Here is a 55,191-nt window from a genome sequence, read left to right as displayed (position 1 = left end):
GCAAGTCGACGCTGATGCACGTGCTCGCCGGCCTCGACACCGCCTCGGCCGGCCGCGTCTTCCTCGGCGACGTCGAGATCACCGCGATGGGCGACGCCGAGCTCACCGTGCTCCGCCGGCGCAGCGTCGGCTTCGTCTTCCAGGCCTTCAACCTCGTCCCGACCCTCGACGTGCGCGGCAACATCCGCCTCCCGTTCGAGCTCGACGGCCGCCGCGTCACGGCCGAGGAGGAGGAGTGGATCGCCCGCCTGATCGAGTCGCTCGGTCTCCGCGAGCGCCTCACCCACCGCCCGCACGAGCTCTCCGGCGGCCAGCAGCAGCGCGTCGCGATCGCCCGCGCGCTGGCCACCCGCCCGCAGCTGATCTTCGCCGACGAGCCGACCGGCAACCTCGACTCGCGCACCGGCCGCGAGGTGCTCAGCCTCCTCCGCGCCTCGACCCGCGAGTACGGCCAGTCGATCGCGATGGTCACCCACGACCCGATCGCCGCGGCCTTCGCCGACCGCATCGTCTTCCTCCGCGACGGGGCCGTCGTCGACGACCGCCGCGGGATGAGCGCCGAGGAGATCTCGCGCGCGATGCTCTCGATGGAGGGAGCGTCGTGAGCGCCCGCACGGGCCTCCGGGCCGCGTCCGGTCAGGGCGGCGGCGCGATCATCACGGTCGCCGCGCTCTCGGCCGCGTTCGGCGGGGTCCTGGTGATGGTCATCGCCGACATGGTGGCGGCGTTCGACGCCGCCGGTCTCGACGGCATCGCGCAGGCCGCGACGACCCTCGGCGTGGTCGGCGGCGTCTTCTTCGGCATCGCCGTCTTCGTCGGCGCGATCGTCACCTCCAACGCGGTGTCGACGGTGATCGCCGGCCGCACCCGCGAGATCGCGCTGCTGCGCCTGCTGGGCGCCTCCGGCCGCTCGCTCCGCGCCGAGGTGGTGCGGACCGGCCTCGTCCAGGGGCTGATCGGCGCGGCCCTCGGCCTCGTCGCCGCCGTCGTCCTGGTGGCCGTGGGCGCCGAGATCGCCTTCAGCACCGGGACCTTCACGCGCATCGCGGTGCCGCTCGCCTCGCCGGGACTGCTGCTGCCGGGCCTCGCCGTGATCGTCTCGACCGTCGTCGCCTCCTGGGCCGGATCCCGCCGGGTGCTCTCGGTCGCGCCGTCGCAGGCCGCCGGCTCCGCCGCCGAGCCCCGCTACGACGAGCTCCGCGGACGCACCGGCCGGAACGTCCTGGCGATCGTCCTCCTCGTGGTCGGCGTCCTGCTCCTCGTGATCGGCGTCGTGGTCGGGCTGGTCAGCCCGCTCGGCGTCCTGATCGGCCTCGCCGGCGGCATGCTCTCCTTCACCGGCGTGGTCCTCGGCGCGCCGGTGCTGCTCCCGCCGCTGATCTCGCTGGTCGGCCGGGCCTTCGGCGGCAGCCCCGTCGCCCGCCTCGCCTCCGCGAACGCCACCCGCAACCCTGCCCGGAGCGCGCGCGCCGTCATCGGCCTCGTGATCGGAGTGACGCTCGTCACGATGTTCGCGGTGGCCGCCGCGACCTTCTCGTCGATCATGCGCGCCTCGAGCGAGATGAGCCCGGAGATCTTCGCGGCGCTCGACCAGTTCGTCGCGGTCAGCACGGCGATCATGAGCGTGCTGCTCGGCTTCTCGGTGCTGCTCGCGGCCGTCGGCATGGTCAACACGCTCTCGCTGAGCGTGCTGCAGCGCCGCCGCGAGCTGGGCCTGCTCCGCGCGCTCGGCTTCACGGGCTCGCAGGTGCGCTGGATGGTCGTCGTCGAGGCGGCGCAGATGGTGATCGCCGCGGCGCTCCTGGGCCTCGTGCTCGGCGCGTTCTACGGCTGGGCCGGGGCCGTCGCGATCTTCGGCTCGCTGCCGGGCATCGGGCTGGTGCCGCCGACGATCCCCGTCGGGATCCTGGTCGCCGTCGTCCTGGTGAGCATCGTCCTCACCGCCGTCTCCGCGGTCCTGCCGGCCCGCCGCGCGACCCGGGTGCCGCCGGTGGAGGCGCTGGCCGTCGCCTGAGCGCGCCCCGGCCGCTCGGCTCGCGAGCAGCTCGAACCACCGGGCCGCTCACGCCACCGCGCGGCTCACACCACCGAGAAGCCGTCCGCGAGGCGCTCCCGCCCGCTCAGTGCGAGCAGGAGCTCCTCGCCCCGTCCCGCCCGAGCGGCGAGCGCCCCCGCCACGGCGGAGCAGGCCTCGACCGCCTCGGGCGGGATCTCGTGCGCGAGGCCCGTCGCCCGCGACAGGTCGAGGGTGTGCACGACCAGCTCGAGCACGCGGGTCCGCAGGTACTCGTCCAGGGCCAGGGCGTGCTCGCCGATCGCGACGAGGCGCCCGGGCGGTTGCTGCGCGAGCAGCGCGAGGACGCGCCGCAGCGACGCCGCGATCACCTCGGCCGGACGCTCGCCGAGCAGCGCCCCGGTCTCGACGCCCCGCCGCGCCACGGCCGCGGGGTCGGCGCGTCCGCCGGCCAGGGCCGCGTAGTAGCCGAGCGCGTCGGGCACGGTCGCGGCGGCCGGCTCCTCCGCGAGCAGGTACGTCTCGACCGTCGTGATCGCCCGCGAGGCGTGCCCGGTCAGGCCGCGGACGTCCCAGACGCCCAGCCCTGGCAGCGCCCACTGCTCGTCTCCGATCCGCTCGACGAGGCGGAGCAGGGCGCCGGCCGAGGCGGCGAACATCGCGGTGCTGTCCATGGACCTCATGCTGGCACGCGTCCTGAACTCCTCAGCGGGCCGCAGTGGCCCCAGAATGTCCGGATGAGCAGCCCCGCCTCGCCTGATCGTCCCGGCCGTCCCGTCCGCCCGGCCCCCACCGTGCTGACCGGCCGTCTCGTCGTCCTCGAGCCGCTCACCGAAGAGCACCTGGAGCCGCTGCGGGCCGCGATCGGCCGCCCCGAGGTGTTCGCCGCGGGCTACGGCGGCGGGCCCTCGGGCCTCCCCGACGGCGCCGAGGCGTTCCGCGCCTTCGCCCGGCGCTACTACCCGTGGGAGACCGGCAACCCCTGCGCCGTGCTCGTCGACGGCCGGGTCGTCGGCACCTCCTCGCTGACCGACTTCGACGAGCGACGGGAGGCGGCGCACCTGGGCTGGACCGCCTACGCCCCCGAGGTCTGGGGCACGGCCGTGAACCCCGAGACCAAGCTCCTCCTGCTCGGCCTGGCCTTCGACAGCGGCTTCTCGCGGGTGAAGCTCCAGGCGGACGCGGCGAACGCGCGCTCCCGCGCGGCGATCCTCCGCCTCGGCGCGGTCTTCGAGGGCGTGCTGCGGCACGACCAGCGGAGGGCGGACGGCTCCTGGCGCGACACGGCGGTGCACTCGATCCTGATCGAGGAGTGGCCGGCCGTCCGCGAGGGGCTCGAGCGGAGGATCGAGGCGGTATCAAGCCCGGTCCCGCCGCGCAACCCGGATGCTCCGGTCGGGCGCTGAGCGGTAGGAAGGACGCATGGAACGCATCCACTACGCCGGCAGCTCGGTGCTCACCGGCAGCCGGATCGCGCACTCGCTCGTCGGCTACGCCGAGGCTCTCGCGCTGCGCAAGGGCGCGATGTCGGTCGACATCCCGATCCGGCGCTCCACCGGCGAGCTCGGCCGGGCGACCCTGCTGATCGGTCCGGCCAGCCAGCTCTTCTCGGAGACCGAGGACGACGGCGGCGAGGAGATCGTGGACGCGGCCCTGGTCGAGAGGCTCGCGAAGGAGACGGCGCGGCTCGGAGTGTCCCAGCCGCTGGCCGAGGAGGGCGACTCGTCCTCGCCGCACCTGTCCGACCTCGAGATCCCGCAGTTCGATCCGGACGACGATCGACGCTGAGTGTCGGCGCCGGGGCGGTTAGAATCGCCCCGGACCGTCCGGCCGTGCCCCCGCCGACTGGACTGCACTGCGAACGGAGACCGCCCTCATGGGCCGATTGATCTACGACTCGACTCTCGAAGCCGACTTCGACGACCGACTGCTCGCTCACCTGCAGATCGTCATCGGCTCGAAGCTGTCGCGCAACGAGTCCTTCTACCTCTCGTGGAAGGACTCGCAGTCCGTCGGCGACGGTCGCACGTCGATCTGGCTGCACCCGGCGATCCCGCTGCGCTTCAAGTACCACGGCGGCCGCGCCCCGGCCATCAACCCCGACTGGATCCGCCAGCTCCTGGCCGATTCGCACAGCGCCCACGGCCTGCGCATCAGCGAGGAGCCGCACGGCGGTGCCCGCCAGAGCGAGGAGGGCCTGCTGTGAAGCGCGTCGAGCTGATCTACGGCGGCACCCCCTACAGCCTGCACGACACCACCGCCGCGGACGTCCGTGCGAGCGTCGAGCAGGCGCTCGACGGCACCGCCTCGCGCTGGCTGACCGTCAACCAGGGCGAGGGCCAGCCCCGCGAGACGTCGATCCTGATCACGCCGGGAGTGGCGTTCTCCGTCGCCGACGTCGCGCAGTGACCGCCGCCGGCTGAGCCGCCGATCCTGAGCCACTGATCCTGAACGGCGCGTCCTGAGCCGCACGTTCCGAGCCGCCGTCCCGGACCGCTCCCGGGTCAGCCTGTGAGCAGCGCCGGGAACTCGCCCGGGATCTCGCGCGCGAGGTAGCCGGCCGGGCCGAGCCTGCGCACCAGGACCGAGTCGGCCTCGGTGTGCAGGAAGGCACCCCAGGCCGCGGCGCCCTGCGGGTCGAGGCCGCGCGCGCGGAGCCCGGCCGTCGCGCCGGCGAGGACGTCGCCGCTGCCCGCCGTCGCGAGGCCGGGGTGCTCGCCCTCGATGCGCACGGCGTCGCCGTCGGGCGCGGCGATCACGTTGAAGAGGCTGACGACCGCTCCGTAGCGCTGCGCGACGGCGATCGCGGCGGCCTCCACGTCGTCCACCTCCGCGCCGAGCAGCCGCGCGGCCTCCTCCGTGTTCGGCGTCAGCAGCAGGCGGCCGGCGAGGGTGCGGGCGACGCGTCGCTGGCCCGGCAGCACGCCGAGCGGGAAGGCGTCGAGGTGCACGGCGGGGACGTCGGCGAGCAGCGGAGCGATCGCGCGCAGTGTCGCGGCGGTCGCCTTCGGGTCGTCGAGTCCGGGGCCGATCAGCGCGACGTCGGCGGAGTCCAGCTCGCCCTCCAGTGCGGAGAGCCCGCGGCCCGAGATCGAGCCGCCGCGGGTCTCCTCCAGCGGCACGACGCCGCACTCGGGCAGCGCGACGGCGGTGGCGGAGGCGACGGACTCGGCGACGCAGAGGGTGATCCGGCCGGCGCCGACCCGGAGGGCCGCGATCCCGGCGAGGATCGCCGCTCCGGGCGTCTTGCGGGCGCCGCCGACCACGACCACGTCACCGCGGGCGTGCTTCGAGCTCGCGGGGTCGGGCAGCGGCCAACGCCGCTCGAGCAGGGCGCGGTCGACGACGGCGCTCCTGTGCGCGGTCTCGCTCCTGTGCCGGGTCTCGCTCATGAGTCGGTCCTTCCTCGCGGGTCGTCGACGGCGGTGTCGACGGCGGTGTCGTCGCCGGTGTCGTGGCGGGTGACCGGCGCGCTCGACTCCTCGAGGTGCGCGGTCTCGTTGAAGCGCTCGAGCGTCCAGGCGTCGCCGTCGCGGACGAGCCGGGTGACGGAGGCGTTCGCGACCGGGGTAGCCCGGCCGATGTCGAGCAGCTCGCGCTCGGTGAGCCCCTCGCAGACGGAGCGGATGATCAGGACGACGGCGTCGTGGCAGAACAGCGCGACCGGTCCGGCCGGCGCCACGACGTCGAGGTGGTCGAGGAACGAGCGCACCCGCTGGGCGAGATCGGTCCAGGACTCGCCGCCCGGCGGCCGGTAGTAGAACTTGCCGAGCCAGTCCCGCCGCGCCGCCTCCTCGGGGAATCGCGCGCGGAAGCCCGCGGTGGTCAGGCGATCGGCGATGCCGAGATCGCGGTCGCGGAGCCGCTCGTCGAGGCGGGGCACGAGGTCGAGGCCCGCCTCCTCGAAGGCCAGCTGCGCCGTCGAGGACGCGCGCAGGTACGGCGAGGACCAGGCCGCGATAGGGGCGTTGCCGTCGGCGAGCCAGCGACCGAGCGCGCGGGCCTGCTCGCGGCCGGCCGGGGACAGCTCGACGTCGGGGTCGCGCCGGTCGACGGCGATGTCGTGGGCGCCCTCCGCCTCGGCGGCGCTCGCCGCGATGTTGGCGACGCTCTCGCCGTGGCGCACGAGGAGGAGCTCGGTCGGGCCGGAGGTGCGTGGGCCGGTGCTGGTGGAGGAGCTCATCGCTCCATGCTCCGCTCCGCGGCCCGCCCGGCCGAGGGGGTTCCGCGCGGTGCGGAGCAGTTGCTACGCGGCTAGGGTCGGTCGGGTGAAGCTGCTGCGGACCCGATCGGCCCCGACGACCTCCCCGGCCCGCGCGACCCCGCCGGCCCTGCTGATCGGCGCGGCGCTGGCGGTGCTCGCGCTCGCCGGCTGCACCGCTCCCGCGCCGGACGTGGTCGTGTCGAACGACGTGGCACCCCGCGAGGAGTCGCGCGACCGCGTGCTCGCGCTCGTCTCCGCCCTCGCCGGGCCGCAGGACGACGCCTTCGGCTACGCCCGGCTCGCGAGCGACCAGGCCGTCGAGGGCGTGGACCTGATCGGTATCGAGTCGTACGACGCGCTCAGCGAGGGCGGCGAGTTCGGGGCGCTGTCGTTCCGCACGCCGGTCGACGCCGCGGCCTTCCCGGACGTGGCCGATCTGCCGGAGGCCTACTGCTTCCGCGCGCCGTTCGCCGCGGCGGGTGCCGTGGTCGACGACGCCGACGGCGGAGGCGTGGCGGTCATCGAGTGCCCGGCCGACGCCGAGACGATCACTCCGCCGGCCGAGTAGGCGCGTCCACCGCGGCGACGACGGCCGCGAGCGTCTCCGGGGCGCTGAGGATGCGGAAGTGCCCGCCGGTCTCGATTCGGACGTTCACCGCGCCCTCGAGCATGCTGCCCTCGGGGATGTGCGGGTCGAAGAGGCCGAAGACCGAGGTGATCCTCGTGTTCGCGCCCGCGCGGCTGGAGAGCAGCAGGGTCGTCGCGTCGCGGGGTGAGAAAGAGCGGAGGCTCTTCAGCAGCAGGTAGGGCGCGTAGCGCGAGCCGCCGAACGGCGTGGCGACGGCGACCATCCGGTCGACGCGGCCGTCGGGGTCGAGCTCGGTCATCACGTACTTGCCGATCAGGCCGCCCTTGCTGTGCGCGACGATCACCACGTCGCGGAGGTCGTGCTCGGCGAGGTAGGCGGCCACGTCCTCCGCGGTGCTCGCGACCGGGCGGCCGTTCCAGCCGAGGCTGGTGAGCACGTGCATCGGGTGGCCGCGGCGGTGCAGCGGGTCGATGATCGGGCGGAGGAAGGCCCAGGTCTCCCAGATGCCGGGCAGGACCACGATCGGCCGCTCCGTGCCGTCGAGGTAGTCGTCCGGGGCGCGGCGGGAGACGAAGGCGCGGACCTGCCAGGCGACGGCGTAGGCGTAGTCGCGGATCCACCAGACGGCGTCGCGGACGAGGTGCCTCATGCGGGCACCGGGGACGGGTCGGCGTCGGGGGCGGGGTCGGGCGCGGCGTCGGGGGCGATGTCGGGCACATGGTCGGCGTCGGCGTCGGGGGCGATGTCGGCGGCGAAGGACGCCAGGGCGAGCGCGAGCGACTCCGGCTGAGTGCGCGGGACCACGTGGCGGGAGCCGGCGAACTCGAGGAGGTGCCCGTCGGCGGCGTGGGCGAGGAGGCGCTCGCACCAGTCGCGGGTGGCGATCGGATCGTCCCGTCCGCGCACGACCAGCACAGGCGCGGTGACCGCGGCCAGCCGCCGCTGGATCGGGTAGTGCAGCATCTCGGGCAGCTGGCGCAGGTACCAGGCGAGACCGCCGCGGACGTAGTCGGCGAAGAGCAGCGCGTCGACGCCGAGCGGCTCGCCCAGGCAGTCACGGGCGAGCGCGAGGCCCTGCCGGACGGCGCCGGGACGCTGCGGATCGACGACCGGGCCGATCAGGACCGCGCCCGCGACGAGGCCGGGCGCGCGGGCGGCGAGCTCGACCGCCACCTGGGCGCCCATCGAGTGGCCGACGACGACCGCCCGGGTGACGCCCTGCTCCGCCAGCGCTCTCCCGACCAGACGTGCGTGGTCGGCGATGCCGATGCGGCGGCGGGGCGAGCGGTTGGCGCCGAAGCCGGCGAGGTCGATGGCGACGACGCGGCCGTGCGGGCGGAGGGCGACGGCGAGGGTCGAGAAGGTGTGGTGCGACATCCCGATGCCGTGGATCAGGACGAAGGTGCGCTCGGCGTCGGGGCGACCGGTCGCGAGGGTCCGGAGCTCGATCCCGTCGATCCGGTGGCGGACGACGGGCGAGGGGCGGGGCATGCCCTCCAGGCTAGGCACGGCGGTGCCGGCGCGCGCGGGGGTGCGCGGCGCCGGTCGGGTGGGCTAGGCGGTCGGGCGGGACGGTCGGCGGGGCGGGGAGTGTCAAGCGGCTGCTGCGGCGGGGGAGCGGTGCCTAGCCTCGGAGCAGGACGGCGGACGCCGCCCTCGGAGGGACATCATGCGGATCGCGATCGTCGGAGCGACGGGCAACCTGGGCACGGCCCTGCTGAGGCGCCTCCAGCGGGAGGCCGCGGTGACGGAGATCGTCGGGATCGCCCGGCGCGAGCCGCGACCCGGAGCGGACGAGTACCGCGACGTGCGCTGGCACGAGGTCGACGTGGCCTCGAGCGACGCGGAGCGGCAGCTGCGGGAGGCGTTCACCGGCGTGGACGCGGTCGTGCACCTGGCCTGGGCGCTGCAGCCGAGCCACGACGAGCCGTTCCAGCGCCTCGTCGACGTCGGCGGCACCGCGGCGGTGCTGGCGGCCGCGGCGGCGAGCGGAGTCGGCCAGGTCGCGGTGGCGTCGTCCGTCGGCGCCTACAGCACGGCGCCGAAGAGCCTGCGCGTGGACGAGACCTGGCCGACCGGCGGGCTGCACACCTCGACCTACAGCCGGCACAAGGCGGCGAACGAGCGCGCGATGGACGCGTTCGAGACGGAGCACCCGGAGGTGGTGCTCACCCGGCTGCGCCCGGGGCTGGTGTTCCAGCGCGGGGCGGCGACCGAGATCGCCGGGCTCTTCGCCGGGCCGAGGTACCCGACGCGCTGGCTGCGGGCGGTCCGGCCGCCGGTGCTGCCGCTGCCGCGGACGCTGATCTTCCAGGGCGTGCACGCCGACGACGTCGCGGACGCGTTCTGGCGCGCGCTCGACCGCCGGGCCGGCGGGGCCTTCAACATCGCCGCGGAGCCGGTGCTCACGCCGCAGCGGATCGCGGACGTCGTCGGCGCGCGGCTCGTGACGGTGCCCGCGGGGCTGCTCCGCTCGATCGTCACGGCGACCTGGCGGCTCCGGCTGCAGCGCACCGACGCGGGCTGGCTCGACATAGCCACGAACACGCCGGTCATGTCGACGGAGAAGGCGCGCACCGTCCTCGGCTGGGAGCCGACGACCACCGCCGAGGAGGCGCTGCGCGAGCTGCTCGACGGCCTCGCCGACCGCGCGACGGTCGCGGGCTCCCCGCCGCTGCGCGGCTGACCGCGGATCTCGATACGCCCGCTCCGCGGGCTGCTCGATCAGCATGCATCGACCCAGCGGCGCGAGCACGCAGAGACGGGCACGGGCGCGCTGCACCGCAGGGGTGGGCATGCGCCCTCCATGCTGGTCGAGTAGCGCGCAGCGCGTATCGAGACCCGCCCACCGGATGACGGTGGATCTCGATACGCCCTCTGCGAGGGCTACTCGATCAGCATGAACCGCGCGAGGGCTGCTCGCTCGGCATCAGCATGCCTACTCCGCGGCGACGCGGATCAGCACCTTGCCCGTCACGCCGCTCTCGACGGCGTCGTGGGCGGCGGCGGTCTCCTCGAGCGGGAACCAGGTGAGCGGCAGGCCGGTCTCCTCGCCGACGGGGAGGGCGCCGTCGCGCAGGGCCGCGGTGATGTCCTCCGCCGCGGCCTGGAGCGGCGCCTCGCCGACCGTGTAGAGCAGCAGGCCCTGCCAGCGGGCGTTCTTGGCGAAGCTCGGCACGATCGGGATGGTGAACTCGTCGCCGTTGTTGTTCGCGTAGTAGCCGATGCTGCCGTGGTTCGCGAGCACCTCGACGTCGAGCGCGGCGTTCTGCGCCGGCGCGACCTCGACGATCTGCTGGACGCCGTCGGGGGCGAGCTCCAGGATCCTCTCCGCGAGCTGCTCGTCGGGGTACTGCAGGACGTGCTGCGCGCCGGCGGCCGTGGCGAGCCGCGCCTTCGCGTCGCTGCTCACGGTGGCGATGACGGTCGCTCCGGCCCAGACCGCGAGCTGGATGGCGGCGTGGCCGACCGCTCCCGCGCCGCCCTGCACCAGGACGGTGCGGCCGGCGAGCGCGCCGGGGGAGAGGCGGGCGGGCCCCTCCTCGTGCACGGTCAGGGCGCGGTGCGCGGTCATCGCGGGGACGCCGAGGCTCGCGCCGAGCTCGGCGCCGATGCCCTCGGGGAGGCGCACGACGTGCTCGGCGGCGAGGACGGTCGACTCCTGCGCGGAGCCGGTCGGCCGCTGGTGGGCGGCGAGGTAGAACCAGACGCGGTCGCCCACGGCGAACCCGTCGACGCCCTCGCCGACGGCGTCGATCACGCCGGCGCCGTCCTGGTTGGGGACGACCTCGTCGAAGGGCGGCTCGCCACCGGCGCGCGCCTTCCAGTCGGTCGGATTGACGCCCGAGACGAGGACGCGCACGCGCACCTCGCCGGCGCCCGGCGTGCCGGCCTCCCGATCGACGAGCGAGAGGACGGAGGAGGAACCGGAGCGGGAGTAGACGATGGATCGCATACGACCCAGAAGCCCCGCGAGCCGCCCCCTATTCCCGCGCACCCCGTCCCAGACAGCGAGATGCCACTTGTGTACGCGACACGCCGTGAACGGCGTACACAAGTGGCATCTCGCGGAGGGGGGGAGTTACGAGCGGTCGCTGTCCTGCGTCACGTTCTCCTGCACCGCGTGCTTGGCCTCGCGGGCGGAGTCCTTCACGTCCTCGGCGGCGGAGCCACCCGCCTCCCTGACGTTCTGCGCGGCGTCGGTCGCGGTGTCCTTCACCGAGGCGAAGGCCTGCTGCGCCGGCTCGCGGAGCTCGTTCGCGACGTCCTTCGCGGCACCGGTCACGGAGTCGACGACGGGCTGCGCCTGCTCCTTGACCTTGCCGGCCGCGTCCTTCTCGGCGCCCGAGGCGGGGATGAGCGAGGCGATCAGGAGCCCGGCGCCGAAGGCCATCAGGCCCACCGCGAAGGGGTTGCCGTTCGCCTTGCTCTTCACCGATCCGGCCGTGCCGGAGAGCGAGTCGCCGGCGTCGTGCGCCGAGCCCATCACCCGGTCGCGCACGGAGCCGACGGCGGCCTTGACCTTGTCGGTCTGGCGGTCGACGATCGCGCTCGGGCTGACCTTCTCGGCCAGCGCGTCCACGTCTCCGCCGAGCTCGAGCCGCGTGCGCTCGATGTCGGCCCGGATCTCCTCCGGAGTCTTGCTCTGTCCTGCGTCGTACGTCATCGTCCTGCCCCGTTCGGCTTGAGGGTTTCGGGAATCTGCTTGAGGGTGTCGACCGTCTCGGGGACTCCGTCGACCTGCTTGAGGCTCTTGCGGCCGACGGCGAAGAGGATCGCCGCGACGACGCCCCAGATCACGGCGACGATCACACCAGACCAGCCGTTGCCGACCAGCGTCCCGAGCGCCCACCAGAGGGCGATCGAGAGGAAGAGCACGGCCATCAGCGCCGCGTAGCCCGCGCCGCCGAGGAGTCCGGCGCCCTTGCCGGCCTTGCCGGCCGACTCCTTGATCTCGGCCTTGGCCAGCGCCATCTCCTGACGGATCAGCGTCGAGAGGTCGCGGGAGACCTCGCCGAGCAGATCGCCCAGGGAGGTCGAGCCCGCGCGCTCTCCGGGCGTCGGCTCGGCGGAGGCGCGATGCGCGCCCAGCGGATCGCTCACGGCCGGGTTCCGTTCGGGAAGGCGTCGTAGCCGGGCGTGATCGGCGTGCTCAGCGGGTCGGCGACGGGCTCGGTCGGCGCGAAGTCGCCGCGCTCGTCGAACGAGGTCGTCGTGGTCGCGCCACCGGAGTAGTCCGCGGCGGCGGGAGCGGCGAACTCGGGTCCGGAGGTGTCCGCGGTCGCGGCCTTCTCGTCCTTCGCCTCGGCGGTCAGCGCGCGGACGAGGCGTCCGGCGACCAGGCCGGTCGCGGCGGCGATCAGGATGAACGCACCCGGACGGCGGCGCGCGAACGAGCGGACGTCGTCCAGCAGCTCGGAGGGGTCGCGGTTCTCGAGCCAAGAGGCGACGCCCTGGACGCGCTCGGCGGCCTGCGAGACGAGCTTCGACGCCGCGTTGTCGTCGCCGCCCTCGCCGTTCGCGAGTGCAGTGAGGTCGTCGCTGAAGGCGCGGGCGCCCTTGGCGGCGTTCTCCTTCTGGGCGTGCGCCTGCTCGGTGAGCTGGGTGCGGCTCTGGTCGAGGAGGTCCTTGACCTGCACCTTCGCCTCCTGGGCGACGTTGGCGGCCTCCTCCTTGCCGGTGGCGAGCACGTCGCCCGCGGCCTGCTTGGCGTCGCCGGCGACGGCGCCGGCCTGCTCCTTCGCAGCGCCCGCGGTCTCGGCGGCCTTCTCCTTGGCGGAGCCGGCGGCGTCCGAGACGCTGCCCGAGGTGCCCCCGCCGACGCTGTGCGCGCCGGAGGTCGTGTCCGTGGTCGTCGTGTCCGACGAGTACGGCTCGGAGGTGAGCGGTGCGTCGTAGGTGCTGTCGGTGCTGTCGTACGAGGGGTCGGCGGCGCGGGCGTTCGCCGCGCCGTCTCCGAACGGAGGTGAAGCGGGATCGATGTTCGACATCGTCTGTCCCTTCCAGGATCGAGAAATGGTGGTCTGCGTGCCGGCGTCGCCAGTCTGGACAGTGCGCCGCGCACCGAGATAGGGCGTAGCGGACAGAAGGCGTGAGGGCGTACGATCCCGCGCATCCGTGCTCTGACGCCGGGGCGGCGCTTCCTGGACGTCGGCTCCGGATCCGGTGGACCGGCGCGTCAAGCCCTTCTCGTCGGCGAGGAGCGCTGCCTAGCGTCGAAGGGGATGGGGGCACGACCGCCCCGTCTCCGCTTCCGGAAAGGCACCCCATGCTCAGCACTCGACCGTCCCGCACCGTGCGCGTCCTCGGCGCGCTCGGCGCCTCCGCCCTGACCATCGGCCTGCTCGCGGGCTGCACCGGCGACGCGCAGACCCCGAACCAGTCCGGGAGCGCCGTGCCCACCAGCGCCGACGACGGCTCGACCCGCACGCCCACGATGGAGCCGACGCAGACCGCGCCGTCGGACACCGCGACGCCCGTCATGTGACCCCGCCGGGAGCGGGCAACCGACGATCGTGGCACCTCGGCGATCGTCCGGGCAAGCCCCTTCCGGCTCCCAGCCGACGAGCAGAAACGGCTCCTACCTTCGGGTGACAGTTCAGCGCACGACGATCACGAAGGAGGCACCACTATGGGGCTCGATGACAAGATCAAGAACGCCGCTCAGGACATCGCCGGTAAGGCGAAGGAAGCCCTGGGCGACCACAAGAACGACGACAGCCTGAAGGCCGAGGGCCAGAAGGACCAGGCCTCGGCCTCCGCGAAGCAGACCGGCGAGGACATCAAGGACGTCTTCAAGTAGGTCTTCCCCGCACCACGACTCAGGCGGCGCCCCCTCGGGGACGCCGCCTTCGTCGTGTCCGGGCAGGTGGATCTCGATACGCCGCGTGCCGCGGCTACTCGATCAGCATGAGCGGCCCATGCTGGTCGAGTAGCGCCGCCAGGCGCGTATCGAGACCCCGCGCCGCCGCTACGGCTGCAGGACGACCTTGATGCAGCCGTCGTCCTTCTTCTGGAAGGTCTCGTAGAGGCCGGGGGCGTCCTCGAGGGGGGCGCGGTGGGTGACGAGGTCGTTGACGCCCAGCGGGTCGCTCGAGTCCTCGACCAGCGGCAGCAGGTCGTCGATCCAGCGCTTGACGTTGCACTGGCCCATCGTCAGGGTGATCTGCTTGTCGAACATCGACTTCAGCGGCAGCGGGTCCGCCTCGCCGCCGTAGACACCGCTCAGCGAGACCGTGCCGCCGCGGCGCACCAGGTCGAGCGAGGAGACGACCGCGGCGAGCCGGTCGACGCCGACCGTGTCCATCGCCTTCCGCGCGATCGGGTCGGGCAGCAGCCCGGCGACGGTCTGCGCGAACGAGCCCATCGGCGAGCCGTGCGCCTCCATGCCGACCGCGTCGACGACGGAGTCCGGGCCGCGGCCCTCGGTGAGGTCGCGCAGCTGGTCGTTGATGTCGTCGGTGAAGTCGAAGACCTCGATGCCGTGACGGGCGGCCATCGCGCGGCGCTCGGCCACCGGGTCGACCGCGAGCACGCGGTAGCCCTTGTGCGCGCCGATGCGAGCGGCGAACTGGCCGACCGGGCCGAGGCCGAAGACGACGAGCGAGCCGCCGTCGGGCACGTTCGCGTACTCGACGCCCTGCCAGGCCGTCGGCACGATGTCGCTGAGGAAGAGGTAGTTCTCGTCCGGCAGGTCGGTGCCGACGACGACGGTGTTGTAGTCGGCGAGCGGCACGCGGAGGAACTCCGCCTGGCCGCCGGGGACCTGGCCGTACATCTTCGTGTAGCCGAAGAGCGAGGCTCCGGAGCCGTACTCCGTCACCTGGGTGGTCTCGCACTGAGACTGCAGGCCGCGGCGGCACATGAAGCACTCGCCGCAGGAGATGTTGAACGGGACGACGACGCGGTCGCCGACCTTGAGCTTCGTGATGCCGGCGCCGACCTCCTCGACGATGCCCATCGGCTCGTGGCCGAGGATGTCGCCCTTGTCGAGGTACGGGCCGAGCAGGCGGTACAGGTGCAGGTCCGAGCCGCAGATGGCGGTCGAGGTGATCCGGACGATGGCGTCCGTCGGCTGCTGGATGCGGGGATCGGGAACCGTCTCGACCGAGACCTTCTCGACGCCCTGCCACGTGAGTGCGCGCATGCTTCCTCCTTCTCCCGGCGCGGACGCCGGTGGTTCTCCGGCGCTCGCCGGGTACTTCTCCAGGCCACACCCGGCGGCGCGGAGTCGCGAGGGGGTTGACGGCCGGACGGCGCGGTTCGGAGGCTCTTCCCTGGCAGCGGCCGTGACGAGCGGCGGCGATGTCGAGAGGACGTGCACCCGACGCTCACCCCGCTCCCGGCCGCGCAGTGGTGTGATGGAGGGATGGATGCTCTCTACACCGCCATCGCCCACGCCTCCGGTGGAGGACGCGACGGCCACGTCCGCACCGAGGACGACCGGCTCGACCTCGACACCCGCCCGCCCCAGGAGCTCGGCGGCTCCGGCGAGGGCACGAACCCCGAGCAGCTCTTCGCCGCCGGCTTCGCGGCCTGCTTCCTGAGCGCGCTGCACGGCTCCGGCAAGGCGCTCTCGATCGACACCACCGACGCGCAGGTGTCGGCGAGCGTCTCGATCGGCAAGAACGACGACGACGGCTTCGGCCTCGCGGTCGAGCTCGACATCCACGTGCCCAAGGCGAGCTCGGAGGACGCGCACGCCGTCGCCGAGAAGGCGCACACCATGTGCCCGTACTCGAACGCGACCCGCGGCAACGTGGACGTCGTCCTCAACATCGTCGACTGACGCCGCCTCTCCTCGAAGGCCCCTGCCCGGTGACGGGCGGGGGCCTTCGTCGTGCCGCCGCCTTCGGCTCGTGATTCCGGCTCGGGCTCGCGGGAATCGCGGGATTCGACGTGCCGGGGGCGTTTCTGCGTGCCGAGGGTCGTTGGGGTCGAGCTTCGGCTCGTGATTCCGGCTCGGGCTCGTGGGAATCGCGGGGTTCGGCGTGCCAAAGGTGTTTCTGCGTGCCGGAGCTTGGCGGGGGTCGAGCTCGGGCTCGCGATTCTGGCTCGGGCTCGTGGGAATTGCGGAGTTCTGCGCGCCGAAGGTGACTCCGCGTGCCGGAGGTCTGCAGCGGCGGGAGTGCGTCGTGCCGGTCCGTTAGGGTCGGAGGCATGATCGAGGAACCGTCGCGCGAGGGGTCGGACGCCGAGGCGCTGGCCGAGCTCGAGCAGATCCGTCAGAGCATCGACAACATCGACGCGGCGCTGATCCACCTGCTCGCCGAGCGCTTCAAGTTCACTCAGAAGGTCGGGCGGCTGAAGGCGGCGCACGGGCTGCCGCCCGCCGACCTCGAGCGCGAGTCGCGCCAGATCGCGCGGCTGCGGGCCCTTGCGGAGGACGCGCACCTCGACCCGGCCTTCGCGGAGAAGTTCCTCGGCTTCATCGTCGCCGAGGTCATCCACCACCACGAGCAGATCGCGAGCGGCGCGGCGGACTGACGCTCGCGGCGGGTTCGCTCGGGTGGGTCTCGATACGCCCCTTCGGGGCTACTCGACCAGCATGGGTGCGGGCCTGCGGCGGCTGCTCGACCAGCATCGGAGGGTGCCCGCCCGACAGGGTGTGCGGCCGCTCACCGAGCGGGCCTCCTTCATGCTGATCGAGTAGCCCGCGGAGCGGGCGTATCGAGATCCACCAGCGTCAGAAGTGGAGTCTGCAGACCCGGCCTGCTGAGGACGGCGGGTCTCGATACGCCGCCTGCGGCGGCTACTCGACCAGCATGGGAGGCGCCTGCTGCGGCCGCTCCGTGATGCTGGACCTCTTGACCGCTTCCGCGAGATGCCACTTGTGCACGCTCGACACGGCGTGTCGCGTGCACAAGTGGCATCTCGCGGAGGGGAGGGGTCAGGCCTCGACGGGGCGGGTCAGGGCTCGGACCGAGGTGACTCGGCGGCGGGCGATGGCGGCGACCGTCAGGAGGAGGCCGAAGAGCAGCCAGATCAGCAGGCCGACGACCGCGGCGCCGACGCCGCCGGTGCCCTCGACCACGCCGGCCAGCGCGTTCTGCGCGGCCGAGAGCGGCAGGAAGGCGAGGGCGTCGTCGAAGACGCCCGGGACGGTCGAGATGATGCCGGCGCCGAGGCCGATCACGGCCGCGACCATCGAGACGAAGCGGCCGAGCCCGCCGAGCAGGGCGACCAGGCCCTGGTTCACGGCGGCGAAGGACGCCCCCGCGAGCATCGCCAGCGCGGCGAAGCCGAACCAGGTCACGAGGTCGAGGCTCGCGACCGCGCTCATCACGATCGCGACGGCGAGACCCTGCACGAGTCCGATCACGAGGGCCGGCACGTAGGAGGACAGCGCCAGCGCCGCGGAGGAGCGGGTCGAGGAGAGCGCGCGGTGCGAGAACGCGGCGAGCACGAGGAAGGTCGCCAGGGCGCCGAGCCAGAGCGCGATCGTCGCGAAGAACGGCACGCTCGACGCTCCGAAGAGGTCCGTGCTGGTGCCGCTCGAGTTCTCGACCGGGTCGGAGACGACGTCGGCGAGGTTCTGCGACTCCGACTCCGTGTAGGTCGGCAGCTGCGCCACCGCCGCGTCGAGCCCGGTGGCGAGCGAGCGGGTGCCGTCGGCGAGCTGGAGGGCTCCGTCCGAGACGCCGCCCGCGCCGTCGGCGAGCTGTCGTGCTCCGTCGGCCGCCGAGGAGGCACCGGTCGAGAGCTGCGCGGCGCCGTCGGCGGCCGTGGTCGCGCCGGTCGCCAGCTGCCGGGCGCCGTCGGCGGCGGAGGCGGCGCCGGTGGCGAGCTGGGACGCTCCGCCGGCCGCGGTGGCAGCGCCGGTCGAGAGCTGAGTGAGGCCGCCGGCGAGCGAGCCGACGCCGTCGGCGACGCCGCGCGCCCCGGTCGCCGCGGACGCGACTCCGGAGACCAGCGACGGCTGCCCGTCCGCACCGACGCGGATCCCGGCGTCGAGCTGCGCGGTGGCGCCCGCGGCGGTGGTCGTCAGGGTCACCGGTCCGGTGGCGGACGTCTGCGCATCGGCGATGACGCCCAGCGCGGTGAGGCACTCGGCGGTCTGGCAGGTGGCGAGGACCCGCTGGAGGCCCTGCAGCGTGCCCGCCGTCGACGCCGCGGCGCCCGCGCTGAGGGTCGCGATCTGCTGCGTGCTCGCGCCGAGCTCGGTCGTGCTGGCGCTGAGCGCGTCGAGGCCGTCGGCGAGCGAGCCGGCGCCGGTCGCGAGCTGCGTCGCGCCGTCGGCCGACTGCTGCGCGCCGGTCGCGAGCTGCGAGACGCCGCCCGAGAGGTCGGAGGCACCGGTGCCCACCTGCGCGACGCCGTCCGCCAGGGACGACGCGCCGGTGCCGAGCTGCGCGACGCCGTCGGAGAGCCCGGACGCGCCGGTGGCCAGGTCGTCGATGCCGTCCGCGAGCGTGCTGGTGCCGTCGGCGAGCGTCGAGGCGCCGGTGCCGAGCTGGTCGGCACCGTCCGCGAGCGTGCCCGCGCCGTCGGCGGCCTGGCCGATCTGCTGGTTCAGGGTGTTGAAGCCGACGTAGATGTTCTCGAGGTAGGCGGTGGTCAGCTGCGTGTTCAGCAGCGCGGTCGCCGTGCTGGTCACCGTCGCCGAGATGGCGTCGTCGACGAGCTTCGCCTTCTCGCTGGTGGCGATGTCGATCGTGGCCTTCGTCGCGGCGGCGGCGTCTCCGGCGTAGGAGGTCGCGGCGGCCGAGAACGAGGACGGGATGGTGACGACGGTCGCGTAGCTGCCGTCGGCGAGGCCCTTCGCCGCATCGTCCTTGTCGGTGAGGACCCAGGTGAAGTTGCCGGTGGAGTCGGAGCCCGAGACGTTCGCCGCGGGGCTCGACGAGGGGGAGGGAGTGCCGGACGCGGAGGGCGCGGGCGTCGCCGCGTCCGTCTCCCCGCCGGTGACCAGACCGGCCGCGAGCTGGCGCCCGAGCGGCACGGTCTGCCCGTTGACCTCGACGGGGGTGTCCTCGTTCACGACCGCGGCCGTGATGGTGTCGAGGCGCTCGGTCGGGTTCCACAGCGCCCAGACGAGCAGGCCGCCGATGACCAGCGGGACGAGGACGATGCCGAGAAGGGTCACCCAGGACACCTTCTTGACGCCGCGGGGGCGTTCGAGGGAGAAGAGAGCCATCTGTCAGCGGACCTTCGCGATAGCGCGGCGCTCGGCCGCGGGGGAGACCGCGAGCTCGCCGCGGTCGGTGGGGAGGAGGTCGTCGAGCGCGTCCGCGTCGACGGAGGAGGCGATCGCCGTGAAGGAGTACTCCTTCTGCGCGGCCTTCGCGCGGGCCCGGTCGAGCTCGGCGCGGATGCCGTCGCGCAGCTGCGGGTCGGTGACGGTGTCGAGGTCGTCGAGCACGAGCAGCGGCGGGGCCGTCTCGAGCGCCGCACGCACCTCGGCCACCGGATCGGCGGCGCCGGCGAGCCGGACCAGTCCGACGCGCCCGCGGACCGCGGAGGAGCGGATCGGCACGACGAGGCCGTCGACCTTGAGCCGGCCGGCGTCGGGGGCGAGGCGCCCCGCGATCGTCAGCAGCAGCGCGGTGCGGCCCGAGCGGTGCGGGCCGTGCACGACGAGCGCGCCGCCCGCGGGCACCCGCACGTCGACGTCGCGGTAGACCGGGCCGTCGGGACCGTCGAGGCACAGCCCCTCGGCCGCGACCGCGTCGGTGGCGCCGGGCTCGGGCCAGTCGGCGAGCGCGAGCTCCTTGGTCAGGCCCTCGCCCTCCACGTCGAAGGAGGGGAGCACCCGGTCGAGCCAGCGCGGCATGTGCCAGGCGCGGTCGCCGAGGAGGTGCAGCACCGCCGGCACGAGCGTCATCCGGACGATGAAGGCGTCGACGAACACGCCCACCGCCAGGCCGAGCGCGATCGGCTTGATGTTGGTGTCGCCCTCCGGCACGAACGCCGCGAAGACGGAGAACATGATGACCGCGGCCGCGGTGACGACCTTCGCCGAGCCGACGAAGCCCGACTCGACCGCCGCGCGGGCCGGACGGCCGTGCACGTAGTCCTCGCGCATCCGGGAGACGAGGAACACCTCGTAGTCCATCGCCAGCCCGAAGAGCACGCCCATCAGGATGATCGGCATGAAGCTGATGATCGGGCCGGTCTTGTCCACGTGCAGGGCGTCGGCGAACCAGCCCCACTCGAAGACCGCCGCGACGGCGCCGAAGGACGCGCCGACCGAGAGCAGGTAGCCGAGCGTCGCCTTGAGCGGCACCCAGAGCGAGCGGAAGACCATCGTCAGCAGCACCAGCGAGAGCCCGACCACCAGCAGGCCGAACGGCAGCAGCGCGTTCGCGAGGGTGTCGGAGATGTCGATGCCGACCGCGGTCTGCCCGGTGACCGCGAGGTCGACCCCGTAGGTCTCCTCGAAGTAGTCGTGTCTGTCGCGGATCTCGGCGACGAGCGCCTTGGTGGCCTCGGAGTCCGGGCCGCCCTCGGGGATCACCTGGATGATCCCGGTGTCGGCGGTCTCGTTCGGGGTGGCGAGCGGCACGGAGGCGACGCCGTCCAGGCCCTCGATCTCGGTCTTGAGGTCGGCCATCAGGCCGAGCGGGTCGGTGGAGCCGATGATCGTGCCGGTGACGATGAGCGGGCCGTTGTAGCCGGGGCCGAAGTTCTCGGCGAGCAGGTCGTAGGTGTCGCGCGCGGGGGTGCCCTCGGCCTGGTAGCCGGCGTCGGGCAGCGCGAGGCGCAGGCTCAGCGCCGGGATCGACGCCATGCCGAGCACGCCGACGACGGCGATGATCGTGAGGATCGGGAAGCGGGTGACGACGCGGACCCAGCCGCGGAAGAAGCCGCGCGGGACCTCGGCGTGCACGTGCGAGCCGGGGGAGGGGGCGGTCGCGTCCTCGGCGGCGTCGGGGTCGGTGTGGGCGCCGGTGGTCACGGGGGCCTTCTCGGCGCCGGAGGTCGCGGCGGCCTTCGCGGCGGCCTTCTTGGCCTTCCGCTCCTTCGGCCGGAGGCGCTCGCCGGCGAAGCCGAGCAGCGCGGGGGTGAGCGTGAGCGCGATGACCACGGCGATCGCGACTCCGCCCGCCGCCGCGATGCCCATCGTGGTGAGGAACGGGATGCCCGCGACCGAGAGGCCGGCGAGCGCGATGATGACGGTGAGGCCGGCGAAGACGACCGCGGAGCCGGCGGTCGCGGTCGCGCGGGCGGCCGACTCCTCCGGCGCCATGCCCTGCTTCAGCTGGTCCTGGTGCCGGCTGATGATGAAGAGCGCGTAGTCGATGCCGACCGCGAGGCCGAGCATCAGCGCCAGCAGCGGCGTGGTGGAGGAGATCGAGGCGAAGCGGGTCGCGATGAAGATCGCGGACATCGAGAGCGCGACGCCGAGCAGCGCGGTCACCAGCGGCATGCCGGCGGCGAGGAACGAGCCGAAGGTGAGCACCAGGACGACCAGCGCCACGAGGAGGCCTATCCCCTCGGTGACGGTGACGCCGGGCAGGCTCTGGGAGAAGAGGTCGCCGCCGAGCGAGACCACGGCGCCCGCGGGGAGCGCGTCCTTCAGCGTGGTCGCCTCCGCCTGCAGCGCGTCGCGGGACGCCTCGGAGGTGGTGGTGGCGGAGCCGTCCATCTGCGTGGTGATGACCAGCGCGTTCCCGGCCTCGGAGATCGTGCCCTCGACGGTGTCGGAGTAGGGGTCGGTGACCGCGGCGACGCCGTCGATCCCCTCGAGCGCGGTGACCGCCTCGCCGACCGGGCCGCTGATGTCCGCGTCCTGGACGCTGCCGCCGTCCGGCGCGACGACGACGTAGCGCGCCGAGGTGCCGCTGACCTGGGGGAAGGTGCGCTCGAGCTGGTCCAGCGCGGTCTGCGACTGGGTGCCGGGGATCGAGAAGGTGTTGTCCGTGCCCTGGTTGAGCAGCAGCGCACCGCCGCCCGCGAGGACGACGACGGCGAGCCAGAGGACGGCGACCAGCCGGTGGGCGCGGAACACCCAGCGGCCGAGTCGGTAGAGCATCGACGACACGCGTGTCTCCTGACGACGGGGGAGCGGAAAGGGACACGACTCTGTGCTCGGAGAGCGCGGTCGTGCCGTCAGCACGAACGCGCAGGAGGCGACGTGCTCGACGCACGACCGTGCTCGATACACGAACGTATCCGATACGCGAATGTATCCGATACAGTGATGTATCTCAACACCGCCGACGCCCGCCCGGGAAGGACTCAGGATGACCGACTCCGTCGAGACCTCCCGCCGGGGCCGGACGCGCGAGCGGCTCCTCGACGCCGCGTACGACGTCTTCGCCGAGACCGGCGTGCACACCGCCTCGGTCGAGCAGATCTGCGAGCGCGCGGGGTTCAGCCGCGGCGCCTTCTACTCCAACTTCTCCACGAAGGAGGAGCTGTTCTTCGCGCTGATGCAGCGGGAGAACGGCGCCCGCCTGGACGGCCTGGTCGAGCAGATGGGGCGCACGATCCCCAAGGTCGCCGAATCGGACGAGCCGCTGACGCCCGAGACGCTCGCGGTCGTCATCCTCGACTTCCTGCAGGGGCCGTTCACCGACAGCCGGCGCTGGTGCGTCGTGCAGTCCGAGTTCGAGCTGCTCGCGCTGCGCGACGCGGCGATCGCTCCGCAGTACAGCGCCTTCCGGGCGGGCTTCGACGCGACCCTCGTCGACATCGTGCGGGGGGCGCTGCAGCAGGTGCACCGCGACTTCTCGCTGGCGCCGACCACGGCCGTCCGCCTGCTGATCGCGAGCTACGACGACGCGGTGAAGACCTCGATCCTCGAGGGCGACTCGGAGGAGGCCGCGCTCGAGCGGCTCCGGGCGACGCTCACCGACGTGGTGCTGGCGATCTCGGCGGAGCGCTAGGCCGGGTGGGCCGGTCCGCCGGATGCTGAGCCGTCGGGCGCGGAGCCGCCGGGCGCTGAGTCGCCGGGCGCTGAGCCGTCGGCGCAACCGGTCCCGGTGGTGCCCGCGCGCGAGGAGGATGGACCCATGGAACTGCGCCAGCTCGAACACTTCCTCGCCGTCGCGAAGGAGCAGCACTTCACCCGCGCGGCGAGCGCCCTGCAGATCTCGCAGTCGGGCCTCTCGGCGTCGATCCGCGCGCTCGAGAGCGAGCTGGGCAGTCCGCTGTTCACCCGGAGCACCCGCCGGGTCGAGCTGACGCCGGCCGGCCGGGCGATGCTGGCGGAGTCGGAGCAGTCGGTCGCCAGCGCGCTCGCCGCCCGCGACGCCGTGCTGGCGGTGCAGGGCGTGCTGCGGGGGAGTCTCGCGGTCGGCACCGAGGAGTGCCTGGGCGGCGTGCACCTGCCGCGCGAGCTCGCGACCTTCCGGGAGCAGCACCCGGGCGTCGGGCTGCGGCTGACCCACGACGGGTCCGGCACGCTGCTCGACGCGGTGGGCAGTGGCCGGCTCGATCTCGCGCTGGTCGCCGACATCGGCGCGGTTCCGGCCGGAGTGGTCACGCGGCCGCTCGCGAGCGAGGGCTTCGCAGTGCTCGCGCATCCGGAGCATCCGCTGGCCGACCGGCCGGTCTGCCGCATCCCGGACCTGGAGGGGCAGACGATCGTCGGCCTGCAGGAGCACTGGGGCGCGAGCCACCTCGCGGCGCAGGCGTTCGCCGCGCACGGGCTGGCGTTCGAGGTGGAGCTCGAGGTGAACGACGTGCACACCCTGCTCGACCTCGTCGAGTACGGCATGGGCGTGGCGGTCGTCCCGGCCCACTTCGCCGAGAAGCGGCCGGCCGGCCTGCGCGCGGTGCCGCTGGAGGATCCGCTGCTCGTCTGGCGCACCATGGTGGCCCTCCCCGAGCGGCCGACGGCCGCGGCCCGCGCCTTCGTCGCGGCCCTGCCGGCCGCATGCTGATCGAGTAGCCCTCGGAGAGGGCGTATCGAGATCCACGCTCGTTCGGTGGGCGGGTCTCGATACGCGCTGCGCGCTACTCGACCAGCATGAACCGCCTGCTGATCGAGGAGCCCGCGCAGCGGGCCCGCATGCTGATCGAGTAGCCCGCGGAGCGGGCGTATCGAGATCCACCGTCGTCCGGTGGGCGGGTCTCGATACGCGCTGCGCGCTGCTCGACCAGCATGAGGCGATCGCTCAGTCGAGCGAGGCGAGCTCCTCCGCGGTCAGCTCCAGGTCGGCCGCCGTGGCCGAGTCGCGGATGCTCTCGGGGCGCGAGGAGCCGGGGATGGGGATGACGGTCGGCGACTTCGCCAGCTCCCAGGCCAGGCAGACCACCTGCGGCGAGACGTCGTGCGCCTCGGCGACGGTGGCGAACGCCGCGAACGACGCGCCCAGCTCGGCGGCCGAGGTGATGCCGCCCAGCGGGCTCCACGGCAGGAAGGCGAGGCCCAGCTCGGCGCAGAGCTCGAGCTCCGGCTCGCTGGAGCGGAACTTCGGCGAGAACTGGTTCTGCACCGAGACCAAGCGGTCGCCGAGGATCCCGTGCGCCTCGCGGATCTGCCCCGGGTCGGCGTTCGAGATACCGGCGCGGAGGATCACTCCCTCGTCGAGCAGCTCGGCGAGCGCGCCGATCGAGTCGGCGTAGGGCACCTCGGGGTCGGGGCGGTGGTACTGGTAGAGGCCGATCGCGTCGACACCGAGGCGCTGCGCGGAGGCGCGGGCCGCCTCCTTGAGGTACTCGGGGCGGCCGTCCTGCGTCCAGACTCCTGGCTCGGGGCGGAGGTGGCCGCCCTTGGTGGCGACGAGCACCCCGGAGGTGTCGCCGCCGTAGCCGCGGAGCGCCTCCGCGATGAGCAGCTCGTTGTGACCGAGGTCGGCGTCGCCGCCCTGGTGGTAGGCGTCCGCCGTGTCGATGAGGGTGACGCCGGCGTCGAGGGCGGCGTGGATCGTGGCGATCGACCGCTCGCGGTCGGGGCGGCCCTCGATCGACATCGGCATGCCGCCGAGTCCGATGCTGCCGACGCTGATGTCGCCGATGCTGCGCTGCTTCATGGGGTCTCTTTCCGAGTAGGGGGTGTCATGGGACGGGAGATCGACATGCTGGTCGATGAGCCCCGGAGGGGCGTATCGAGACCCACCGTCGTCAGCAGGGCGGGTCTGCAGACCCCACTTCTGACGCTGGTGGATCTCGATACGCCCGCTGCGCGGGCTACTCGATCAGCATGGAATGCGCACGGTGCGCAGGCTGCTCGATCAGCATGAATGCGCACGGTGCGCAGGCTGCTCGATCAGCATGGAATGCGCCCGCTGGGCGGGCTGCTCGATCAGCATGGAAGGGGAGCCCGCCGCTCGATCAGCGGAGCAGGCCGCTCACCAGGCGTAGTCCTCCGGGGCCGTGCGGTGCCCGGGGAAGATCTCGTCGAGGCGGGCGAGGTCGGCGGGCTCGAGCGCGATGTCGACGGCCGCGACGGCGCTCTCGAGCTGCTCCATCGTGCGCGGCCCGGTGATCGGACCGGTGACGCCCGGCTGGTGCAGCAGCCAGGCGAGCGCGAGCTCCCCCGGCGCGATCCCGCGCTCGCGGGCGAAGGCCTCGTACTGCTCCAGCGCGGGGCGGTTCTTCTCGATCGCCTCGAGCGAGCGGGCGGAGGTGCGGCGGCTGCCCGACTCCGTCTTCTCGATCACGCCGCCGAGCAGCCCGCCCTGCAGCGGCGACCAGGGGATGACGCCGAGCCCGTAGTGCTGCGCGGCGGGCAGGACCTCGCGCTCGATGTCGCGGACGAGCAGGTTGTAGATCGACTGCTCGGAGGAGAGGCCGGTGAAGCGGCGGTCGCGCGCCGCCTCCTGCGCCTGCGCGATGTGCCAGCCGGCGAAGTTGCTCGAGCCGACGTAGAGGACCTTGCCCTGCTGCACGGCGACCTCCATCGCCTGCCAGATCTCGTCCCACGGCGTCGTGCGGTCGACGTGGTGGAACTGATACAGGTCGATGTGGTCGGTCTGCAGGCGGCGCAGGGTGTCGTCGAGCGCGCGGCGGATGTTGAGGGCGGAGAGGCGTCCGCCGTTGGGCCAGGAGTCGCGGCCGCGCTCGGCGCCGGGAGCGGCGTGCTGCTCCATGTCGCCGTAGAGCTTGGTCGCGAGGACGGTGCGCTCGCGGCGCTCGCCGCCCTGCGCGAACCAGCGGCCGACGATCTCCTCCGTCGCGCCGCGTCCGCCCTCGCCGCCGTAGACGTTCGCGGTGTCGAAGAAGTTGACGCCGAGCTCGTGCGCGCGGTCCATGATCGCGAACGAGTCGGGCTCGCTCGTCTCCGGGCCGAAGTTCATGGTGCCCAGGACGGCGCGGGAGACGGACAGACCGGTGCGGCCGAGATTCGTGTACTGCATGCCTCCAGTCGACGCCGTCGCGGGCCCGGTGTCCAACAGGCGTCGGCGATGGGATTCAGCGGGGGAGGAGGTCAATCGCGGTGCGGGTTAGAGTCTGGGAGTGGCATCGAAGACGACTCAGCGCATCGTGATCGTGCTCGCGAGCACCCTCCTGCTCGCCGGCTGCACGTCGGCGGCCGACATCCCGGACGCGGCGCCGACCGCCGAGGCCGGTGCGGCCAGCTCCGCGACCGCCACGAGTGCGCCGAGCGCCGATGCCGGTCCGCGTCCCGTGCCGAGCGTCTCGCTCGCGCCGGTGCCCGTCGCCGCGACCGGCGAGTGCGTGATCTCCGACCTGGCCGGCGGCGGCTCGATCGGCGACGTCGACCTCGAGGTCGTGCGCGACCGGGGGACCCGCGAGGGCGCGGCCGGGACGACGCGCACCGCGACCGACGGCACGCCCGCCGCGTACGTCGTCGCGGCCGGCGACAATCCCGCCCGCATCGCCGACCGCTTCTGCGTCAGCTCCGACTACCTCGACGCCCTGAACTCGGTGCGCCGCGACGGCGTCACCCTGAGCAGCCTCTTCGGCGGCGACACCCTCAATCTCAGCCCGTCGACGGTCCTGACCGTCGGCGACCAGAACGGCCGCGTCCTCGACAACGCCGAGCCCGAGCCGCTGCCGACCCAGGCCGGCTGAGCCGGTCCTCGCATGCTGATCGAGGCGGCTGCCGACTCCTGCTGATCGAGGCGGCTGCCGCATCATGCTGATCGAGTAGCCCGCGGAGCGGGCGTATCGGGATCCCGCGTCACCGGGAGTCGGGTCTGCAGTCCCGCCCTGCTGGCGGTGGCGGGTCTCGATACGCCCCTGCGGGGCTACTCGACCAGCATGGGAGCCTCATGCTGATCGAGTAGCGCTCGCAGAGGGCGTATCGAGATCCGGCGTCACCGAGACCTGAGTCTGCAGTCCCGCCCTCTCGACGATGGTGGGTCTCGATACGCCCCTGCGGGGCTGCTCGACCAGCATGGGCGGCGCGTCGGTCAGAGTCCGATCACGCCGACGAGCACGGCCGAGAGGGCGACCGTGCCGGCGAAGCCGGTGGTCCGGGCCCGGCGCTTCGACGGGTCCTCGAGCCAGGGGAGGGCGTTCCAGCGCACGACGGCGCCCGCTGCCCCGGCCGCCGCCAGCGCCACGAGCGCGAACCACGGCACGAGGGTCACCAGCGTCCAGTCGGCGAACACCCGCACCAGCAGCAGCACGAGCGCCGACTCGACGCCGCGGGTGAGCACGCGCAGGCGGTCGCGGTCGAGATGCGCGGCGGTGCGGCGCGAGGGGATGCTCCCGAGTGCGAAGCGGCCGACGGTGAAGACCGCGACGGCGAGGGCGATCAGCGTGGCGAGGATCATGCCTCCTCCTCCAGGACGTGGGCGAGCAGGTCGAGGCCGAGCGCGTCGACCGAGGTCGCGGTGCTCGAGTTGACGAAGACGGCGACGCCGCGCTCCCGGTCCATCGCGAGCATGGTCGCGTAGCCGGCGGTGCCGCCGTTGTGCCAGGTCGTCGAGCCGCCGCCCTCCGACGGGGAGGTGAACCAGGCGAGTCCGATGCGGTCGCCGTCGCCGGCGTCGAAGCGCGGCTCGAGGACGCTCGCGGCCGGGACACCGAGCGCGGGGTCGTCGGTGAGCAGGGCGCTCGCGTACCGCGCCATGTCCTCGGCGGTCGAGCGGACGCCTCCCGCCGGCGCGTAGCCCTCGAGCGTCCACGGGCCGACCGAGCGGCCGCTCTCGGAGTAGCCCGTGGGCGCGTCCGGCGCGAGGGCGTCCGCCGAGACGGGGACCGAGCTGCCGGTCATCCCGAGCGGCGTGAAGATCCGCTCCTGCACGAGGTCGGCGTAGTCGACTCCCTCCGCCCGGGCGAGGGTCTGCCCCAGGACGGCGACACCGAGGTTGGAGTACGCGACCTCGTCCGTCCCGCCGCCGGCGCTCGCCGCCTGGCGCAGGACGTCGTCCGGCGAGAAGGTCGTGTACGGATCGACGCCGCGCAGCTGCGCGACGAGCGTCGCCGCCAGGTCGAGCGGCGCCGAGGACAGGCGCGGGAGCCCGGAGCGGTGGCTCGCCAGCTCCTCCAGCGTGCCGTCGAAGCCGCCCAGCTCCGCGTGGTCGCCGGCGCGATCGGCGAGGGCGACCGTCCCGGCGTCGGCGCTCTGCGCGAGGAGCAGCGCCGTCATCGTCTTGGTCACCGAGCCGATCTCGACCTCCGTGCGCTCGTCGGCGCCGAGTCCGGCGAACCGGACGCCGTCGGGAGTGACGACCGCGGCGACGAGCCGGTCGCGCGTGCCGTCGGCCTGCTCGGACAGCCACTGGGCGATGGCGGCGTCGCCGGTGCGCTCGTCCGAGAGCCGGGGTGCGGGCGGGCGCAGCAGCACCCCTCCGGCGAGCACGGCGACGGCCGCGGCGGCGGCGATCACGCGGGTTCGGGTTCTCATCGGGGACCTCCTGCGGCGAGAAGGATCGTCAGCAGGGGCACCAGCCGCTCGGGCGGGACGCCGTAGCGCCCGCGCCCGCGCGCCTCGAGCCAGCCCGCCGCGACCAGCTGGTTGACGTGGTGGTAGATCTGGCCGGTCGTGCCCGCGCCCTCGCTCTCGGCGAGCTGCGCGACCGTCTCGACTCCGCCCGCGACCGCCTGCAGGAAGCGCAGGCGCACCGGGCTGCCCAGCGCGGCCAGCGCCGCCGGGCCCGGGCTCGACCCCCAGTCGCGCTCGAAGAACGCGTCGGTGCTGAGGCCGTACTGCCACTCCACCGGTCCGGCCCAAGTGGCGACGGCGCCCGCGAAGACGACCCCGCCCGGCGAGGGCAGCCGCTCCTTGAGCGCGGTGAGCGCCCAGAACGGGTCGTCCTGCGCCGGGGCGGCCGCGGTGCTGCCGGGCGTCGCGACGAGCGCGGCCCCCTCGAGCCGCTCGAGCCGTTCCCGCAGCTCGTCGAGCTCGCCGGCGAGATCACGTTCGGAGGTCATGCCTCCACTATTGCGAACATTCCGTAATCCCGGAACCCGGACTCCGGATCCAGCACCCACTCCTCAAGAGTTGTCGTACGCGCTTCCCGGGTACGACAACTTCTGCGCACCCGCGACGCACCCGCGGGGCCTCGCCCGCCCCACTCCTCAAAAGTTGCGGTAGTGGCGCGCGACTACCGCAACTTCTGGAGACTCGCCCGGGCGAGCCGGGTGGTGGCGCGGGCGACTCCTCGGTAGTTGCGGTAGCGGCGCGCGACTACCGCAACTTCTGGAGAGTGGGGCGGGCTCTACGGCGTGCGCAGGCATGCGCGGGCACCCGCCGCGGGGCGCGGGCGAACGCGCGCGTCGAGTCCTCGAGAGTTGCGGTAGTCGAGCGCGACTACCGCAACTTTCGGAGGCTCGGGCGGGGGTGCCGGCGGGCGGTGCGGGTGACTCCTCGGAAGTTGCGGTAGTCGAGCGCGACTACCGCAACTCTTGGAGGCTTGCTCGAGCGAGCCGGGTGGTGGTGCGGGCGACTCCTCGGAAGTTGCGGTAGTCGGGTGCGACTACCGCAACTCTTGGAGGGTGGGGCGGGCTCCGGAGCGGAGCCGCCCGGCGTCAGGCGAAGCGGGACGGCAGCACGGCGCCGTTCACGGCGCGCAGCTCCTCGAGCGGCACCGTGAAGAGGCCCTGGACCTCGACGACGGGGGACTCGGCGTCGGTGACGCCGATCCGGAGCACGGGGTAGCCCCGGCCCTCGCAGAGGCCGCGGAACTTCACGTCGTCCTCGCGCGGCACCGACACCAGCACGCGGCCGGTCGACTCCGAGAAGAGGGCGGCGGTGGCGTCGACGCCGTCGCGCTCCATCAGCTCGTCGAGCCAGATCCGCACGCCGACGCCGAAGCGCAGCGCGGACTCGGCCAGCGCGACGACGAGGCCGCCGTCGGCGAGGTCGTGCGCGGAGGCGATCAGCGACTCGGTCGAGCCGGCCGCGATCAGCTCGGCCAGCGCCTTCTCGGCCGCGAGGTCGAGCTGCGGGGGACGCCCGCCGAGGTGGTCGTGCACCGTGCCGGCCCAGGCCGAGCCGTCGAGCTCGTCGCGGGTGACACCGAGGAGGTAGACGTTGTCGCCCTCGTCCTGCCAGCCGGAGGGGATGCGGCGGGCGACGTCGTCGATCACGCCGAGCACGCCGACGACGGGGGTCGGGAAGATCGGCACGTCGCCGGTCTGGTTGTAGAACGAGACGTTGCCGCCGGTGACGGGGATCTCGAGCTCGAGGCACGCGTCGGCGAGCGCGCCGACGGCCTCGCGGAACTGCCACATCACCTCGGGGTTCTCCGGGCTGCCGAAGTTGAGGCAGTCCGAGACGGCGACGGGGGTCGCTCCGGTGACGGCGACGTTGCGGAACGCCTCGGCGAGCGCGAGACGCGCGCCCTGCGCGGGGTCGAGCTGGCACCAGCGGCCGTTGGCATCGGTGGCGACGGCGAAGCCCAGTCCGGACTCCTCGTCGACGCGGACCATGCCGCCGTCGTCGGGGTAGCTCAGCGCCGTGTTGCCGAGCACGTAGCGGTCGTACTGCGAGGTGATCCAGCTCTTGTCGGCGAGGTTCGCCGAGCCGAGCAGCGCGAGGGTCTCGGCGCGCAGGGCGTCGCCCTCGGTCGAGCGCGGCAGCCGCGAGGAGGAGTCGGCCTGCAGGGCGTCGAGCCAGGCGGGGTAGGCGATCGGGCGCTCGTAGACCGGGCCGTCGACGGCGACGGTGCGCGGGTCGACGTTGACGATCTCCTCGCCGTGCCAGTTGATGATGAGGCGGCCGGAGTCGGTGACCTCGCCGAGCACGCTGGTCTCGACGTCCCACTTGCGGACGACCTCGAGGAACGCGTCGAGCTTCTCGGGGCGGACGACCGCCATCATCCGCTCCTGCGACTCCGACATCAGGATCTCCTCGGCCGTCAGCGAGGGGTCGCGCAGCAGCACCGAGTCGAGCTCGATGAACATGCCGCCGTCGCCGTTCGAGGCGAGCTCGGACGTGGCGCAGGAGATGCCGGCCGCGCCGAGGTCCTGGATGCCCTCGACGAGGTCCTTGCGGAACAGCTCGAGGCAGCACTCGATGAGCACCTTCTCGGCGAACGGGTCGCCGACCTGCACGGCCGGCCGCTTGGTCGGGCCGCCGTCGGCGAAGCTGTCGGAAGCGAGGATCGACGCGCCGCCGATGCCGTCGCCGCCGGTGCGCGCGCCGAACAGCACGACCTTGTTGCCGACGCCGCGGGCGTTGGCGAGGTGCAGGTCCTCGTGGCGGAGGACGCCGACCGCGAGCGCGTTGACGAGCGGGTTGCCCTGGTAGACGGAGTCGAAGTACGTCTCGCCGCCGATGTTCGGCAGGCCGAGGCAGTTCGCGTAGAAGGAGATGCCGGCGACAACGCCGTGCACGACGCGGGCGGTGTCCGGGTCGTCGATGTCGCCGAAGCGCAGCGCGTCCATCACGGCGACGGGGCGGGCGCCCATCGAGATGATGTCGCGGACGATGCCGCCGACGCCGGTGGCCGCGCCCTGGAACGGCTCGATGTAGCTGGGGTGGTTGTGGCTCTCGATCTTGAAGGTGACGGCCCAGCCCTCGCCGACGTCGACGACTCCGGCGTTCTCGCCCATGCCGACCATGAGGTTCTTCTTCATGGCGGGCGAGACCTTCTGCCCGAACTGGCGGAGGTACATCTTCGACGACTTGTAGGAGCAGTGCTCGCTCCACATCACCGAGTACATCGCCAGCTCGCCGCTCGTGGGGCGCCGGCCGAGGATCTCGCGGATGCTCGCGTACTCGTCGGGCTTCAGCCCCAGCGCCGCGTAGGGCTGCTCCTTCTCGGGAGTGACGGCCGCGTTCGCGGTGGTGTCGGGAACGGCGATGCGGGCGTCTGCGGTGCGGCTGTCTGCCATGTGCTGGAGGCTCCAGGAGAGAGGGTGGGGATGCGCGACGATCCTACCGGGGCGGGCGCTCGGCCCTCGGGAGTCCCGCGGACCGCCGCCCCGCCCGGGGTCCGGCCGGGATCAGGCCTCGCGGCAGGGTCCGGAGTCGACCGTGTCGGTCAGCGACGGCGCCTCGGCGGCCACCGGGCCGAGCACCGAGAGCGGGATCGCGTAGCCCACGTTGTCGACCGAGGCGGCCTTGCCGAAGACCACGCCCGAGACGGTGCCGTCGAGCGAGAGCAGCGGTCCGCCGGAGTTGCCCTGGTTGACGAGGGCGGCGAGCGTCAGCACCTCGCGCGAGGTCGGCGCGCCGTCGACCATCAGCGAGACGGTGGCGTCGGAGGAGATCTGCGCGGCGCCGAGGGTCAGCGGACCGCCGAAGGGGTAGCCGGCCACCACGCCGTCGTCGCCGGCCAGGACCGCGTCGTCGAGGGCGAGCGGCGCGGCGGAGAGCCCGTCGACGGCGATGACCGCGAGGTCGGCGGCGGCGTCGAGGTAGACGACGCGGCCGGTGCGCGGCGGCTCGTTCGGCGCCTCGACCACGGGCTGCGAGACTCCGGCCACCACGTGCGCGTTGGTGATCACCCGGTCGTCCGAGACGACGAAGCCGCTGCCCGTGACGCCGACGTCGCAGGCCCAGGCGGTGCCGGAGACGCGCACGACCGAGTCGGTGGCGGTCGCCACCTCGGGGTCGTCCGTCGCGACGCTGGGGATGACCGGCGCCTCGGTGGGCGCGTCGAGGGCCTCGACGACCCAGGAGGTGCCCTCGTCGACGACGGTCGACTGCAGCTGCGCGAGGAAGCCGCGGACCGGGTCGGGTGTGAGGTCGTCGATGGTGCGGATGACGGTGGAGCCCGCGACGGAGGTGGTCACCAGCGGGACGCCGAGCAGCGAGACCGCCGAGGTGACGGCGATCCAGACCAGGCCGGTGATGGCGACGCCGGCGACCCCTCCGGCGAGGCGGTCGAGCAGGCCGAGCTTCACTTTGTCGGCGCCGCGGCCGAAGACGGCGCCGATGGTCGCGCCGATCGCGTAGCCGACGCCGAGGAGCAGCACCGCGGTGCCGATCACGGCGAGCAGCCGCCACTCGCTGCCGGCCGCCCAGGCGGAGACCGCGGGAACGGCGAAGGAGGCGGCGATCGCCCCGGCGACCACGCCGGCGAGGCCGCCGAGCGTGCGGAGGAAGCCGCGGCGCAGACCGTCGACGAGCGCGCCGATGAGGCTCAGCACGACGACGGCGTCGACGATCACGGATGCGCCCATGCGGAACTCCTCGCGGGTCGGGATCCTCCAGCATGACCGACCGCGGTTGCGGGGACACCCGGAGGACCCTGCGAGTCCCGGGCGCTGCGTGCTGGTCGAGAGGACGCGGCTGCCCCGCGCGATGCCGGTCGAGAGGACGCGGCTGCGCCGCGACGTGCGGGTCGAGTGGGCGCGTCTGCGCCGCGACGTGCTGGTCGAGTGGGCGCGTCTGCGCCGCGACATGTTGGTCGAGTAGCCCCGGAGGGGCGTATCGAGACCCTCCGTCATCAGCAGAGCGGGTTTGCAGACTCCTCTTCGGACGCTGGTGGATCTCGATACGCCCGCTCCGCGGGCTACTCGATCAGCGAGGCGTAGGGATCCTCCTGGAGGAGATGCCCGCCTGCATGCTGGTCGAGTAGCCCCGCAGGGGCGTATCGAGACCCGCCGTCCTCAGAAGGGCGGGTCAGCAGACTCGTCCTTCCTGCGCTGGTGGATCTCGATACGCCCGCTCCGCGGGCTACTCGATCAGCATGGTTCGCAGGAGACCCGCCTGCCCCGAGGGCACTCGCGTGCCCCTAGAAGAAGGAGATGCAGTACGGCGCCGCGATCGGCGCGAAGAAGCGGTCGACGCTCTCGTGGTCCGCCTCCGCCAGCGTCACCGCGCCGGCCCGCGCCAGCGTGGACGGGCGGGCGGAGCCGAGCAGCAGCGTGCCGAGGTCGGCGACGTCCAGCGACAGGGTCGGCGCGTCGTCGCTGCGCTCCACCCGGCCCTCGCCGCCCTCGACCGTGATGCGGTAGCTGCCGTCGACGAGGCCGAGCTCGTCGCGGACCGCGAGCACCAGCGTGCCGTCGCTCGTCCACGGCCGCGCGCCGAACGCCGCCGCGACGTCGAGCACGCGGGTCCAGATCAGGTCGGCGACCTTCGTCACCTCCACGACGCGCGCGTCGCGCAGGGCCCAGGTCAGCGGGTCGTCGACGGGCGCCATGTCCCAGGTGACGGTCGAGGCGAGGTCGACGGCACCGAGGAAGCCCCAGAGCCCGAGGTAGGCGTCGGCGGTCGCGGCGACGAGGTCGACGACCTCGAGGGTGCGGTCGTCCTCGTCCGGCCCGACGGCCTTGTAGGTGACGTAGCCGTCGAGCTGTCCGTCGGCGTCGAGGTGCACGGCGGAGCGGACGGCGCGGCCCGGCGCGGTCTCGCCGGGCTCGGTGCCGACGGCGTTCGCGGCGTAGCGCGACTGCCGGGTCAGCGAGCCGGGGGTGCGCGCGTGGAAGGCGCGGAAGACCTCCTCGACCCGCGACTGCAGCCAGGTCGTCGCGACGACCTCGACGCGGCCGGCCGGCTCGACCTGCAGGGCGAAGCGCGGGCCGGTGTCGACGCGGATCGAGCGGGTGAACGCCGAGCGGCCGAAGCCGAACCGGCGGTAGATCGAGGCCTCGCTCGCGGTGAGCACGGCGACCGCGGCGCCCGATTCGCGGGCCAGGCGCAGGTCGTCGGTGATCATGGCGCGGAGGACCCCGCGGCGGCGGTGCGTGGCCCGGACGGTGACCTGCGAGACGAGGTGCGCGGCGAGCTCGCGCCCGCGGCCGACCTGCAGCGAGCCGGGGAACGCGGCGTAGGTGGCGACGGGGACGGACTCGCCGTCGATGCCCTCGGGGGAGGCGGAGTCGTGCACCGCGGTCAGCTCGCGCTGGTCGGCGACCATGTGCTCGGCCCAGTCGCGCCACTGCTCCGGCGTGTACTCCTTCTCGTGGAAGCCCGCGTTGATCGCGGTGCCCCAGGCGGCCGTGGCGGCGTCGGGTCCGCCCTCGGCGGTCAGTGCGGCGGGGAAGCGACGGAATTCGAGACCGGGAAGGGACATCCGTCCAGCTTAGGCACCCGGCCTGCGCGGGTGCTGCCCGGGGCGCCGCGGGCGTCCGGCGACGCTCGCCGGGTGCACCTCCGGCTCGTGGAATCGCGTCCGGCTTGCTGGATCCACCCGTTTCCGCGAGCCGAGGGTGTTCTCGCGTGCCCGAGGTTCGGCCCGGGGAGCTACGGCTCGCGGATTCGGGTCGGGCTCGCTGCATCCGCGAGTTTCGGCGTGCCGAGGGTGTTTCCGCGTGCCGGAGGTGCGGCCCGGGGAGTTCCGGCTCGCGGATTCGGGTCGGGCTCGCTGCATCCGCGAGTTTCGGCGTGCCGAGGGTGTTTCCACGTGCCGGAGGCGTGGCCGGGGGAGCTCCGGCTCGTGAAATCGGGTCGGGCACGTGCGATCAGCGGGCTTCCGCGTGCCAAGGGTGTTTCCGCGTGCCGGAGGTGTGGCCCCGGGAGCTTCGGCACGCGGAATCGCATCGGGCTCGCTGCATCCGCGCGTTTCTGCGTGCCGAAGGTGTTTCCGCGTGCCGGAGGTGCAGCACGAGCAGCTCCGGCTCGCGAATTCGGGTCCGGCTCGCCGGATCAGCGGGTTGCCGCGTGCCGAGGCCGGTTCCGCGTGCCCGAGGTGGGTCAGAGGGCGCGCCAGCGCTTCTCCAGCGCGTCGTCGACGGCCTCCGCCAGTGCGGCGAGCGCCCCGGGGCCCGGCGCCGCCGCCACGACCCGCGCGCAGGCCGCCGCGATCGCCGCGCGCCGCCGCGGCAGCGTCGCCGTGAAGGCGCAGTCGCGCAGCAGCAGGAGCACCCGCTCGGCCGGCGCCTCGACCGCCAGCGCCAGCAGCAGCCGCCGCTCGAACGGTGCCTCCGGCACCATCAGCCGCCAGAAGCCGTCCGCGTCCTGGAACGCGGCCGGCGGATCCGGCACCCGGGCCAGCAGTGCGAGCGCCGCGGCCAGCCCGTCGACGTCCGCCAGCGCGACGAGTCCGCGCAGCCGCGACTCCGCATCCGCCCCGGGACCCGGCCCGAGCGTCACCGCGGCGAGCGCGCGCGCGTCGAGCCGTCGCTCCGTCTCCTCGTCCGGCACCGTCTCGTCCGCCGACCACCACGAGAGCAGCGGAGTCGCCGCGACGGCGAAGTCGCCGGGCCGCCGCTCCAGCGCGATCAGCAGGTCCTCCGAGGCGGCCAGCGCCACCAGCGCGTCGACGTCCACGGCGAGCACGGTCCCCGAGGTGGACGGCAGCACGAGGTGCCGCCCCGACGGCGGCACGATCTCCGCCCGGGTCCGCGCGCCGGGCCCGCGGGTGCTCGCGCGCAGGATCGCCGCCTCGAGTGTGTCCGAGCCCGCCTCCGAGCCCGCCCGCGCCGCATCGCCCCCGAAGATCCGTCCACCGCGCGCCATCCCGCCACGCTACCGTCGGCGGCATGACCCGCCTCGTCGCCCTCCTCCGCGGAGTGAACGTCAACGGCCGCACCGTCCGCAGCGCGGACCTCGCCGCCACCGTCGAGAGCGTCGGCGGCACCGCCGTCCGCACCGTGCTCGCCAGCGGCAACGCCGCCTTCGACTCCGACCGCGACCTGGCCGAGCTGAAGCCCGTGCTGGAGGCGGCCCTCGGCGAGCGCTTCGGCTACGACGCCTGGATCGTCCTCGTCACGCAGGAGGCGCTCGCCGCGGCCGCCGCCGCCTACCCGTTCGAGCGGATCGACGAGACCGCCCACCCCTACGTCGTCTTCGGCTCCGACTCCGCCGCCCTCGACGCGGCCGAGTCCGCGATCGGCGCGACCGACCCGGACGTCGAGCTGCTCGCCCGCGGCGACGGCGTCCTCTACTGGCGCTGCCCGAAGGGCTCCTCCACCGACACTCCGGCCGCGAAGATCCTGGCCCGGGCCGTCTTCCGCTCGACCACGACGACCCGCAACCTCCGCACCGTGGAGAAGCTCGTCACCGCCTGAGGTAGGGACGCCCCGGCCCTTTCCGGCTGAGAACTCGCACATTCTTTGGTTAGGCTGTCCTTAGTGCACGGCGTCCGTCGCCTGTTGCGCGCCACGACCACAGCCTTCCGAAAGGGAACAATGCCCCGCGCCACCAAGTCGCTCGCGCTCGTCGCGACCGCCCTGCTCACCGTCGGCCTCGCCGGCTGCTCGTCCGCCGCGGCCGGCTCCGACACCGCCGACAGCGACTTCACCCCGATCACCATCGAGCACGCCCTCGGCACCACGACCATCGAGTCGCAGCCGGAGCGCGTCGCGACCGTCAACTGGGCCAACCACGAGGTCCCGCTCGCGCTCGGCGTGGTCCCGGTCGGCATGGCCGCCGCGAACTTCGGTGACGACGACGGCGACGGACTGCTCCCCTGGGTGTCCGAGAAGCTCGAGGAGCTCGGCGGCGAGACCCCCGTCCTCTTCGACGAGACCGACGGCATCGACTTCGAGGCCGTGGCCGACACCCAGCCCGACGTGATCCTCGCCGCCTACTCCGGCCTCACGCAGGAGGACTACGACACGCTGACCGAGATCGCGCCCGTCGTCGCCTACCCCGAGACCGCCTGGGGCACCTCCTGGCGCGACACCATCACCTTCAACAGCGAGGCGATGGGCATGGCCGACGAGGGCGCCGCGCTCATCGGCGAGCTCGAGACCGAGATCGAGGAGAAGGTCGCCGCGCACCCGCAGCTCGCCGGCGCCTCGGCGATGTTTCTCACCCACGTCGACCTGACCGACCTCAGCCAGGTCAGCTTCTACACGACGCACGACACCCGCCCGGCCTTCTTCGAGGACCTCGGCCTGACCACGCCGGAGAGCATCGCGACCGCCTCGGCCACCACCGACGCGTTCTCGCTCACCCAGAGCGCCGAGCAGGCGGACGCGTTCAACGACGTCGACGTCATCGTCACCTACGGCGACGACGAGCTCGTCAACACCCTCAAGGCCGACCCGCTGCTCTCGCAGATCCCGGCCGTGCAGAACGATGCCATCGTGCGCCTGCCCTCCACGCCGCTCGGCACCGCCGCGAACCCGACCCCGCTGTCGATCTCGTACGTGCTGGACGACTACCTCGCCATGCTGGCCGAGGCCGCGGACAAGGCGGCGTGATCCACTCCCGCCCGACTGCGTGAGCTCCGACCGCGTGACCCTCACCGCACCTCCCGTAACCGTCGCCGCCGCCGTGCGGCGCCCGAGGCGTCTGCGCGCCCTCTGGCTGCTCGTCGCACTCCTGGTGCTGGCCGGGGTCGGCGTGCTCTCGGTGCTGATCGGCTCGCGCGACGTGGCCTGGAGCGACGTGGTCGCTGCGCTCGGCGGCTCCACCGACGGCTTCGGGCAGGCCGCGGTCGCCAAGCGCCTCCCGCGCACCGTCCTCGCCGGGGTCGCGGGCGCCGCGCTCGGGGTCGCCGGCGTGCTGATGCAGGGCGTCACCCGCAATCCGCTCGCCGACCCCGGGATCCTCGGCGTCAACACCGGCGCCTCGCTCGCGGTCGTCACCGGCATCGTCTTCTTCGGCCTGTCGACCGCGAACGGCTTCATCTGGGTCGCGATCGGCGGCGCGGCCGTCGCCGCCGTCTTCGTCTACGTCGTCGGCTCGCTCGGCCGCGGGGGAGCGACGCCGCTCAAGCTCGCGCTCGCCGGCGCCGCCACCTCCGCCGCGCTCGTCTCCGTGATCAGCGCGATCGTCCTGCCGCGCGCCGACCTCTCCGGCGGCATCCGCTCCTGGCAGATCGGCGGGGTCGGCGGCGGCACCTTCGCGAGCATCGGCCAGGTCCTGCCCTTCCTCGCCGTCGGGCTCGTGCTCTGCGTGCTCTCGGCGAAGAGCCTCAACACGCTGGCCCTCGGCGACGAGCTGGCGGCCGGCCTCGGCGAGCGCGTGGCGCTGGCCCGCGGCGCGGCGGCCCTCGGCGCCGTCGTCCTCTGCGGAGCGACCACCGCGGTCACCGGGCCGATCGGCTTCGTCGGGCTGGTCGTCCCGCACGCCTGCCGGCTGATCGTCGGCGTCGACCACCGCTGGCTGCTCCCCTTCTCCGCGGTCGCCGGCGCGGTCCTGCTGATCGGCGCGGACGTCGTCGGCCGGATCGTCGCGCGCCCGAGCGAGATCGACGTCGGCATCATCACCGCGCTGATCGGCGCCCCCGTCTTCATCGCGATCGTCCGCGGGCAGAAGGTGCGCGAGCTGTGACCGCCGTGCAGTCCCGGCCCGCCGCCCGCTCCGCCGCGCCCTCCGCCACGGCTCTCGCCGTCGCGGCGAGCCGCCGCCGCCGCGGGGCCCGCCGCCGCACCGTGGTCGCCGTGCTCGTCGCGCTGCTCGTCGTCGTCTTCGCCGTCTCCCTGATCGTCGGGCAGACGATCTACTCGCCGGCCGAGGTCGTCCGGGTGATCCTCGGCGAGCAGGTCCCCGGCGCCTCCTTCACGGTCGGGCGCCTGCGCCTGCCGCGCGCGATCCTCGGCGTGCTCGTCGGCCTCTGCTTCGGCCTCGGCGGCGTCGCCTTCCAGACGATGCTGCGCAATCCGCTGGCCAGCCCCGACATCATCGGCATCAGCGCCGGAGCGAGCGCCGCCGCGGCCTTCGCCATCGTCACGCTCTCGCTCGGAGCGACGCAGGTCTCGGTCCTCGCCATCGCGGCCGGCCTCCTGGTCGCGCTCGTCGTCTACGCCCTCTCCTACCGGAGCGGCGTGGCCGGCACCCGGCTGATCCTGATCGGGATCGGCGTCGCCGCGATGCTCGACAGCGTCACCGCCTACGTGCTCTCCCGCGCCGCCGCCTTCGACTTCCAGGAGGCCAGCCGCTGGCTGACCGGCAGCCTCAACGGCGCGCGCTGGAGCGAGGTCGTGCCGGTGCTGATCGCCGTGGTCGTCCTGACCCCGGTGCTGCTCGCCCGCTCGCGCGACCTCTCCGGCACCCAGCTCGGCGACGACACCGCCTCCGCCCTCGGCATCCGGGTGAACCGCACGCGCCTCGTCGTCATCGTCGCCGCCGTCGGCCTGATCGCCTTCGCGACCGCCGCGGCCGGGCCGATCGCGTTCGTCGCCTTCCTCTCCGGCCCGATCGCCGCCCGGCTGGTCGGCCCCGGCCGCTCGCTGCTGATCCCGTCCGCGCTGGTCGGCGCGCTGCTCGTGCTCGTCGCCGACCTCGTCGGGCAGTACGCGCTGGGCCTGCGCTACCCGGTCGGCGTCGTCACCGGCGTGCTCGGCGCGCCGTACCTGATCTACCTCATCGTCCGCAGCAACCGATCGGGAGGGTCCCTGTGACCGCCGAGCACACCCTCACCGTCGACGCGCTCACCCTGGGCTACGGCGACCGCACCGTCGTCGAGGGCCTCGACCTCGTCGTCCCGCCCGGCCGAATCACCGCGATCGTCGGCGCGAACGCCTGCGGGAAGTCGACCCTCCTGCGCTCGATGTCGCGGCTGCTGGCGCCGCGCGCCGGCACCGTGCTGCTCGACGGCAAGGCCGTGCACAGGACGCCGGCGAAGCAGCTCGCCCGCACCCTGGGCCTCCTGCCGCAGTCGCCGATCGCTCCGGAGGGGATCACCGTCGCCGATCTCGTCGGCCGCGGCCGCCACCCGCACCAGGGCATCCTCAGCCGCTGGAACGCGCACGACGACGAGGCCGTCGCCACGGCCCTCGACGCGACCGACACCGCCGCCCTCGCCGACCGCGCCGTCGACGAGCTCAGCGGCGGCCAGCGCCAGCGGGTCTGGATCGCGATGGCCCTCGCCCAGGAGACCGACCTGCTGCTGCTGGACGAGCCGACCACCTTCCTCGACGTCAGCCATCAGGTCGAGGTGCTCGACCTGCTCGTCGACCTCAACCGGAACCGCGGCACGACCGTCGTGATGGTGCTGCACGACCTCAACCTCGCGGCCCGCTACGCCGACCACCTCGTCGCCCTGGCCGGCGGCACCGTGCACGCCGCCGGCACCCCCGCCGAGGTCCTGACCGAGGACACCGTCCGCGCCGTCTTCGGCCTCGACAGCCGCATCATCACCGACCCCACCTCCGGCACCCCGCTGATGCTCCCGCTCGGCCGCCACCGCCTGACCGCCGGCCCGGGCGAGGCCGACCTGCAGCCCCTCGGCTGACCGCCCCGGCGCGGCACCCCTCCCGGCTGACGCGTCGCTGATCCGCCGAGTCGACGCGCAGTGGGGCCTACGGCTCGGCCAGCGCCCGTCCCGGGTCCGCTCGCGGGCTGCGCCGCGACCGAGTGGACGCGAACCGGGGCCCGCGACCGCACCAGGGCCCGGTGCGCGTCCGTTCGGAGGCGCGGCGCCCGGACAGACCGCCTGACGGGCCGCACAACGAAGGCCGAGCGCCCGGGATCGCCCGGAGATCCGCGGATCCGGTCGTCCGGCCTTCGTTCCGCGGACGACTCCGCGCGCACCGGCGCGCACACGCCGCGCAGACCGTCCGGGGCCCGCAGATGTCGGACGTGTAAACGGTTCCAGACGGCGACCGGGGGGCGTATACGATACCCGGTGTCCGCGCGGACGGCCTGTCGACGGCGGAGCCCACCGCACCCGTGCCCCGACCAGAGGTCCTCCCCGCTGTGACTGCTTCACCGACGCGCCCCGACGCCTCCGCCCTCGGCCGGGCGAAGGCGCTGCTCTTCGACCTCGACGGGGTGCTCACCCCCACCGCCGACGTGCACATGCAGGCCTGGGCCCGCCTCTTCACGCCGTACCTCGAGTCGCGCGGCATCGCCGAGGGCTACACCGACGCCGACTACTTCCGGTACATCGACGGCCGCCCCCGCTACGACGGCGTCCGCGCGCTGCTCGCCTCGCGCGGCATCACCCTCCCCGAGGGCTCGCCGAGCGACGACCCCGCCCTCGAGACCGTCTGCGGGCTCGGCAACCGGAAGAACGACGCCTTCAACCAGACCCTCGCCGAGAACGGCGTCGCCCCGTACCCGGGCTCGCTCGCCCTGGTCGACGCCGCGATCGCCGCGGGCGTCGAGGTGGCCGTCGTCACCTCCTCCCGCAACGGCGTGCCGGTGCTCGAGGCCGCGGGGATCCGCGACCGCTTCGAGGTCGTCGTCGACGGGCTGCTCGCCGCCCGCGACTCGATCGCCGGCAAGCCCGCGCCGGACACCTACCTGCACGCCGCGCAGCTGCTCGGGCTGACCGCGGCCGAGTGCGTGGTCGTCGAGGACGCCCACTCCGGAGTCGCCGCCGGCCGCGCGGGCGCCTTCGGCCTCGTCGTCGGCGTCGACCGCGGCGTCGGCCGCGACACCCTCCTCGAGCACGGCGCCGACATCGTCGTCGACGACCTGGCCGAGCTGCTCCCCTTCCTCCCCTCCGCCCCCGCCCCCGAGGACGCCGCATGAACCCCATCACCTCCGACCCGCTCGACCGCAACCGGTTCCCGGTCGACGAGTGGTCGCTGATCGAGACCGAGTTCGCCACCGAGCTGCAGGGGCGCACCGAGACGCTCTTCGCGACCGGCAACGGCTACCTGGGCCTGCGCGGCAACGTCGAGGAGGGCCGCGACGGCTACGCCTACGGCACCTTCATCAACGGCTTCCACGAGACCTGGCCCATCCGGCACGCGGAGGAGGCGTTCGGCTTCGCCCGCGTCGGCCAGACGATCGTCAACGTGCCGGACGCGAAGATCATCCGCCTCTACGTCGACGACGAGCCGTTCGTGCTGAGCGAGGCCGACGTCCTCGCCTACACGCGCCGCCTCGACTTCGCGAACGGCGTGCTCACCCGCGAGCTGGAGTGGCGCACCCCCTCGGGCAAGCGCGTGCTGATCCGCTCGCGCCGCCTGGTCTCCTTCACCGACCGGCACCTCGCGATCCTCGACTACGAGGTCGAGATGCTCGACCACGACGCCTCGGTGCTGATCTCGAGCCAGATCCTCAACCGCCAGGACGGCGTCGACGAGTACCACGCGCCCTCGGGCAGTGAGGCCGCCGGCTTCGACCCGCGCAAGGCCGAGTCGTTCGAGGACCGGGTGCTGCAGCCGCAGCTCAAGCGGGTCAGCGGCACGCGCTACCTGCTCGGCTACCGCACCACCAACTCCCGGATGACCGTCGCCTGCGGTGCCGAGCACGTGCTCGAGACCGAGAACGAGTGGGACCAGACCTCCCAGATCGACGACGACCTCGCCAAGCACGTCTACCGCGTGAAGGCGAAGGCCGGCGTCCCGGTGCGCCTGGTGAAGACGCTGACCTACCACACCTCTCGCGGCGTCCCCGTGCGCGAGCTCGCCGACCGCTGCGACCGCACGCTCGACCGCGCCCGCGAGACCCCGGTGGAGGAGCAGTTCACCAAGCAGCGCGAGTGGCTCGACGACTTCTGGCTCCGCTCCGACGTGCAGATCGACGGCCAGGCGGCGATCCAGCAGGCCACCCGCTGGAACCTCTTCCAGCTGGCGCAGTCCACTGCCCGCACGGACGGCGGCGGCGTCGCGGCCAAGGGCGTCTCGGGCTCCGGCTACGGCGGGCACTACTTCTGGGACACCGAGGTCTACGTCCTCCCGTTCCTCAGCTACACGGCCCCGCTCGTGGCGCGGAACGCCCTGCGCTTCCGCCAGAACATGCTCGAGGCGGCCCGCTCGCGCGCGGCCGAGCTCAACCAGCGCGGCGCGCTCTTCCCCTGGCGCACCATCAACGGCCAGGAGTCGTCGGCGTACTACGCCGCCGGCACCGCGCAGTACCACATCGACGCCGACATCTCCTATGCGCTGATGCAGTACGTGGGCGCGACCGGCGACGACGACTTCCTCGCCCGCGGCGCGATCGACATCCTGGTCGAGACCGCGCGGATGTGGGCCGACCTGGGCTTCTGGCGCAGCAACGGCGACGACCACTTCCACATCCACGGCGTCACCGGGCCGGACGAGTACACGACCGTCGTCAACGACAACCTGTACACGAACGTGATGGCCCGCTCGAACCTGCGCGCGGCCGCCCGCGCCGTCGAGCTGCTGAAGGCCGTCGAGCCGTCGGCCTACGAGCGGATGGTCGCCCGGCTGCTGCTCGACGAGGACGAGGTCATCGAGTGGGCCCGCGCGGCCGACAAGATGCACATCCCCTTCGACGCCCGCGCCGGCATCCACCCGCAGGACGCGGCGTTCCTCGAGAAGGAGCTCTGGGACCTCGAGAACACCCCGGCGTCCAAGCGCCCGCTGCTGCTGCACTTCCACCCGCTGGTGATCTACCGCTTCCAGGTGCTCAAGCAGGCCGACGTCGTGCTCGCGCTGCTGCTGCAGGGCAACGAGTTCACGGCGGAGCAGAAGCGCGCCGACTTCGAGTACTACGACGCGCTGACCACCGGCGACTCGACGCTGTCGGCGGTCGTGCAGTCGATCATCGCGGCCGAGGTCGGCTACAGCGAGCTGTCGCGGCACTACTTCCTCTCGGCGCTGTTCGTCGACCTCGCCGATCTGCACCGCAACACGGCGGACGGCATCCACGTCGCCTCGACCGGCGGCGTCTGGAGCGCCCTGGTCTACGGCTTCGGCGGGATGCGCGACCACGGCGGGCGGATCACGCTCGACCCGCGCCTCCCCGACGACTGGGACCGCCTGACCTTCCGCATCACGCTGCACGGCACGCGGGTGCGGGTCGCGGTGACCCAGGAGGCGGTGCTGCTGACCGTCGAGGACGGCGACGCCGCGGCGATCACCGTCCGCGGCGAGCGGGTGCACGTCGAGTCCGGCAACCCGGTCCGCGTCGGCCTCGGCCACCAGGGCCCCCGCCTCACCGGAGCGCCGACCACCTCCGACATCGAGGGCACCCGCCGCTCCGACGGCACCGTGATCACCGCCTCCATCCCCACCATCTCGATGACCCCGGAGCCCGAGGTGCTGACGGGCCCGTAGCCCCTCCTCGCGATGGAGCGGCTGCGCCGCCCGCCCTTCCTTCGCTGATCGAGCGGGACGCTCCGCCATTCGCTGATCGAGCGGCTGCGCCGCGCCCCCTCACCGATCGAGCGGCTGCGCCGCGCTCCCTCGCCGAGAGAGTGGCCCACCCAGCGGGCGCGGTTCATGCTGATCGAGTAGCCCGCGCAGCGGGCGTATCGAGATCCACCACCGCATGCACGTGGGGTCTCGATACGCCCCTTCGGGGCTACTCGACCAGCATGGTGGAAGCGATCCCGCGCCGGCCGGACTCGTCCTTCGCCGATCGAGCGGCTGCGCCGCGCTCTCTCGTCGACTCAGCTGCCTGCTGAGCGGGCACCGTCCATGCTGATCGAGTAGCCCGCGCAGCGGGCGTATCGAGATCCACCACCGCATGCACGTGGGGTCTCGATACGCCCCTTCGGGGCTACTCGACCAGCATGGTGGAAGCGATCCCGCGCCGGCCGGACTCGTCCTTCGCCGATCGAGCGGCTGCGCCGCGCTCTCTCGTCGACTCAGCTGCCTGCTGAGCGGGCACCGTCCATGCTGATCGAGTAGGCCGCGCAGCGGGCGTATCGAGATCCACCACTGCATGCACGTGGGGTCTCGATACGCCCCTTCGGGGCTACTCGACCAGCATGGTCGGCAGTGCTCTTCGCTCGTTCTGGACCGCCCGGCCGCACCGAGCGCCGCCCGACGCGCCTCCGCGGAGCCGCCCCGCCGGCCGCTGCTAGCGTCGCCCGATGGTCATGAGCAGTACTCGGTTTCCCTCGGCGGCGCAGTCGACCGTCGCGGTCGTCAGCGACTACGCGCTCGACTACACCGGCGGGGCGCAGACGGCGATGGTCGCGGAGTGCCGGAGCCTCGTGGAGGCGGGCGTCCGCGTCCTGCTGGTCGTCCCCCGCTCCGCCACGACGCTGCCGCTCGACGGCATCGACGTCCGCTTGATCCCGGCGCCCCGGATCCCCGTCGCGCAGCTGCCGGTCGTCCGCAACTCCCGCCGCACCCGGGCCCTGCTCGAGCGGCTGCTCCGCGACGAGGGGGTCGGCGCCGTCCACGTCCACTCCGAGTTCGGCCTCGCGGTCGCCGCACTGGAGGTCGCCGCGGCGCTCTCGATCCCCTCGGTCGCCACGGTGCACACCTTCTTCTGGCGCGGAGTGCCCGGTCGCGCCGGCCGCCTGCTCGCCCCGCTCGCCGCGACCTACGTCGCCGCCGTGTCGGGCGTCCGACCGCGGCCGGACCGCGGCGGCGACGACCGCCTCGGCGCGCTCCTCCGCGAGGTCACCCGGAGCGCCGCCGCCCGCGCGGATCTCGTGATCTCCCCGTCGGCCCACCAGGCCGAGGCGCTCCGTCGCGCGGGCCTGGAGCGGGTGGAGGTGCTGCCCAACACCGTGATCCGGCGGGACTCCAGCCACCGCATCGAGGAGCGCGTCGCGGCGGACACCCCCGGTCCGCTCCGCTTGCTCTGGGTCGGCCGGTGCGCACCGGAGAAGCGGCTCGTCCCGTTCGTCGAGGCCTGCCTCGCCGTCCTCGCCCGCGACCCCGAGGCCCTCCGCGTCGAGGTGATCGGCACCGGTCCGTCACTCGCCCGCGCCGTCCGGCTCGCCGCGGGATCCCCGGCGGTCGTCTTCCGCGGTTTCGTCGAGAACCGCCGCATCGGCGACGCCGTCCGCCGCTCCGATCTCGTCGCCCTGACCTCGTCCGGCTTCGACAACCAGCCGATGGTCGTCGTCGAGGCGCTGCAGGGCGGCCGCGGGATCCTCTACGTCGACCCGGCCCTCACGGAGGGCCTCGACGGCCCGGGACTGCTCGCACCCGTCGAGCCGAGCGCTTTCGCCGAGTACCTCGAGCGGCTCTGCCGCGACCGCGCCCCGGTCCGCGCGGCGGCCGCGGCGGCACGGACCGCCTTCGCCGCCTTCGCGCCCGAGGCCCACGCCGCGGCCGTCCTCGCGCTGCACGGCGCAGCGCGCGAGATCGCGGGTCTGCGCGCCGCGCGGGAGTAGCGCGGCCGGACGTCAGGCCGTGGCGACCAGCGCGCGCACCGCGGAGGTGAAGAACGCGAGCCCGTCCACGCCGGAGCGCATCGCGGCAGGGGTGTCCGGGCCGAAGCCCGGCTCGACCGCGTGCTCGGGGTGCGGCATCAGGCCGACGACGTTGCCGCGCGCGTTCGCGACTCCGGCGATGTCGTTCATCGAGCCGTTCGGGTTCGCGCCGAGGTAGCGGAAGACCACGCGGCCCTCGCCCTCGAGCTCCGCGAGCGTCTCGGCCGAGGCGATGTAGCCGCCCTCGCCGTTCTTCAGCGGGATGGTGATCTCCTGGCCGGCCTCGAAGTCGCTGGTCCAGACGGTGGCGGCGTTCTCGACGACGAGCCGCTGGTCGCGGCAGACGAAGGAGCCGACGTCGTTGCGGATCAGGCCGCCGGGCAGCAGGTGCGCCTCGGTCAGCATCTGGAAGCCGTTGCAGATGCCGAGGACGGGGGTGCCGGCGTTCGCCGCGTCGATCACCTCGCGCATGATCGGCGAGTGCGAGGCGATGGCGCCGCAGCGCAGGTAGTCGCCGTAGGAGAAGCCGCCGGGCAGCACGATCGCGTCGACGCCGTCGAGGTCGTGGTCGCCGTGCCAGAGGGCCACGGGCTCCGCACCGGCGAAGCGGACCGCGCGCTGGGCGTCGCGGTCGTCGAGCGAGCCGGGGAAGGTGATGACGCCGATCCGCATGCTCAGGCCTCCGGGTAGTGGATGCCGACGACGTCCTCGATGACCGAGTTCGACAGCATGTCGTCCGCCAGGGCGGCGATCGAGGCGCGGACCTCGTCGGTCACCTCGTCGACGGTGATCTCGAAGCGCTTGCCCACCCGCACGCCCGTGACGGCGGAGTGGCCGAGGCGCGAGAGCGCGCCGGCGACGGCCTTCCCCTGCGGATCGAGCAGCTCGGCCTTGGGCATGACTTCAACGACGATCGTGGGCACCGTGTTCTCCGGAGTCTCGAGGGGCTGTGCGGATCTCCGCGCGCCCATCGTACCCGCCCGGCTTTCCGGCGATCCGTCCCGGGATCGCCCGTCTCGACGGGCCGTCCGCTCAGGCCGCCGCGGTCACCCGCAGGGTGTTGGCCCACGGGTCCTCGAAGGACAGCGTGCGCCCGTCGTCCGCGGTGGCGACCTTCGCGCTGCGCAGGCGCTCGCCGAGCGCACCCAGATCGTCCGCCGCCGGCACCACGATCTCGACCTGCCCCAGTCCGAGCGCGAGCTGCCGCCGACCGGCGCCGAGCGAGTTCCAGGTGTTCATCGCCATGTGGTGGTGGTAGCCGCCGGCCGAGACGAAGAGCGCCTGCCCGCCGTAGGCGATCGTCGTCTCGAAGCCGAGCCGGTCGACGTAGAACTCCTTCGCCGTCGCGACGTCGCCGACGCTGAGGTGCACATGGCCGACCGAGGCGCCGCCGAGCCGCGGCTGCGCGATCGCCTCCTCGGTCAGGTGCTCCCGGAGGAACGCGTTCGGGTCGAGGAAGAGCGTCGACATCTCGATCCGCCCGTGCGTCCAGGACCACTGGCTGCGGTCGCGGTCCCAGTAGAGCTCGACGCCGTTGTGCTCCGGGTCGTCGAAGTAGAACGCCTTGCTCACCAGGTGGTCGGAGCTGCCGGTGAAGGAGCCGGGGTGCCGGGTCGCGACGCTGTGCACGGCGGCGGCGAGCGCCGCCTCCGACTCGAAGAGGATCGCGGTGTGGAACAGGCCGGCGCTGCGCGGGGCGGCGTGCCGCAGCTCCGGAGCGTGCTGGAGGATCACCGCGGGGACGCCGCCGCGGCCGAGCACCGCGACCGAGCCGTCCTGCGAGAGCAGGTCGAGCAGGACGGCGTCGCGGTAGTAGGCGACCATCGCGTCGAGGTCGGCGACGCGCAGCGTGACCGCCCCCATCACGGTGTCGGGGGCGAGCAGGTCGGACGAGGAGGTGGTCATGCCGGTCATGCTAGGTCCAACTCAGTTGTAGCCACAACTATTTCCGAGCGGGAGGAAGTCGGAGGAGGGGGCGCCGCCGGGTTCATAGGATCGCCATAGGCAGCGTCCAGCCCGCGCGATGCGGCGGGTCGTCGAATGGACTCCGGTCGCCGTCAGGGGCGGCCCCGGCCACGAGGACGCATCATGAACGAGTCACCCGAATCCCACGGCGCCGAGCGCGAGCCCGCTGCCACCGCGACGGACCCCACCGGCGCCGAGGAGCGCCAGGCGCTCCGGACCGACGACCGTCGTCGTCGCCGTCGCGCCCTGATCGCTGGCGGTGCTGGGCTCGCCCTGCTGATCGGCGTCACCGCGGGCGGCGTCTCGCTCGCCGGCCGCTCCGAGTCCGCCTCGGCCGCCTCGTCGAGCGCCGCCAGCACCATCGTCTACCCCGGCGGCTCCCGCGGCTCCTTCGGCGGCGGCATCGTCGTGCTGCCCTACTCGGGCGGATCCTCCTCGGGAGACGGCTCCGGCAGTGGGTCGGTCTACGGATACGGATACGGCTCGGGCTCGGGCGGCACCGGCTCGGGGACCTCCGGTTCCACGTCGACGTCCACGGCGACCGACGCCGTCCCCGCGAGCACCGCGCAGACCGCCGGCGTCGTCACGATCACCTCCGACCTCACCTACGAGGGCGCGACCTCCGCCGGCACCGGCGTCATCCTCACCTCCGACGGCATGATCCTCACCAACAACCACGTCGTCGAGGGCTCCACCAGCATCACCGTCACGGTCGAGAGCACCGGGCAGGCGTACACCGCCCGCGTCGTCGGCACCGACAAGACCAACGACATCGCCGTGCTCCAGCTCGTGAACGCCTCGGGCCTCACCCCGGCGACCCTCGACACCGACGGAGTCGCGGTCGGCGATGCCGTCACCGCCGTCGGCAACGCGAAGGGCACCGGCACCCTGGTCGCCGCGGCCGGCACCGTCGAGGCCCTCGGCCAGAGCATCACCACCCAGGCCGAGACCGGCATCACCGGCGAGAAGCTCACCGGCCTGATCCAGGTCGACGCGGACATCGTCGCGGGCGACTCGGGCGGCCCGCTGGTCGACGCGGCCGGGAAGGTCGTCGGCATCGACACCGCCGCCTCCAGTGGAACCGCGGACATCACCGGCTTCGCCATCCCGATCTCGAAGGCCCTGGACATCGTCGCGACGATCGAGGCGGGCGCCGACACGTCGACCGTCGCGATCGGCTACCCGGCCTTCCTCGGCGTCTCGCTGCCGTCCGGCACGACGGCGGGCACCGCCTCCGGAGCCGTCTCGGGCGCGAGCACCCCGGCCGGCGCTCTGATCGCCGGCGTGATCGAGGGCACCCCCGCTGCCGCCGCCGGCCTCGTCGCCGGCGACGTCGTCACCGCGGTCGACGGCACGGCCGTCGCCTCGGGCGACGCCCTCTCCGCGGACCTGGCCCAGCGCGAGCCCGGCGAATCGGTCACCCTCACCTGGACCACCGCCGCCGGCACCTCGCAGTCCGCGACCGTCACCCTCGTCGAGGGCCCGGTCGCCTAGGAGTGGTCCGCTGCGCGGGCTCGTTCATCAGCGAGAAGCATGCTGGTCGAGGAGCCGCGGAGCGGCGGCCATGCTGGTCGAGTAGCCGCGGAGCGGCGTATCGAGACCCGCCGTGCCCAGCAGGGCAGCCTGCAGACCCGCGTGCTGACGGGGTGGATCTCGATACGCCCGCTGCGCGGGCTACTCGATCAGCATGAAGCCGCGGGATGCGAGCGCATGCGAACATGCTGGTCGAGTAGCCGCGCAGCGGCGTATCGAGACCCACCCGCCAGCACCCGCACGCGGCGCCGGCACTCCCCCCGCGACGCGCCGTTGTTTTGAACTATTCAACACAACTCGGTAGCCTTGTCCCCATGACGATGACGGACGACCGGCTGAGAGCCTCCGGGCTCAAGGCCACCGCGACCCGGCGGGCCGTCCTGCAGGCGCTCGAGGGGCATCCGCACTCCGACGTCGATCAGATCCTCGCGCGGGTGCGCGTCGATCTGCCCGACGCCTCGGCCCAGGCCGTGTACGGCGTCCTCGCCGCCTTCACCGAGGCCGGCCTCACCCGCCGCATCGAGCCGGAGGGTCACGCCCGCCGCTTCGAGCTCCGCGTCGGCGACAACCACCACCACGTCGTCTGCCGCAGCTGCGGCGCCGTCGCCGACGTCGACTGCGTCGTCGGCCAGGCGCCCTGCCTGCACCCGTCGTCGTCGAGCGGCTTCGCCATCGACACGGCCGACATCACGTTCTGGGGCACCTGCCCCGACTGCCTCGCGCAGGCCGAGACCCGGCCGGCGCCCGCCATCACCGCCGCGGAGGGCGAGACAGCGCTCCGCCGACAGGAGGATTCATGACCGAGGAACGATTCACGACGACCGATGCCGGAGCCCCCGTCGCCAGCGACGAGCACTCGCTCAGCGTCGGAGCCGACGGCCCCATCGCGCTCCACGACCACTACCTCCTCGAGAAGCTCGCGCAGTTCAACCGCGAGCGCATCCCGGAGCGCGTCGTCCACGCCAAGGGCGGCGGCGCCTTCGGCCGCTTCGTCACCACCGGCGACGTCAGCGCGTACACCCGCGCCGCGCTGTTCCAGCCCGGCGTCGAGACCGAGATGCTCGCCCGCTTCTCCACCGTCGCCGGCGAGCAGGGCTCGCCCGACACCTGGCGCGACCCGCGCGGCTTCGCGCTGAAGTTCTACACGAGCGAGGGCAACTACGACCTCGTCGGCAACAACACCCCGGTGTTCTTCCTCCGCGACGGCATCAAGTTCCCCGACTTCATCCGCTCGCAGAAGCGCCTGCCCGGCACTCACCTCCGCGACCACGACATGCAGTGGGACTTCTGGACCCTCTCGCCCGAGTCGGCGCACCAGGTCACCTGGCTGATGGGCGACCGCGGACTGCCGAGCTCGTGGCGGCACATGGACGGCTTCGGCTCGCACACCTACCAGTGGGTCAACGCCGCCGGCGAGCGCTTCTGGGTGAAGTACCACTTCAAGACGAACCAGGGCATCGAGATCCTCAGCCAGGAGCAGGCCGACCAGATCGCCGGCGAGGACGCGGACTTCCACATCCGCGACCTGTCCGCTGCGATCGATCGTGGCGACCACCCCTCGTGGACCCTCTCCGTCCAGGTCATGCCGTACGCCGACGCCGAGTCCTACCGGTTCAACCCGTTCGACCTCACCAAGGTCTGGCCGCACGCGGACTACCCGCTGATCGAGGTCGGCACGATGACCCTCGACCGCAACCCGGAGAACTACTTCGCGCAGATCGAGCAGGCGACCTTCGCTCCCTCGAACTTCGTGCCCGGGATCGAGGCCAGCCCCGACAAGATGCTGCTCGCGCGCATCTTCAGCTACGCCGATGCGCACCGCTACCGCGTGGGCACCAACCACGCGCAGCTGCCGGTCAACGCCGCGAAGTCGCCGGTGCACTCGTACTCGAAGGACGGCGCGATGCGCTTCGACTTCCAGCGCTCCGAGGTGCCCGTCTACGCGCCGAACACGATGGGCGGCGCGCACGCCGACCCCGCCCGCGCGGCGGAGGGTCCCGGCTGGGAGACCGACGGCGCGCTCACGCGGGCCGCGGCGACCCTGCACCCCGAGGACGACGACTTCGGCCAGGCCGGCACGCTCTACCGCGACGTCCTCGACGACGACGCCAAGGCGCGACTGGTCGCGAACATCGCCGGCCACGTCTCCAAGGTGACCCGCCCGGAGCTGCGCCAGCGCGTGCTCCAGTACTGGGCGAACGTGGACAGCTCGCTGTCGCAGCGCGTCGCCGAGGCCCTCGAGCCCTCCGCCCCCGGCGCGGACGTCTCGCCGGAAGAGGTCGGCATCCACGCCTGACCCCCTGGTGCGCGGCACCGGCTGAGCCCGGCGCCGCGCACCTCCGCCCGGTCCCCCCGGACCGAGCGCCCCCGAGCAGCGGGCGGCGCGGGCTGTCGCATGCGGCCCCGCGCCGTCCGCTTCCCCGTCCGAGGGAGTCATCCCTTCGAGCGCGGCCGCGTCATCCCGGGAACCCGAGGCGTCGCTGCCAGTCGGCTAGCACCTCCCCGCTGACGTCGAAGAGCTCGGTGCCCCGGTGCGGAGCATCGATCTCGGTGCTCGTCACGCGCACGCCGCTCGGCAGGATCTCCACGATCGCGGCTCCCGATGCGGCGATCGACCGCTCGTGCTGCGGCCCGGCGAGCACGTCGGTCCGGTTCGCGGCACCGGGAGCGACCACCACCGGAGCCGGGTGGGTCGTGTCGACGAAGGCGTGGTGCCAGTGCCCGGCGAGCACCGCCAGGAGCGTCGAACCCTCGACCGCCTCCCAGAAGTCGTGCGGATTCGCGAGTCCCATCCGCCGGTGCAGCGGGGTGACCGCCTCGATCGGCGGGTGGTGCAGCACCACGACCGTCGGCGTCTCCGGGTCCTCGGCCACTCGACTCCGCAGCCAGGCCAGCGTCGGCTCGGCGAGGAGTCCCCAGGACGCTCCGCCCGGAACGGAGGAGTCGAGCGCGAGGATCCGCACCCCGCGCATGACGACCTCGGTGTTCCAGGCCCCGTCGGAGCCGAAGCCCTCGCGGTCGTCGTGATTGCCGAGGGCGAGCACGAGCGCGGCATCCCGCTCGGCGCACCACTCCTCGAGCCTCGCGCGCAGAACCCGGTAGGACTCGGCATCGCCGTCATCGCTCAGGTCGCCGGACACCGCGACGGCGTCGAGGTCGGCGACGGCGGAGTGGGCGGCGAGCACCGCGTCGAGTGCGGCGCGCGGATCGACAATGCGGTTGTACCGGGCAGCGGGGTCGGCGAGCAGGTGCGTGTCCGAGAGGTGCAGGATCCGTAAGGCGCGGGGAGCGGACTCCTCGAGGATCGCGTCGGCCCGGGAACCCGCCGCCTCGATCCGCTCCGCGTTCCGCTCGTCGGGCCCGTCGGTCCAGGCGATCGCCTCCTCGAGGGTCTTGCCGAAGCGGAGGTGCCGCGCGACCAGTCGCCGCCGGCGCAGGGTCGGCTCGACCCGCAGGTGCAGCGTCAGATCGAGGAGGCCGGCGACCTCACCCCAGCCGTCGTCCTCGAGCAGCAGGTAGTTGCCCTCGACCAGGACGACGGTCCGCTCACCCACGGGGAGGGCGACGGACTCCGGCACCGGCTCCTCGATCGTGCGATCGAAGGAGGCGACCCGCACGGTGGCGCCCGGCTGCGCGGACCGGAGACTCCGCAAGGCCCCGAGGAATCCGACGACATCGAAGGTGTCCGGCGCCCCCATCCGCTCGCGCCGACCGAGTTCGCGCAGACGCTGCTGGGGCAGGTGGTACCCGTCGAGCGCGAGGACGAGCGCATCGGGAAGGCCAGCACGCAGCCGCTCGGCGATCGTGGACTTGCCGGCGCCCGGCGATCCGGTCACTCCCACCAGGAGGAGACGCCGGTCCGACGCCGCCGTGCGGATCGCGGCGACCGCCTCCTCGAGGGAGGCGAGCAGGGGACGGGGCTGGTCGGGGAGAGACATGCGCCCATTGTGGCCAGCAGTATCGGGGCGGAGGAGGGCCGACTGCGCGGTCGGTGGAGAGTCCGGACATCCGCGCCCTGGGGAGGACCCCCAGCGCGACACGCCCGGGATGAGCGGTTTCGGGGGCCCGGTTTGACAGTGCCGGGATCGGGCCGTAACTTATTCCAAGTCGCCACACAGGCCGCAGGGAAACGGAAGAACAGGGCTCCTCGGAGCACGGTTCAACGTCCCGGCCTCATTCGGCACCATCCACTCGGCAAGACAGTCCTTCGGGTCACGTCTGCCGCACGGATGTAAAGCCTTCGCAGGATCCCTCGGGTCCAGCAACTTCGCCGCCCGGCGACGGACTCAGGTCCGGAACCGAGCAACGTCGGAGCGCCTACGAGCGCAACGGCATCGCGAAGAAGCCGGATTTGACACGGCCTGCGGATGTGCTAAGTTAGTCAAGTTGCCACGGCGGCTGAGAGAACAGCTTCTCCAGCTTAGCGAAGTCTTCCGACTAAGGCAACATCTTCGATCACTTCCGTTGTGAAGCGCCTTTTCAGGTGTGGAGGCGGGATGTGTCCGATTCTTGAGAACTCAACAGCGTGCACTATGTTCAATGCCAAATTTATAACCCCGTCCGGGTCTTGTGATCCGGTTGGGTTCCTTTGGAAATTGATGTCAGTAATGATGTCTTATTTGCTAGAGGTCAAACTTGAGCGCCTTCCTTTCGGGGTTGGTGTTCGTAATTTTTTTACGGAGAGTTTGATCCTGGCTCAGGACGAACGCTGGCGGCGTGCTTAACACATGCAAGTCGAACGATGAAGCCCAGC

At 73.1% G+C, this 55,191-nt stretch carries 51 protein-coding genes and 1 rRNA gene (1 of these 52 only partly in view); 27 read left to right on the top strand and 25 right to left on the bottom strand.

Going from position 1 to position 55,191, the window contains the following annotated elements; genetic code table 11:
- Window positions 1–605 carry the 3' portion of an ABC transporter ATP-binding protein gene (locus EDF17_RS13385; RefSeq protein WP_123447122.1) on the top strand. Its footprint begins 148 nt before the window's first position, so only the last 605 of its 753 coding nucleotides appear in the window; the start codon falls outside the window, past its left edge; it ends in the stop codon at window positions 603–605.
- Complete coding sequence (locus tag EDF17_RS13380) at window positions 602–2,014, top strand: FtsX-like permease family protein (RefSeq protein ID WP_243732896.1); 1,413 nt, start codon at window positions 602–604, stop codon at window positions 2,012–2,014. The genes EDF17_RS13385 and EDF17_RS13380 overlap by 4 nt, the downstream gene beginning before the upstream one ends.
- 65 nt (window positions 2,015–2,079) lie before the next feature.
- Here EDF17_RS13380 and EDF17_RS13375 read toward each other — a convergent pair whose 3' ends face one another.
- Window positions 2,080–2,688 carry a maleylpyruvate isomerase N-terminal domain-containing protein gene (locus EDF17_RS13375; protein ID WP_166649684.1) on the bottom strand — a complete coding sequence of 203 codons (609 nt, stop codon included), beginning with the start codon at window positions 2,686–2,688 and terminating at the stop codon, window positions 2,080–2,082.
- A 63-nt stretch (window positions 2,689–2,751) separates the two neighbouring features.
- On the opposite strand from EDF17_RS13375, the gene EDF17_RS13370 reads away from it, so the two are divergent.
- The 4 genes from EDF17_RS13370 to EDF17_RS13355 all read left to right on the top strand — a co-directional run bounded on the left by EDF17_RS13370 (window position 2,752) and on the right by EDF17_RS13355 (window position 4,423).
- Window positions 2,752–3,420 carry a GNAT family protein gene (locus EDF17_RS13370; protein ID WP_123447120.1) on the top strand — a complete coding sequence of 223 codons (669 nt, stop codon included), beginning with the start codon at window positions 2,752–2,754 and terminating at the stop codon, window positions 3,418–3,420.
- Between the two features lie 16 nt (window positions 3,421–3,436).
- Window positions 3,437–3,802 (top strand): hypothetical protein, encoded by a 366-nt coding sequence (locus tag EDF17_RS13365; RefSeq protein WP_123447119.1) that lies wholly within the window; start codon window positions 3,437–3,439, stop codon window positions 3,800–3,802.
- Window positions 3,803–3,890: 88 nt separating this feature from the next.
- Complete coding sequence (locus EDF17_RS13360; protein ID WP_123447118.1) at window positions 3,891–4,220, top strand: ATP-dependent DNA ligase; 330 nt, start codon at window positions 3,891–3,893, stop codon at window positions 4,218–4,220.
- Complete coding sequence (locus EDF17_RS13355) at window positions 4,217–4,423, top strand: hypothetical protein (protein ID WP_123447117.1); 207 nt, start codon at window positions 4,217–4,219, stop codon at window positions 4,421–4,423. Before EDF17_RS13360 ends, EDF17_RS13355 begins: the two co-directional genes overlap by 4 nt.
- A gap of 95 nt (window positions 4,424–4,518) precedes the next feature.
- Here EDF17_RS13355 and EDF17_RS13350 read toward each other — a convergent pair whose 3' ends face one another.
- Both EDF17_RS13350 and EDF17_RS13345 read right to left on the bottom strand, forming a co-directional pair.
- Window positions 4,519–5,406 carry an ADP/ATP-dependent (S)-NAD(P)H-hydrate dehydratase gene (locus EDF17_RS13350; RefSeq protein ID WP_123447116.1) on the bottom strand — a complete coding sequence of 296 codons (888 nt, stop codon included), beginning with the start codon at window positions 5,404–5,406 and terminating at the stop codon, window positions 4,519–4,521.
- Window positions 5,403–6,197, bottom strand: a complete 795-nt coding sequence (locus tag EDF17_RS13345; RefSeq protein WP_123447115.1) for a histidine phosphatase family protein — start codon at window positions 6,195–6,197, stop codon at window positions 5,403–5,405. Before EDF17_RS13345 ends, EDF17_RS13350 begins: the two co-directional genes overlap by 4 nt.
- An 85-nt stretch (window positions 6,198–6,282) precedes the next feature.
- Here EDF17_RS13345 and EDF17_RS13340 point away from each other — a divergent pair, with 85 nt between their 5' ends.
- Window positions 6,283–6,786 carry a hypothetical protein gene (locus EDF17_RS13340; protein WP_123447114.1) on the top strand — a complete coding sequence of 168 codons (504 nt, stop codon included), beginning with the start codon at window positions 6,283–6,285 and terminating at the stop codon, window positions 6,784–6,786.
- Here the strand turns inward: EDF17_RS13340 and EDF17_RS13335 are convergent.
- Window positions 6,767–7,456, bottom strand: coding sequence for an alpha/beta hydrolase (locus EDF17_RS13335; protein ID WP_123447113.1), 690 nt, complete (start codon window positions 7,454–7,456; stop codon window positions 6,767–6,769). The genes EDF17_RS13340 and EDF17_RS13335 overlap by 20 nt on opposite strands.
- Window positions 7,453–8,298: an alpha/beta hydrolase gene (locus EDF17_RS13330; protein WP_123447112.1), complete on the bottom strand. Its 846-nt coding sequence runs from the start codon at window positions 8,296–8,298 to the stop codon at window positions 7,453–7,455. Before EDF17_RS13330 ends, EDF17_RS13335 begins: the two co-directional genes overlap by 4 nt.
- 178 nt (window positions 8,299–8,476) lie before the next feature.
- Here EDF17_RS13330 and EDF17_RS13325 point away from each other — a divergent pair, with 178 nt between their 5' ends.
- The gene (locus EDF17_RS13325) at window positions 8,477–9,493 is read left to right on the top strand and encodes an NAD-dependent epimerase/dehydratase family protein (RefSeq protein ID WP_123447111.1); all 1,017 of its coding nucleotides are present in this window, start codon (window positions 8,477–8,479) and stop codon (window positions 9,491–9,493) included.
- Between the two features lie 252 nt (window positions 9,494–9,745).
- Here the strand turns inward: EDF17_RS13325 and EDF17_RS13320 are convergent, their stop codons facing one another.
- The 4 genes from EDF17_RS13320 to EDF17_RS20325 all read right to left on the bottom strand — a co-directional run bounded on the left by EDF17_RS13320 (window position 9,746) and on the right by EDF17_RS20325 (window position 12,797).
- A complete protein-coding gene (locus EDF17_RS13320; protein ID WP_123447110.1) occupies window positions 9,746–10,762 on the bottom strand; it encodes an NADPH:quinone reductase in 1,017 nt (338 codons plus the stop codon).
- Between the two features lie 126 nt (window positions 10,763–10,888).
- A complete protein-coding gene (locus EDF17_RS13315; protein WP_123447109.1) occupies window positions 10,889–11,473 on the bottom strand; it encodes a DUF3618 domain-containing protein in 585 nt (194 codons plus the stop codon).
- The gene (locus EDF17_RS20330) at window positions 11,470–11,898 is read right to left on the bottom strand and encodes a phage holin family protein (RefSeq protein ID WP_123447524.1); all 429 of its coding nucleotides are present in this window, start codon (window positions 11,896–11,898) and stop codon (window positions 11,470–11,472) included. The genes EDF17_RS13315 and EDF17_RS20330 overlap by 4 nt, the downstream gene beginning before the upstream one ends.
- Before the next feature lie 8 nt (window positions 11,899–11,906).
- Complete coding sequence (locus EDF17_RS20325) at window positions 11,907–12,797, bottom strand: hypothetical protein (RefSeq protein WP_166649683.1); 891 nt, start codon at window positions 12,795–12,797, stop codon at window positions 11,907–11,909.
- Between the two features lie 278 nt (window positions 12,798–13,075).
- Between EDF17_RS20325 and EDF17_RS13300 the strand changes: the two genes are divergently transcribed.
- Window positions 13,076–13,294 (top strand): hypothetical protein, encoded by a 219-nt coding sequence (locus EDF17_RS13300; RefSeq protein WP_123447108.1) that lies wholly within the window; start codon window positions 13,076–13,078, stop codon window positions 13,292–13,294.
- A gap of 144 nt (window positions 13,295–13,438) precedes the next feature.
- Window positions 13,439–13,609 carry a CsbD family protein gene (locus EDF17_RS13295; RefSeq protein ID WP_123447107.1) on the top strand — a complete coding sequence of 57 codons (171 nt, stop codon included), beginning with the start codon at window positions 13,439–13,441 and terminating at the stop codon, window positions 13,607–13,609.
- A 168-nt stretch (window positions 13,610–13,777) separates the two neighbouring features.
- Here EDF17_RS13295 and EDF17_RS13290 read toward each other — a convergent pair whose 3' ends face one another.
- Window positions 13,778–14,953 (bottom strand): zinc-dependent alcohol dehydrogenase, encoded by a 1,176-nt coding sequence (locus EDF17_RS13290; protein WP_123447106.1) that lies wholly within the window; start codon window positions 14,951–14,953, stop codon window positions 13,778–13,780.
- 222 nt (window positions 14,954–15,175) lie between these two features.
- On the opposite strand from EDF17_RS13290, the gene EDF17_RS13285 reads away from it, so the two are divergent.
- Both EDF17_RS13285 and EDF17_RS13280 read left to right on the top strand, forming a co-directional pair.
- Window positions 15,176–15,595 carry an organic hydroperoxide resistance protein gene (locus tag EDF17_RS13285; protein WP_123447105.1) on the top strand — a complete coding sequence of 140 codons (420 nt, stop codon included), beginning with the start codon at window positions 15,176–15,178 and terminating at the stop codon, window positions 15,593–15,595.
- A gap of 371 nt (window positions 15,596–15,966) precedes the next feature.
- On the top strand, window positions 15,967–16,293 hold the full coding sequence (locus EDF17_RS13280) for a chorismate mutase (protein ID WP_123447104.1): 327 nt from the start codon (window positions 15,967–15,969) through the stop codon (window positions 16,291–16,293).
- A 403-nt stretch (window positions 16,294–16,696) separates the two neighbouring features.
- Here EDF17_RS13280 and EDF17_RS20480 read toward each other — a convergent pair whose 3' ends face one another.
- Both EDF17_RS20480 and EDF17_RS13270 read right to left on the bottom strand, forming a co-directional pair.
- On the bottom strand, window positions 16,697–18,943 hold the full coding sequence (locus EDF17_RS20480) for a YhgE/Pip domain-containing protein (RefSeq protein WP_123447103.1): 2,247 nt from the start codon (window positions 18,941–18,943) through the stop codon (window positions 16,697–16,699).
- Between the two features lie 3 nt (window positions 18,944–18,946).
- Window positions 18,947–21,781 (bottom strand): MMPL family transporter, encoded by a 2,835-nt coding sequence (locus EDF17_RS13270; protein ID WP_311316446.1) that lies wholly within the window; start codon window positions 21,779–21,781, stop codon window positions 18,947–18,949.
- A 211-nt stretch (window positions 21,782–21,992) separates the two neighbouring features.
- On the opposite strand from EDF17_RS13270, the gene EDF17_RS13265 reads away from it, so the two are divergent.
- Window positions 21,993–22,637, top strand: a complete 645-nt coding sequence (locus EDF17_RS13265) for a TetR/AcrR family transcriptional regulator (protein WP_123447102.1) — start codon at window positions 21,993–21,995, stop codon at window positions 22,635–22,637.
- A gap of 126 nt (window positions 22,638–22,763) precedes the next feature.
- Window positions 22,764–23,636 carry a LysR family transcriptional regulator gene (locus tag EDF17_RS13260; protein ID WP_123447101.1) on the top strand — a complete coding sequence of 291 codons (873 nt, stop codon included), beginning with the start codon at window positions 22,764–22,766 and terminating at the stop codon, window positions 23,634–23,636.
- Between the two features lie 234 nt (window positions 23,637–23,870).
- Here the strand turns inward: EDF17_RS13260 and EDF17_RS13255 are convergent, their stop codons facing one another.
- Together EDF17_RS13255 and EDF17_RS13250 are read right to left on the bottom strand one after the other, a co-directional pair.
- Window positions 23,871–24,728 (bottom strand): aldo/keto reductase, encoded by an 858-nt coding sequence (locus tag EDF17_RS13255; RefSeq protein WP_123447100.1) that lies wholly within the window; start codon window positions 24,726–24,728, stop codon window positions 23,871–23,873.
- Between the two features lie 318 nt (window positions 24,729–25,046).
- On the bottom strand, window positions 25,047–26,054 hold the full coding sequence (locus tag EDF17_RS13250) for an aldo/keto reductase (protein ID WP_123447099.1): 1,008 nt from the start codon (window positions 26,052–26,054) through the stop codon (window positions 25,047–25,049).
- A gap of 100 nt (window positions 26,055–26,154) precedes the next feature.
- Between EDF17_RS13250 and EDF17_RS13245 the strand changes: the two genes are divergently transcribed.
- Window positions 26,155–26,733 (top strand): hypothetical protein, encoded by a 579-nt coding sequence (locus EDF17_RS13245; protein ID WP_123447098.1) that lies wholly within the window; start codon window positions 26,155–26,157, stop codon window positions 26,731–26,733.
- Between the two features lie 341 nt (window positions 26,734–27,074).
- On the opposite strand, the gene EDF17_RS13240 is transcribed toward EDF17_RS13245, so the two are convergent.
- The 7 genes from EDF17_RS13240 to EDF17_RS13210 all read right to left on the bottom strand — a co-directional run bounded on the left by EDF17_RS13240 (window position 27,075) and on the right by EDF17_RS13210 (window position 36,466).
- Window positions 27,075–27,440 (bottom strand): hypothetical protein, encoded by a 366-nt coding sequence (locus EDF17_RS13240; protein WP_123447097.1) that lies wholly within the window; start codon window positions 27,438–27,440, stop codon window positions 27,075–27,077.
- Window positions 27,437–28,516, bottom strand: a complete 1,080-nt coding sequence (locus EDF17_RS13235; protein ID WP_123447096.1) for a serine hydrolase domain-containing protein — start codon at window positions 28,514–28,516, stop codon at window positions 27,437–27,439. The genes EDF17_RS13240 and EDF17_RS13235 overlap by 4 nt, the downstream gene beginning before the upstream one ends.
- Window positions 28,513–29,043 (bottom strand): winged helix-turn-helix domain-containing protein, encoded by a 531-nt coding sequence (locus EDF17_RS13230; protein ID WP_123447095.1) that lies wholly within the window; start codon window positions 29,041–29,043, stop codon window positions 28,513–28,515. The genes EDF17_RS13235 and EDF17_RS13230 overlap by 4 nt, the downstream gene beginning before the upstream one ends.
- 597 nt (window positions 29,044–29,640) lie before the next feature.
- Window positions 29,641–31,950 carry a phosphoribosylformylglycinamidine synthase subunit PurL gene (purL, locus tag EDF17_RS13225; RefSeq protein ID WP_123447094.1) on the bottom strand — a complete coding sequence of 770 codons (2,310 nt, stop codon included), beginning with the start codon at window positions 31,948–31,950 and terminating at the stop codon, window positions 29,641–29,643.
- 111 nt (window positions 31,951–32,061) lie between these two features.
- Complete coding sequence (locus EDF17_RS13220; RefSeq protein WP_166649682.1) at window positions 32,062–33,243, bottom strand: MarP family serine protease; 1,182 nt, start codon at window positions 33,241–33,243, stop codon at window positions 32,062–32,064.
- A 554-nt stretch (window positions 33,244–33,797) separates the two neighbouring features.
- Window positions 33,798–35,081, bottom strand: coding sequence for a GNAT family N-acetyltransferase (locus EDF17_RS13215; RefSeq protein WP_123447092.1), 1,284 nt, complete (start codon window positions 35,079–35,081; stop codon window positions 33,798–33,800).
- Between the two features lie 620 nt (window positions 35,082–35,701).
- Entirely contained in the window at window positions 35,702–36,466 is a 765-nt protein-coding gene (locus EDF17_RS13210; protein WP_123447091.1) for a DUF2254 family protein, read from the bottom strand.
- A gap of 23 nt (window positions 36,467–36,489) precedes the next feature.
- On the opposite strand from EDF17_RS13210, the gene EDF17_RS13205 reads away from it, so the two are divergent.
- The 8 genes from EDF17_RS13205 (at window position 36,490) to EDF17_RS13170 (ending at window position 46,901) form a co-directional block, all read left to right on the top strand.
- Entirely contained in the window at window positions 36,490–37,017 is a 528-nt protein-coding gene (locus EDF17_RS13205; protein WP_123447090.1) for a DUF1697 domain-containing protein, read from the top strand.
- Window positions 37,018–37,137: 120 nt separating this feature from the next.
- On the top strand, window positions 37,138–38,157 hold the full coding sequence (locus tag EDF17_RS13200; RefSeq protein WP_123447089.1) for an iron-siderophore ABC transporter substrate-binding protein: 1,020 nt from the start codon (window positions 37,138–37,140) through the stop codon (window positions 38,155–38,157).
- Window positions 38,158–38,176: 19 nt separating this feature from the next.
- Entirely contained in the window at window positions 38,177–39,232 is a 1,056-nt protein-coding gene (locus EDF17_RS13195) for an iron ABC transporter permease (RefSeq protein ID WP_166649681.1), read from the top strand.
- Between the two features lie 5 nt (window positions 39,233–39,237).
- Window positions 39,238–40,302, top strand: coding sequence for an iron chelate uptake ABC transporter family permease subunit (locus EDF17_RS13190; protein WP_123447523.1), 1,065 nt, complete (start codon window positions 39,238–39,240; stop codon window positions 40,300–40,302).
- Complete coding sequence (locus EDF17_RS13185) at window positions 40,299–41,135, top strand: ABC transporter ATP-binding protein (RefSeq protein ID WP_123447087.1); 837 nt, start codon at window positions 40,299–40,301, stop codon at window positions 41,133–41,135. Before EDF17_RS13190 ends, EDF17_RS13185 begins: the two co-directional genes overlap by 4 nt.
- A 464-nt stretch (window positions 41,136–41,599) precedes the next feature.
- Window positions 41,600–42,379 carry a beta-phosphoglucomutase family hydrolase gene (locus tag EDF17_RS13180; protein WP_123447086.1) on the top strand — a complete coding sequence of 260 codons (780 nt, stop codon included), beginning with the start codon at window positions 41,600–41,602 and terminating at the stop codon, window positions 42,377–42,379.
- The gene (locus EDF17_RS13175; RefSeq protein ID WP_123447085.1) at window positions 42,376–44,880 is read left to right on the top strand and encodes a glycosyl hydrolase family 65 protein; all 2,505 of its coding nucleotides are present in this window, start codon (window positions 42,376–42,378) and stop codon (window positions 44,878–44,880) included. Before EDF17_RS13180 ends, EDF17_RS13175 begins: the two co-directional genes overlap by 4 nt.
- Window positions 44,881–45,641: 761 nt before the next feature.
- A complete protein-coding gene (locus tag EDF17_RS13170) occupies window positions 45,642–46,901 on the top strand; it encodes a glycosyltransferase family 4 protein (protein ID WP_123447084.1) in 1,260 nt (419 codons plus the stop codon).
- Between the two features lie 12 nt (window positions 46,902–46,913).
- Here EDF17_RS13170 and purQ read toward each other — a convergent pair whose 3' ends face one another.
- From purQ to EDF17_RS13155, 3 genes are all read right to left on the bottom strand, one after another.
- On the bottom strand, window positions 46,914–47,612 hold the full coding sequence (gene purQ / locus EDF17_RS13165) for a phosphoribosylformylglycinamidine synthase subunit PurQ (RefSeq protein ID WP_123447083.1): 699 nt from the start codon (window positions 47,610–47,612) through the stop codon (window positions 46,914–46,916).
- Window positions 47,613–47,614: 2 nt separating this feature from the next.
- Window positions 47,615–47,863, bottom strand: coding sequence for a phosphoribosylformylglycinamidine synthase subunit PurS (gene purS / locus EDF17_RS13160; protein WP_123447082.1), 249 nt, complete (start codon window positions 47,861–47,863; stop codon window positions 47,615–47,617).
- Window positions 47,864–47,972: 109 nt separating this feature from the next.
- The gene (locus tag EDF17_RS13155; RefSeq protein ID WP_185019990.1) at window positions 47,973–48,845 is read right to left on the bottom strand and encodes a VOC family protein; all 873 of its coding nucleotides are present in this window, start codon (window positions 48,843–48,845) and stop codon (window positions 47,973–47,975) included.
- A 183-nt stretch (window positions 48,846–49,028) separates the two neighbouring features.
- Here EDF17_RS13155 and EDF17_RS13150 point away from each other — a divergent pair, with 183 nt between their 5' ends.
- The 3 genes from EDF17_RS13150 (at window position 49,029) to EDF17_RS13140 (ending at window position 52,734) form a co-directional block, all read left to right on the top strand.
- Window positions 49,029–50,399: a trypsin-like peptidase domain-containing protein gene (locus EDF17_RS13150; protein WP_208110614.1), complete on the top strand. Its 1,371-nt coding sequence runs from the start codon at window positions 49,029–49,031 to the stop codon at window positions 50,397–50,399.
- 353 nt (window positions 50,400–50,752) lie between these two features.
- Window positions 50,753–51,238, top strand: coding sequence for a Fur family transcriptional regulator (locus EDF17_RS13145; RefSeq protein ID WP_185019989.1), 486 nt, complete (start codon window positions 50,753–50,755; stop codon window positions 51,236–51,238).
- A complete protein-coding gene (locus EDF17_RS13140) occupies window positions 51,235–52,734 on the top strand; it encodes a catalase (RefSeq protein ID WP_123447080.1) in 1,500 nt (499 codons plus the stop codon). Before EDF17_RS13145 ends, EDF17_RS13140 begins: the two co-directional genes overlap by 4 nt.
- Before the next feature lie 160 nt (window positions 52,735–52,894).
- Here EDF17_RS13140 and EDF17_RS13135 read toward each other — a convergent pair whose 3' ends face one another.
- The gene (locus EDF17_RS13135) at window positions 52,895–54,376 is read right to left on the bottom strand and encodes a metallophosphoesterase (protein WP_123447079.1); all 1,482 of its coding nucleotides are present in this window, start codon (window positions 54,374–54,376) and stop codon (window positions 52,895–52,897) included.
- A gap of 735 nt (window positions 54,377–55,111) precedes the next feature.
- Here EDF17_RS13135 and EDF17_RS13130 point away from each other — a divergent pair.
- Window positions 55,112–55,191 (top strand): 16S ribosomal RNA (locus tag EDF17_RS13130); the annotation flags it as partial.

Source organism: Rathayibacter sp. PhB1 (genome assembly GCF_004362935.1).
Lineage (GTDB): Bacteria > Actinomycetota > Actinomycetes > Actinomycetales > Microbacteriaceae > Rathayibacter > Rathayibacter festucae.
Note: the sequence above shows the minus strand (reverse complement) of the source record. Positions and strands in the feature narration are given on the sequence as shown.

What these genes read in the sequence shown, in the direction of transcription:
- EDF17_RS13375 (WP_166649684.1), bottom strand. Translation starts at nt 2,688, where the DNA reads ATGGACAGCACCGCGATGTTCGCCGCCTCGGCCGGCGCCCTGCTCCGC.
- EDF17_RS13370 (WP_123447120.1), top strand. Translation starts at nt 2,752, where the DNA reads ATGAGCAGCCCCGCCTCGCCTGATCGTCCCGGCCGTCCCGTCCGCCCG.
- EDF17_RS13365 (WP_123447119.1), top strand. Translation starts at nt 3,437, where the DNA reads ATGGAACGCATCCACTACGCCGGCAGCTCGGTGCTCACCGGCAGCCGG.
- EDF17_RS13360 (WP_123447118.1), top strand. Translation starts at nt 3,891, where the DNA reads ATGGGCCGATTGATCTACGACTCGACTCTCGAAGCCGACTTCGACGAC.
- EDF17_RS13350 (WP_123447116.1), bottom strand. Translation starts at nt 5,406, where the DNA reads ATGAGCGAGACCCGGCACAGGAGCGAGACCGCGCACAGGAGCGCCGTC.
- EDF17_RS13345 (WP_123447115.1), bottom strand. Translation starts at nt 6,197, where the DNA reads ATGAGCTCCTCCACCAGCACCGGCCCACGCACCTCCGGCCCGACCGAG.
- EDF17_RS13335 (WP_123447113.1), bottom strand. Translation starts at nt 7,456, where the DNA reads ATGAGGCACCTCGTCCGCGACGCCGTCTGGTGGATCCGCGACTACGCC.
- EDF17_RS13330 (WP_123447112.1), bottom strand. Translation starts at nt 8,298, where the DNA reads ATGCCCCGCCCCTCGCCCGTCGTCCGCCACCGGATCGACGGGATCGAG.
- EDF17_RS13325 (WP_123447111.1), top strand. Translation starts at nt 8,477, where the DNA reads ATGCGGATCGCGATCGTCGGAGCGACGGGCAACCTGGGCACGGCCCTG.
- EDF17_RS13320 (WP_123447110.1), bottom strand. Translation starts at nt 10,762, where the DNA reads ATGCGATCCATCGTCTACTCCCGCTCCGGTTCCTCCTCCGTCCTCTCG.
- EDF17_RS13315 (WP_123447109.1), bottom strand. Translation starts at nt 11,473, where the DNA reads ATGACGTACGACGCAGGACAGAGCAAGACTCCGGAGGAGATCCGGGCC.
- EDF17_RS20325 (WP_166649683.1), bottom strand. Translation starts at nt 12,797, where the DNA reads ATGTCGAACATCGATCCCGCTTCACCTCCGTTCGGAGACGGCGCGGCG.
- EDF17_RS13300 (WP_123447108.1), top strand. Translation starts at nt 13,076, where the DNA reads ATGCTCAGCACTCGACCGTCCCGCACCGTGCGCGTCCTCGGCGCGCTC.
- EDF17_RS13295 (WP_123447107.1), top strand. Translation starts at nt 13,439, where the DNA reads ATGGGGCTCGATGACAAGATCAAGAACGCCGCTCAGGACATCGCCGGT.
- EDF17_RS13290 (WP_123447106.1), bottom strand. Translation starts at nt 14,953, where the DNA reads ATGCGCGCACTCACGTGGCAGGGCGTCGAGAAGGTCTCGGTCGAGACG.
- EDF17_RS13285 (WP_123447105.1), top strand. Translation starts at nt 15,176, where the DNA reads ATGGATGCTCTCTACACCGCCATCGCCCACGCCTCCGGTGGAGGACGC.
- EDF17_RS13280 (WP_123447104.1), top strand. Translation starts at nt 15,967, where the DNA reads ATGATCGAGGAACCGTCGCGCGAGGGGTCGGACGCCGAGGCGCTGGCC.
- EDF17_RS20480 (WP_123447103.1), bottom strand. Translation starts at nt 18,943, where the DNA reads ATGGCTCTCTTCTCCCTCGAACGCCCCCGCGGCGTCAAGAAGGTGTCC.
- EDF17_RS13270 (WP_311316446.1), bottom strand. Translation starts at nt 21,781, where the DNA reads ATGCTCTACCGACTCGGCCGCTGGGTGTTCCGCGCCCACCGGCTGGTC.
- EDF17_RS13265 (WP_123447102.1), top strand. Translation starts at nt 21,993, where the DNA reads ATGACCGACTCCGTCGAGACCTCCCGCCGGGGCCGGACGCGCGAGCGG.
- EDF17_RS13260 (WP_123447101.1), top strand. Translation starts at nt 22,764, where the DNA reads ATGGAACTGCGCCAGCTCGAACACTTCCTCGCCGTCGCGAAGGAGCAG.
- EDF17_RS13255 (WP_123447100.1), bottom strand. Translation starts at nt 24,728, where the DNA reads ATGAAGCAGCGCAGCATCGGCGACATCAGCGTCGGCAGCATCGGACTC.
- EDF17_RS13250 (WP_123447099.1), bottom strand. Translation starts at nt 26,054, where the DNA reads ATGCAGTACACGAATCTCGGCCGCACCGGTCTGTCCGTCTCCCGCGCC.
- EDF17_RS13240 (WP_123447097.1), bottom strand. Translation starts at nt 27,440, where the DNA reads ATGATCCTCGCCACGCTGATCGCCCTCGCCGTCGCGGTCTTCACCGTC.
- EDF17_RS13235 (WP_123447096.1), bottom strand. Translation starts at nt 28,516, where the DNA reads ATGAGAACCCGAACCCGCGTGATCGCCGCCGCCGCGGCCGTCGCCGTG.
- EDF17_RS13230 (WP_123447095.1), bottom strand. Translation starts at nt 29,043, where the DNA reads ATGACCTCCGAACGTGATCTCGCCGGCGAGCTCGACGAGCTGCGGGAA.
- purL (WP_123447094.1), bottom strand. Translation starts at nt 31,950, where the DNA reads ATGGCAGACAGCCGCACCGCAGACGCCCGCATCGCCGTTCCCGACACC.
- EDF17_RS13220 (WP_166649682.1), bottom strand. Translation starts at nt 33,243, where the DNA reads ATGGGCGCATCCGTGATCGTCGACGCCGTCGTCGTGCTGAGCCTCATC.
- EDF17_RS13215 (WP_123447092.1), bottom strand. Translation starts at nt 35,081, where the DNA reads ATGTCCCTTCCCGGTCTCGAATTCCGTCGCTTCCCCGCCGCACTGACC.
- EDF17_RS13210 (WP_123447091.1), bottom strand. Translation starts at nt 36,466, where the DNA reads ATGGCGCGCGGTGGACGGATCTTCGGGGGCGATGCGGCGCGGGCGGGC.
- EDF17_RS13205 (WP_123447090.1), top strand. Translation starts at nt 36,490, where the DNA reads ATGACCCGCCTCGTCGCCCTCCTCCGCGGAGTGAACGTCAACGGCCGC.
- EDF17_RS13200 (WP_123447089.1), top strand. Translation starts at nt 37,138, where the DNA reads ATGCCCCGCGCCACCAAGTCGCTCGCGCTCGTCGCGACCGCCCTGCTC.
- EDF17_RS13175 (WP_123447085.1), top strand. Translation starts at nt 42,376, where the DNA reads ATGAACCCCATCACCTCCGACCCGCTCGACCGCAACCGGTTCCCGGTC.
- EDF17_RS13170 (WP_123447084.1), top strand. Translation starts at nt 45,642, where the DNA reads ATGGTCATGAGCAGTACTCGGTTTCCCTCGGCGGCGCAGTCGACCGTC.
- purQ (WP_123447083.1), bottom strand. Translation starts at nt 47,612, where the DNA reads ATGCGGATCGGCGTCATCACCTTCCCCGGCTCGCTCGACGACCGCGAC.
- EDF17_RS13155 (WP_185019990.1), bottom strand. Translation starts at nt 48,845, where the DNA reads ATGACCACCTCCTCGTCCGACCTGCTCGCCCCCGACACCGTGATGGGG.
- EDF17_RS13150 (WP_208110614.1), top strand. Translation starts at nt 49,029, where the DNA reads ATGAACGAGTCACCCGAATCCCACGGCGCCGAGCGCGAGCCCGCTGCC.
- EDF17_RS13145 (WP_185019989.1), top strand. Translation starts at nt 50,753, where the DNA reads ATGACGATGACGGACGACCGGCTGAGAGCCTCCGGGCTCAAGGCCACC.
- EDF17_RS13140 (WP_123447080.1), top strand. Translation starts at nt 51,235, where the DNA reads ATGACCGAGGAACGATTCACGACGACCGATGCCGGAGCCCCCGTCGCC.
- EDF17_RS13135 (WP_123447079.1), bottom strand. Translation starts at nt 54,376, where the DNA reads ATGTCTCTCCCCGACCAGCCCCGTCCCCTGCTCGCCTCCCTCGAGGAG.